The 57,671-nt window shown below is 35.7% G+C and carries 46 protein-coding genes, 1 rRNA gene and 1 riboswitch (1 of these 48 running past the window's edge); of the genes, 23 read left to right on the top strand and 24 right to left on the bottom strand.

The window, feature by feature from the left end; genetic code table 11:
• The 7 genes from DF185_RS21020 to glmM all read right to left on the bottom strand — a co-directional run.
• Positions 1-642 carry the 5' portion of an ABC transporter ATP-binding protein gene (locus tag DF185_RS21020; protein WP_110363378.1) on the bottom strand. The gene continues 12 nt to the left of window position 1, outside the view, so the window shows 642 of its 654 coding nt (coding positions 1-642); the start codon lies at positions 640-642; the stop codon falls past the left edge of the window.
• A 10-nt stretch (positions 643-652) separates the two neighbouring features.
• Positions 653-1,588: a calcium/sodium antiporter gene (locus DF185_RS21015; RefSeq protein WP_110363376.1), complete on the bottom strand. Its 936-nt coding sequence runs from the start codon at positions 1,586-1,588 to the stop codon at positions 653-655.
• 48 nt (positions 1,589-1,636) lie between these two features.
• On the bottom strand, positions 1,637-1,864 hold the full coding sequence (tatA, locus tag DF185_RS21010; protein ID WP_110363374.1) for a twin-arginine translocase TatA/TatE family subunit: 228 nt from the start codon (positions 1,862-1,864) through the stop codon (positions 1,637-1,639).
• 570 nt (positions 1,865-2,434) lie between these two features.
• On the bottom strand, positions 2,435-5,416 hold the full coding sequence (gene secDF / locus DF185_RS21000; protein WP_110363370.1) for a protein translocase subunit SecDF: 2,982 nt from the start codon (positions 5,414-5,416) through the stop codon (positions 2,435-2,437).
• A gap of 150 nt (positions 5,417-5,566) precedes the next feature.
• Complete coding sequence (locus DF185_RS20995; RefSeq protein ID WP_165836091.1) at positions 5,567-5,992, bottom strand: retropepsin-like aspartic protease; 426 nt, start codon at positions 5,990-5,992, stop codon at positions 5,567-5,569.
• Positions 5,993-6,198: 206 nt separating this feature from the next.
• Positions 6,199-7,137: a malate dehydrogenase gene (mdh, locus tag DF185_RS20990; protein ID WP_110363366.1), complete on the bottom strand. Its 939-nt coding sequence runs from the start codon at positions 7,135-7,137 to the stop codon at positions 6,199-6,201.
• A gap of 509 nt (positions 7,138-7,646) precedes the next feature.
• A complete protein-coding gene (glmM, locus tag DF185_RS20985; RefSeq protein WP_110363364.1) occupies positions 7,647-9,035 on the bottom strand; it encodes a phosphoglucosamine mutase in 1,389 nt (462 codons plus the stop codon).
• Between the two features lie 204 nt (positions 9,036-9,239).
• Here glmM and DF185_RS20980 point away from each other — a divergent pair, with 204 nt between their 5' ends.
• Complete coding sequence (locus DF185_RS20980) at positions 9,240-10,256, top strand: pseudouridine synthase (RefSeq protein ID WP_110363362.1); 1,017 nt, start codon at positions 9,240-9,242, stop codon at positions 10,254-10,256.
• A gap of 69 nt (positions 10,257-10,325) precedes the next feature.
• Here DF185_RS20980 and DF185_RS20975 read toward each other — a convergent pair whose 3' ends face one another.
• Entirely contained in the window at positions 10,326-11,525 is a 1,200-nt protein-coding gene (locus DF185_RS20975) for a pyridoxal phosphate-dependent aminotransferase (RefSeq protein WP_110363360.1), read from the bottom strand.
• A 283-nt stretch (positions 11,526-11,808) separates the two neighbouring features.
• On the opposite strand from DF185_RS20975, the gene DF185_RS20970 reads away from it, so the two are divergent.
• A complete protein-coding gene (locus DF185_RS20970; RefSeq protein ID WP_110363358.1) occupies positions 11,809-14,433 on the top strand; it encodes a valine--tRNA ligase in 2,625 nt (874 codons plus the stop codon).
• Between the two features lie 57 nt (positions 14,434-14,490).
• Here DF185_RS20970 and DF185_RS20965 read toward each other — a convergent pair whose 3' ends face one another.
• Positions 14,491-15,012, bottom strand: coding sequence for a hypothetical protein (locus tag DF185_RS20965; RefSeq protein WP_110363356.1), 522 nt, complete (start codon positions 15,010-15,012; stop codon positions 14,491-14,493).
• Positions 15,013-15,185: 173 nt separating this feature from the next.
• On the opposite strand from DF185_RS20965, the gene DF185_RS20960 reads away from it, so the two are divergent.
• Entirely contained in the window at positions 15,186-15,542 is a 357-nt protein-coding gene (locus DF185_RS20960; RefSeq protein ID WP_110363354.1) for a RidA family protein, read from the top strand.
• 57 nt (positions 15,543-15,599) lie between these two features.
• Here the strand turns inward: DF185_RS20960 and DF185_RS23510 are convergent, their stop codons facing one another.
• Together DF185_RS23510 and DF185_RS20950 are read right to left on the bottom strand one after the other, a co-directional pair.
• Complete coding sequence (locus DF185_RS23510; RefSeq protein ID WP_133250115.1) at positions 15,600-16,073, bottom strand: hypothetical protein; 474 nt, start codon at positions 16,071-16,073, stop codon at positions 15,600-15,602.
• Complete coding sequence (locus DF185_RS20950; protein ID WP_110363350.1) at positions 16,030-16,359, bottom strand: hypothetical protein; 330 nt, start codon at positions 16,357-16,359, stop codon at positions 16,030-16,032. The genes DF185_RS23510 and DF185_RS20950 overlap by 44 nt, the downstream gene beginning before the upstream one ends.
• A 375-nt stretch (positions 16,360-16,734) precedes the next feature.
• Here DF185_RS20950 and DF185_RS20945 point away from each other — a divergent pair, with 375 nt between their 5' ends.
• The 4 genes from DF185_RS20945 to ung all read left to right on the top strand — a co-directional run bounded on the left by DF185_RS20945 (position 16,735) and on the right by ung (position 21,891).
• Positions 16,735-18,096: an NAD(P)/FAD-dependent oxidoreductase gene (locus tag DF185_RS20945; protein ID WP_243421808.1), complete on the top strand. Its 1,362-nt coding sequence runs from the start codon at positions 16,735-16,737 to the stop codon at positions 18,094-18,096.
• Between the two features lie 234 nt (positions 18,097-18,330).
• Positions 18,331-19,080: a hypothetical protein gene (locus DF185_RS20940; protein ID WP_110363348.1), complete on the top strand. Its 750-nt coding sequence runs from the start codon at positions 18,331-18,333 to the stop codon at positions 19,078-19,080.
• A gap of 506 nt (positions 19,081-19,586) precedes the next feature.
• On the top strand, positions 19,587-21,092 hold the full coding sequence (locus tag DF185_RS20935; protein WP_110363346.1) for a glutamine synthetase family protein: 1,506 nt from the start codon (positions 19,587-19,589) through the stop codon (positions 21,090-21,092).
• A 130-nt stretch (positions 21,093-21,222) separates the two neighbouring features.
• Positions 21,223-21,891 (top strand): uracil-DNA glycosylase, encoded by a 669-nt coding sequence (gene ung, locus DF185_RS20930; protein ID WP_110363506.1) that lies wholly within the window; start codon positions 21,223-21,225, stop codon positions 21,889-21,891.
• Here ung and DF185_RS20925 read toward each other — a convergent pair whose 3' ends face one another.
• Positions 21,892-22,293, bottom strand: coding sequence for a DUF4783 domain-containing protein (locus DF185_RS20925; RefSeq protein WP_110363344.1), 402 nt, complete (start codon positions 22,291-22,293; stop codon positions 21,892-21,894).
• Positions 22,294-22,595: 302 nt separating this feature from the next.
• Here DF185_RS20925 and rlmH point away from each other — a divergent pair, with 302 nt between their 5' ends.
• The 3 genes from rlmH to DF185_RS20910 all read left to right on the top strand — a co-directional run bounded on the left by rlmH (position 22,596) and on the right by DF185_RS20910 (position 27,593).
• Entirely contained in the window at positions 22,596-23,069 is a 474-nt protein-coding gene (rlmH, locus tag DF185_RS20920; protein WP_110363342.1) for a 23S rRNA (pseudouridine(1915)-N(3))-methyltransferase RlmH, read from the top strand.
• A gap of 82 nt (positions 23,070-23,151) precedes the next feature.
• A complete protein-coding gene (locus tag DF185_RS20915) occupies positions 23,152-26,817 on the top strand; it encodes a sensor histidine kinase (protein ID WP_133250114.1) in 3,666 nt (1,221 codons plus the stop codon).
• Positions 26,817-27,593, top strand: coding sequence for an MBL fold metallo-hydrolase (locus tag DF185_RS20910; protein ID WP_110363338.1), 777 nt, complete (start codon positions 26,817-26,819; stop codon positions 27,591-27,593). Before DF185_RS20915 ends, DF185_RS20910 begins: the two co-directional genes overlap by 1 nt.
• Here DF185_RS20910 and DF185_RS20905 read toward each other — a convergent pair whose 3' ends face one another.
• The 6 genes from DF185_RS20905 to era form a co-directional block, all read right to left on the bottom strand.
• Complete coding sequence (locus DF185_RS20905; RefSeq protein ID WP_110363336.1) at positions 27,594-28,187, bottom strand: response regulator transcription factor; 594 nt, start codon at positions 28,185-28,187, stop codon at positions 27,594-27,596.
• Positions 28,188-28,196: 9 nt separating this feature from the next.
• Entirely contained in the window at positions 28,197-28,925 is a 729-nt protein-coding gene (locus DF185_RS20900) for a hemerythrin domain-containing protein (protein WP_110363334.1), read from the bottom strand.
• 230 nt (positions 28,926-29,155) lie between these two features.
• The gene (locus tag DF185_RS20890) at positions 29,156-30,433 is read right to left on the bottom strand and encodes a tetratricopeptide repeat protein (RefSeq protein WP_110363330.1); all 1,278 of its coding nucleotides are present in this window, start codon (positions 30,431-30,433) and stop codon (positions 29,156-29,158) included.
• Positions 30,434-30,646: 213 nt separating this feature from the next.
• Positions 30,647-31,036 carry an HU family DNA-binding protein gene (locus tag DF185_RS20885; protein WP_110363328.1) on the bottom strand — a complete coding sequence of 130 codons (390 nt, stop codon included), beginning with the start codon at positions 31,034-31,036 and terminating at the stop codon, positions 30,647-30,649.
• A gap of 287 nt (positions 31,037-31,323) precedes the next feature.
• Positions 31,324-32,631 (bottom strand): ribosome biogenesis GTPase Der, encoded by a 1,308-nt coding sequence (gene der / locus DF185_RS20880; protein ID WP_110363326.1) that lies wholly within the window; start codon positions 32,629-32,631, stop codon positions 31,324-31,326.
• A 77-nt stretch (positions 32,632-32,708) separates the two neighbouring features.
• Positions 32,709-33,590, bottom strand: a complete 882-nt coding sequence (gene era, locus DF185_RS20875; RefSeq protein WP_110363324.1) for a GTPase Era — start codon at positions 33,588-33,590, stop codon at positions 32,709-32,711.
• A 230-nt stretch (positions 33,591-33,820) separates the two neighbouring features.
• Positions 33,821-33,939: riboswitch (FMN riboswitch) on the top strand.
• Between the two features lie 114 nt (positions 33,940-34,053).
• Here era and ribD point away from each other — a divergent pair.
• The 4 genes from ribD to ribH are packed head-to-tail and all read left to right on the top strand — an operon-like array spanning position 34,054 to position 37,605.
• On the top strand, positions 34,054-35,151 hold the full coding sequence (gene ribD / locus DF185_RS20870) for a bifunctional diaminohydroxyphosphoribosylaminopyrimidine deaminase/5-amino-6-(5-phosphoribosylamino)uracil reductase RibD (RefSeq protein ID WP_110363322.1): 1,098 nt from the start codon (positions 34,054-34,056) through the stop codon (positions 35,149-35,151).
• Between the two features lie 37 nt (positions 35,152-35,188).
• Positions 35,189-35,845, top strand: a complete 657-nt coding sequence (locus DF185_RS20865) for a riboflavin synthase (protein ID WP_110363320.1) — start codon at positions 35,189-35,191, stop codon at positions 35,843-35,845.
• Positions 35,846-35,869: 24 nt separating this feature from the next.
• The gene (locus DF185_RS20860) at positions 35,870-37,117 is read left to right on the top strand and encodes a bifunctional 3,4-dihydroxy-2-butanone-4-phosphate synthase/GTP cyclohydrolase II (RefSeq protein ID WP_110363318.1); all 1,248 of its coding nucleotides are present in this window, start codon (positions 35,870-35,872) and stop codon (positions 37,115-37,117) included.
• Between the two features lie 26 nt (positions 37,118-37,143).
• A complete protein-coding gene (gene ribH, locus DF185_RS20855) occupies positions 37,144-37,605 on the top strand; it encodes a 6,7-dimethyl-8-ribityllumazine synthase (protein WP_110363316.1) in 462 nt (153 codons plus the stop codon).
• A 95-nt stretch (positions 37,606-37,700) separates the two neighbouring features.
• Here the strand turns inward: ribH and DF185_RS20850 are convergent, their stop codons facing one another.
• Entirely contained in the window at positions 37,701-38,282 is a 582-nt protein-coding gene (locus DF185_RS20850) for a thioredoxin family protein (protein ID WP_110363314.1), read from the bottom strand.
• 218 nt (positions 38,283-38,500) lie between these two features.
• On the opposite strand from DF185_RS20850, the gene DF185_RS20845 reads away from it, so the two are divergent.
• Positions 38,501-39,004, top strand: a complete 504-nt coding sequence (locus DF185_RS20845) for a hypothetical protein (RefSeq protein ID WP_133250113.1) — start codon at positions 38,501-38,503, stop codon at positions 39,002-39,004.
• A 101-nt stretch (positions 39,005-39,105) separates the two neighbouring features.
• Here DF185_RS20845 and DF185_RS20840 read toward each other — a convergent pair whose 3' ends face one another.
• A complete protein-coding gene (locus DF185_RS20840; RefSeq protein ID WP_207784717.1) occupies positions 39,106-40,290 on the bottom strand; it encodes an exo-beta-N-acetylmuramidase NamZ family protein in 1,185 nt (394 codons plus the stop codon).
• A gap of 178 nt (positions 40,291-40,468) precedes the next feature.
• Here DF185_RS20840 and DF185_RS20835 point away from each other — a divergent pair, with 178 nt between their 5' ends.
• Complete coding sequence (locus DF185_RS20835; protein WP_110363308.1) at positions 40,469-41,710, top strand: ABC transporter permease; 1,242 nt, start codon at positions 40,469-40,471, stop codon at positions 41,708-41,710.
• A gap of 1 nt (position 41,711) precedes the next feature.
• Here the strand turns inward: DF185_RS20835 and DF185_RS20830 are convergent, their stop codons facing one another.
• Complete coding sequence (locus DF185_RS20830; RefSeq protein ID WP_110363306.1) at positions 41,712-45,170, bottom strand: PEP/pyruvate-binding domain-containing protein; 3,459 nt, start codon at positions 45,168-45,170, stop codon at positions 41,712-41,714.
• Positions 45,171-45,389: 219 nt separating this feature from the next.
• Between DF185_RS20830 and gdhA the strand changes: the two genes are divergently transcribed.
• From gdhA to DF185_RS20795, 7 genes are all read left to right on the top strand, one after another.
• Positions 45,390-46,745 (top strand): NADP-specific glutamate dehydrogenase, encoded by a 1,356-nt coding sequence (gdhA, locus tag DF185_RS20825; RefSeq protein WP_110363304.1) that lies wholly within the window; start codon positions 45,390-45,392, stop codon positions 46,743-46,745.
• 690 nt (positions 46,746-47,435) lie between these two features.
• Positions 47,436-48,332: a CPBP family intramembrane glutamic endopeptidase gene (locus DF185_RS20820; protein WP_110363302.1), complete on the top strand. Its 897-nt coding sequence runs from the start codon at positions 47,436-47,438 to the stop codon at positions 48,330-48,332.
• Entirely contained in the window at positions 48,329-49,129 is an 801-nt protein-coding gene (gene blaOXA / locus DF185_RS20815; RefSeq protein WP_110363300.1) for a class D beta-lactamase, read from the top strand. The genes DF185_RS20820 and blaOXA overlap by 4 nt, the downstream gene beginning before the upstream one ends.
• Positions 49,130-49,156: 27 nt before the next feature.
• Entirely contained in the window at positions 49,157-49,642 is a 486-nt protein-coding gene (locus DF185_RS20810) for a DUF2059 domain-containing protein (RefSeq protein ID WP_110363298.1), read from the top strand.
• A gap of 91 nt (positions 49,643-49,733) precedes the next feature.
• Entirely contained in the window at positions 49,734-51,707 is a 1,974-nt protein-coding gene (gatE, locus tag DF185_RS20805) for a Glu-tRNA(Gln) amidotransferase subunit GatE (RefSeq protein ID WP_110363296.1), read from the top strand.
• Positions 51,707-53,089, top strand: a complete 1,383-nt coding sequence (gene gatD / locus DF185_RS20800) for a Glu-tRNA(Gln) amidotransferase subunit GatD (RefSeq protein WP_110363294.1) — start codon at positions 51,707-51,709, stop codon at positions 53,087-53,089. Before gatE ends, gatD begins: the two co-directional genes overlap by 1 nt.
• 115 nt (positions 53,090-53,204) lie before the next feature.
• On the top strand, positions 53,205-53,864 hold the full coding sequence (locus DF185_RS20795) for an NUDIX hydrolase (RefSeq protein ID WP_110363292.1): 660 nt from the start codon (positions 53,205-53,207) through the stop codon (positions 53,862-53,864).
• Here DF185_RS20795 and DF185_RS20790 read toward each other — a convergent pair.
• The 3 genes from DF185_RS20790 to rrf form a co-directional block, all read right to left on the bottom strand.
• Entirely contained in the window at positions 53,841-55,184 is a 1,344-nt protein-coding gene (locus tag DF185_RS20790) for an MltF family protein (protein ID WP_165836090.1), read from the bottom strand. The genes DF185_RS20795 and DF185_RS20790 overlap by 24 nt on opposite strands.
• Positions 55,185-55,359: 175 nt before the next feature.
• Positions 55,360-57,336, bottom strand: coding sequence for a putative porin (locus DF185_RS20785; RefSeq protein WP_110363288.1), 1,977 nt, complete (start codon positions 57,334-57,336; stop codon positions 55,360-55,362).
• 207 nt (positions 57,337-57,543) lie between these two features.
• Positions 57,544-57,654: ribosomal RNA gene (gene rrf / locus DF185_RS20780) — 5S ribosomal RNA — on the bottom strand.
• Positions 57,655-57,671: the final 17 nt, after the last annotated feature.

Here is a 57,671-nt window from a genome sequence, read left to right as displayed (position 1 = left end):
CAGCCCATCGGAGATTACAATTTTTCGATCCGACATTTCGGCCAACTCCAAATCGTGGGTGACAATTACAAAAGTCTGGTTGAATTTATCTCTTAGCGTAAAGAACAGCTCATGCAATTCTTGTCTTGTTTTAGAATCAAGGTTTCCTGAAGGTTCATCGGCAAGAATCACCAAAGGGTCGTTTATCAATGCCCTGGCAACTGCAACTCTTTGCTTCTCTCCTCCCGATAGTTCAGATGGTTTGTGATCCATTCTGTGTTCCAGATTCAACATTTCCAAAAGCTCCTTGGCTCTTTTAGTAGCTTCACCTTTCGATTTTTTGGCAATGTATGCAGGAATACAAACATTTTCCAAGGCTGTAAACTCAGGCAATAAATGATGAAACTGGAAAACAAATCCAATATTGGAATTGCGAAATGCAGATAAATCCTTTTCGTTTAATGTAGCCACATTGGTTCCATCATAAACAATGGCTCCACTGTCAGGTCTATCAAGGGTACCCAGAATTTGAAGCAAAGTGGTTTTACCAGCACCACTGGCACCTACTACCGATACAATCTCTCCCTTTTGAATGGTAAGATCAACTCCCTTAAGGACATTTACTTCGCCAAAACTCTTTTTGATTTGTTCTGCACTAATCATAGCTCATCAATTATTTTACGAAAACCAAATATACATAAAATAAGTAGGATGCAAGTAATAAAATGCCTTTCCAACGATGTAGTTTTCCTTTTTTCAAAGGCAAAATCAACAAGAACAACAGTACCGATACTGCAAGCATATACAACGCATCGAATGAAATAATTTCAGCACTTACTCGTATGTTCTTAATAATGGATGTTACGCCTAATACGCCTAGAATATTAAAGATATTTGATCCAATGATATTCCCTATGGAAATATCCATCTCCTTTTTATAAGCCGCTACAGCCGAGGTAGCCAATTCAGGAACCGATGTTCCAAAGGCTACAATGGTTAATCCTATAACGCGTTCGCTTACTCCAAAATCAATGGCAATACTTTTTGCGCTACCCACCAACAGGTTGGCTCCAAAATACAAACCGAGCGATGATGCTGCTATTAATAATACCGCAACCGGAATAGATTGTTTGGCAGGTTTTGCCTCTTCTGAAAGGTTTCTGTTTTCTCTTCTCGAGTTCCATATGGTCCATACCATAAAGCAAATCAACAGTACAACAAATACAATTCCCTCTATGGTTTGAAGCTTACCGTTTAAAGCAAAAATATAGAACAGAAGCGATGCGCCCATCATCACAGGCCAATCGAATTTTATGGAATTGCTACGAACCGGCAATGGCAATAAAACAGCAGTAAAACCAAGTACCAAGGCTATGTTGGAGATATTCGATCCAACAACATTTCCTATAGAAATATCAGGACTACCGCTAAGAGCTGCGTCTAAACTAACAAAAAGTTCAGGAGCCGAAGTACCAAAAGATACCACGGTAACTCCAACCACCAAGGTTGAAATTTTAAAATGCGATGCAAGGGCAACTCCCCCTTTTACAAGAAGATCACCACTATACAATAGGATTATAAATCCTAGTAATAAATAGATATAGTCCATTGATATGAAGAAATTTATCCGGGAAGGATAAGAAAGGCATTTGCCTGTTTAAAGCTTTTTATTGATATCATCCTTAAAATCCTTGATGTTATCAAGAATATCGGTTTCATCTTTTATTTCCTTTTTGATATCGTCGGCCGCTCGTTTGAATTCCTTCATTCCTTTACCAAGGCCTTGGGCCAATTCAGGAATTTTTTTCGATCCAAAAAGTAGAAGAATTACAACCAGAACGATAACAATTTCCGCTCCACTAATAAATAAAAGTATGCTTTCCATCTGATGAATATTTTTCACAAATATACCTAAGAAATTTCAAATTAATACGATAGTTGTTCATACTTGTATGCGAAAGTATTATTTAAAAACCTTTTTAAGCTCCAGATAGGTTCCGTGCATAAATCGAATCATTCCGAAACAAATTATAACTGTTCCGTTACAACAATCAGAACTTGCGAACACAATTCCTCTACCTGCGTTCGCCAAGTGGATCCTTCCGTATGCTAAATGAATAGTTCCGAACAAATTTTCAGCATTACTTTTTATGTGCGGAAGCACATCTGTGCGTGCGGAAGAGGTACCTGGGTGTGCGGAAGAACCAAAACTGCGTGCGGAACAACTTCCTGTGTGTGCGGATAGGCCACCGCTGTGTTCGGAAGGATCACCTTCGCGTGCGGAAGACAAAAAAGCGCGTGCGCAAGGGGTACCTGGGTGTGCGGAAAGGGTATTCCAGCGTGCGGAAACCATTTCTTTGCGTGCGGAAGCAATTCCTAATCGTGCGGAGCAATATCCTAAAACAAAAATCCCCCGAACCAAAAGGCCGGGGGATGAAATTTATTGAAAGTTCAATTATTTTCTTCTTTTGTCTACTACTTTCTGAACACGTAAGCTTGTGTCGTAAGCAATAGGAGATGCAATAAATAGTGATGAGTAAGTACCAACTAATACACCAACTAACAATGCAAATGTAAATCCTTGGATTGAAGTACCACCGAAGATAAAGATTGCCAACAATACAACGAAAGTAGAAAGTGAAGTACTAAATGTACGACGCAATGTACTGTTCAATGCTCTGTTTACAGTTTCTTCACGATCGCGCTTAGGATATAATCCCAAGTACTCACGAATACGGTCGAATACTACCACGGTATCGTTAATAGAGTAACCAACTACCGTAAGGATTGCTGCAATAAATGCCTGGTCGATCTCTAATGAGAATGGCAATAAACCATATCCAACAGAGAAGATACCCAATACGATAATCGAGTCGTGAGCCAATGCTGCAACAGCACCTAAACCATACTGCCAGTTCGAGAAACGAACCATGATGTAAAGGAAAATCACGATCAATGCACCTAAGATAGACCACAATGCAGAAGTACGAATATCATCAGCAATAGTAGGACCTACTTTCTGAGACATTTTACGGTTGTTTTCCAAGAAATCAGCCTTAGTTGTTCCATCTGCCAAATAGGTTTTCAAACCAGTGTAAAGTAGATCTTCAACTTCGTCGTCAACCTCAGTACCTGATTCTTCAATCTTGTATTTTGTAGAAATCTTAACCTGGTTAGCACCACCAAAAGTTTTTACTTCCGGAGCGTGACCATATACAGTTTCCAATGATTTAGCTACGTCTTCAACACCTACAGCCTGATCGAATGCTACAACATAAGTTCTACCTCCTTTGAAGTCGATACCTTGGTTCAAACCTTTTGTAGAAAGTGATACAACACTTAATACAATAGCAGCACCAGAAATTACGTAGAATACTTTTCTCTTTTGAAGGAAAGTAACAGCAGCATTTCTTAACCAGTTATCAGTAAACTTAGTTGCAAAAGTAACATTACGGTTACGAGCAGTTTGTGCTTCAAAAATTAATCTTGTAATAAAGATTGCAGCAAACAATGATGAGAAGATACCGATTACCAATGTAGTTGCAAAACCTTTAATTGGACCTTCACCGAATAAGTAAAGAATGATACCAGTTAATAAGGTAGTGATGTTACCATCGATAATTGCAGAGTATGCATTCTTGTAACCATCAGAGATTGCAAGACCTAATCCTTTACCTGCTTTCAACTCTTCCTGAATACGCTCATAGATCAGTACGTTCGCATCAACCGACATACCGATTGTTAATACGATACCCGCAATACCAGGTAAAGTAAGAACAGCACCTAATGAAGCCAACACACCAAAGATGAAGAACAAGTTCGTGATCAATGCAATGTTAGCTGCTAAACCAGCACCTTTACTGTAGAAGAAGAACATGTAAACCAATACCAACACGAAAGCAATGATAAATGAGTACATCCCTTTTTGGATTGACTCTTTACCAAGAGATGGACCAACAACTTCGTCGGCAATAATATGAGCTGGAGCGGGAAGTTTACCTGACTTCAAGATGTTTGCCAAGTCTTTTGCTTCAGCAACAGTAAAGTTACCGCTAATGCTTGACTGACCACCTTTAATTTCACCTAATACGTTTGGTGCAGAATATACATATCCGTCCAATACAATTGCAATTGCACGGTTCACATTATCTTTGGTTAAACGAGCCCATGTTTTAGCACCTTCACCACTCATACTCATCGACACTTCATACTCTGCAGTATTTTGGTCAACTTGCTCACGTGCTGAAGTAACTGCATCACCATCCAATGGCGCTTTTCCATCGCGGCTTGTTACTTTAATAGCAAATAATTCGAATACATTACCTGCTTCATCGATAGGCTTAACACCCCAGAAGAACTTCAAGTTACGAGGTAATACTGATTTAATAGCAGGCATTGCCAATACACCATTCACCTCAGCAGTATCTTTAACGTGAGCCATACCCACAACTGATTTTGAAGATCCACCTTGTTGAGTTGGGTTTAAGATTGAGAATAATGGATACATTTTAGCCATTGCTTTTGCATCTTGCGATGTAGCCAATGAATCTTGAGCACCTTCTTCTTCAATTTTATCTAAAAGAGCAACGTCTTCATCTTTTGCTTCTTCTTTTACCTCTTCGGTAGCAGCAGTTTCTTCAACATCACCTGCATTGTTAATTTCTGCAAGTTTTGTATTGGCTGCATTTAAGTACTGCATTACTTCAGGAGCAGAGTAAGTTTCCCAAAACTCAAGACTTGCAGTTCCTTGAAGAAGCTTACGTACACGAGCAGCGTCTTTAATACCTGGAAGTTCGATGATGATACGACCCGATACATCAGCTTTTTGGATATTTGGCTGAGCAACACCGAAACGGTCGATACGAGAACGAAGAATGTTGTAAGTATTATCAATCGCTCCGTCAGTTTCTTCCTTGATTACCTTTAACACCTCTGCGTTTGAAGCTCCAAAAGGAATCTTGTCTTTCATCTCAAGAGTACCGAAGATATCAGGAGATGATAACTGAGCGTTAGGATCGATTTGCTCGAATGCTTGTCCGAACAACTCAACGAATCCTTTACCACTGTTTGCCTGCATTTGTTTTGCTTTGGCAATGGCAGCATTAAAAGTTTCATCCTTGCTGTTGTTAGCCATCGCTTTGATGATATCAACAACAGAAACTTCCATTGTAACGTTCATACCTCCCTTAAGGTCTAGCCCTAAGTTCATTTCCAACTCCTTACACTCTTTGTAAGTGTAATTCTTCAACCATAAGAAATTGTAAACACCTTCTCCTCTGATTGAGTCAAGGTAGGTTTGTTCTTTCTTAATGTCGCCAGCTCCAAACTCTCGAGCTTCCTTTTCAACTTTTTTCGTTACGTAAGTAAAAGTCAATTGATACAAACTCACTAACGCAAAGACAATAGCGAGTAGACGAATCGCTCCTTTATTTCGCATGTGTTTAGGTTTATTAAATTCTTATTTTATGTGGTATTTTATACTTTCAACCGCAAATTAACGCACAAATATATTAATTTTTTTCTAATTCCTTTGTTCCATAATTACTAGCATTTTATGGATTTTCAGTCCTTTGTATATCCTGCTAGCTTACTCTTTGCATAATTGCAAAACTCTCCTTCTGTAATCAATAATTCCATTGTACTTTAAAAGGAAGTCGCTCCCCAGCAATCCACAAATCTCTCGATTGCAATATTGGCGGTACATTTCATTAATTCCCGATAGGTCAATCAAGGCACAAGAGAAGTCGTTTATACATAGAGTTCCAATCTGAAAACGATCGATTTTAGCCATCTCCGTTTCTATGCTCCCCTCACCTAATCCTCTTGATTTTACTTCAGATTCCTCTTGAGTTGCTTTTTGATAATCGTCAACAAAATTTTTATCAAGTACCGTTTTAGAGGCACCGGTATCAATCACCATTTCACCTTTCTGACCTGAGTTAATTTCACACTCAATCAGCAGATGAAAACTATTCTCTTCCAATTCTACAATCTCTATCGGTATCTCTATCATGTTCTTCATTTTCAACAAAGGATAGCAAATATACCAAAAGGAAAGCTATTTTACCACATGATTACTGAACAAAAGTGAGGGAGAGTTAATCAACAAATGGAATATTGAGTATATGAGTACCCATTTGCTTAAAGGCTATTTGCAAATGGACAAAAAAAGGTCATCTCAAATGAGATGACCCCTTACCCTTTAATAAAATGAACCGATTAGGCCATAATGTTCATTTCATCTAAAACTTTCATTACAGACTTAACAGCTTCGGCTGAATCTTTCAACAATGCCATTTCGTCTTCGTTCAATTTTACTTCGATAATTTCTTCGATACCGTTTTTACCCAATTTAACAGGTACACCTAGGTAAATATCTTTCATTCCGTATTCGCCATTCAATAATGCACAAACTGGGAAAATTCTTTTTTGGTCACGAACGATAGCTTCAACCATTTGAGCAGCAGCAGCACCTGGAGCATACCAAGCAGAAGTACCCATTAGGTTTACAAGCTCACCACCACCGAATTTAGTTCTTTCGATAATCGCGTTCAATTTTTCTTCTTCGATCAACTCAGTAACTGGAATACCTGCTACAGTTGTGTAACGTGGAAGTGGTACCATAGTATCACCGTGTCCACCCATCAACAATGCTTGAATATCCTTTGGATTAACATCTAGTTCTTCAGCAAGGAAAGCACGGTAACGAGCTGTATCCAATACACCAGCCATTCCAAATACTTTGTTCGATGCTTTCTTAGCAGTTAAGAATGCTGCATAAGTCATTACATCCAATGGATTTGATACGATAATAATAATTGCATCAGGAGAATGAGCAATTACATTTTCAGTAACTGATTTTACAATACCAGCGTTAGTAGCGATTAAGTCATCACGACTCATACCCGGTTTACGAGGAAGACCAGAAGTAATAACAACAACTTCAGATCCTGCAGTTGCAGTATAATCATTAGTTACACCCTTAACTCTTGTGTCGTAATAGTTAATAGGAGCAGTTTGCCACATATCTAATGCTTTACCCTCTGCCAATCCTTCTTTAATATCAACAACAATAACTTCGTTTGCCAACTCTTTCTGAGCGATACAATTTGCACAGGTTGCCCCCACGTTACCTGCTCCAACTACGGTAATTTTCATATCAGTAAGTTTTTAGTAAGGCGCTTTACAATTTACTTTAGATAACAATAGCTCTAGGCAGCAAATTGCGTAAGCAATATTCATTGATTTATTAATTATTTCTCTAGCTTAATGTAGAATTTTTTCTCTATTCTGAGAACAAATATAAGTACATTGCCATATTTGCAAGTATAAAAACAACTGCTTTCCAACAGCTATTTCTAAATATATAAAAAATCCTCAACAAACATCGAACTTACGACATATTTAGAGGTTTTAAGATTGGGTAAAAACACCCATACAGCAGGTTTCAAGAATAAACGATAATCGGGTCTTCTAGTATTATCAGTAATTTCAGCATAAAATGCGGAGCCTATTTTTTTATTTTTAGCTTACGGATATGAATGAAAATTACATGGTGAGGCTTAGAATTAACAATACGCAAACGATTACGGATTTTTTTCCGTTATAAATAAAAAAAGTGCATTGATTCACATCAATGCACTTTACTTAAAATATATGAGATTTTACTATTTAATGATCTCTTTAATCTCTGAAATGATTTTTTCCGCCAATTGATTTGCAGTTTCCTCATTCTCACTTTCCGAATAAATTCGAATAATTGGTTCGGTATTAGATTTTCTTAAATGTACCCATTCATTTGCAAAATCAATCTTCACACCATCAATATCATTCACTTGTTCGTGCTGATATTTTTCTTTCATAGTCACAAGAACCGCATCAACATCAATTTCTGGAGTCAATTCAATCTTATTCTTAGAAATAAAATAGTTTGGATAAGAAGCTCTCATTTCAGAAGCTTTCATTCCTGTTTTTGCAAGGTGACTTAAGAACAAACCAACACCAACCAAGGCATCGCGACCATAATGACTGGCAGGATAAATAATTCCACCGTTTCCTTCACCACCAATTACAGCATTGTTGGCTTTCATTTTAGTTACAACATTTACTTCACCTACAGCTGAAGCTTCGTAAGACCCATTGTGTTTTTCGGTAACATCACGAAGAGCACGTGTAGAAGATAGGTTTGAAACCGTATTTCCTGGGGTATTTGCAAGCACGTAATCAGCACAAGCAACTAGTGTATACTCTTCACCAAACATGCTTCCGTCCTCGTTCACAATCGCAAGTCTGTCAACATCTGGATCAACAACAAAACCCAGATCAGCTTTTCCTTCTTTCATTACATCAGCAATAGCTGTTAAATTTTCAGGAAGTGGTTCCGGATTGTGTGGGAAATGACCATTTGGCTCGCAGTACAATTCAACTACATTTTCAACTCCCAATGCACGAAGCATACCTGGAATTGCAATACCTCCTACAGAATTTACAGCATCAACTGCTACTGAGAAATTTGCTTTTTTAATGGCTTCCACATCTACCAAATCCAATGATAGGACATGGTCAATATGCTTTTGAGTATAATCATCAACGTTAGTGATACTTCCTAAATCATCAACATCTGCGAAAAGGAAATCTTCTTGCTCAGCAATACTTAGCACTAACTTTCCATCCTCATCATTAAGGAATTCACCTTTTTCGTTCAATAATTTAAGAGCGTTCCATTGTTTTGGATTGTGACTTGCAGTTAAAATGATACCACCATCAGCTTTTTCTTCTGTCACCGCAAACTCAGTTGTTGGCGTAGATGCCAAACCGATTTCCACGACATCAATCCCTAAGCCAATTAATGTACCAACTACAAGCTTATCTACCATTTCACCTGAAATTCGAGCGTCGCGACCTACAACTACTTTAATTTTTTTGCCATTGTGTCTTCTGATTGCCCAAGTTCCATATGCAGCCGAAAACTTTACCACATCTAAAGGACTTAGACCTTCGCCTACTTTTCCTCCAATTGTTCCGCGTATACCGGAAATTGATTTAATTAATGCCATTTTTTAATTTTTGTTAAATGTTTACAGTCACACACACAAATTTAGTGTCGAAAAAAACAATGAATTCATTTTCGATCGTACAAATGTAAAAAATCTATCAGGTTTAATTTACAATCAAAATGAACTTTTTGAAATGTTACTCAAATATATTCTTTGATAATTAATACCTTTGCAAGTTCAAAACATTGATCATACTGTCAGAAAATGGAAGAAAAGACTTACGGTAAGCCTAGAAGAGGAAAGACAAACTACCGATCAAAAAAATATAGCGGAAGCAAAACAGAAGAATCAAAATCTGGTTTAAAAAAAGATTCTAAAAGCATAGAAGAAAGAAAAGATTTTTCTGAAAATCCAGAGAAAAAGAAGCGATTTTCTAAGCAATCGGATCAAAAAAGACCTTTTAAATCCAAAAAAAGATTTAATGAAAATGGTCCTGACAAAGAATCTTTGCGAAAAAGACACTATAGCAAGAAAAAGCAGCTTGAACATGCCCGAATGATGGGTCCAAAAGATGGCATCCTAAGGCTAAATAAGTTTATTGCCAATTCTGGCGAATGTTCACGACGTGAAGCTGATTCGAGAATAGCAGAAGGTCGCGTTACTGTAAACGGTGAAGTTGTTACTGAAGTTGGAACCAAAGTGAATCTTAAAGATAAAGTTTGCATGGATGGAGTTTTACTGCAGCCAGAATCTAAAGTTTATCTTGTTTTGAACAAACCAAAGGATTTTGTAACAACTTTGGATGATCCAATGGGAAGAAAAACTGTTATCGACTTGATTAAAAATGCGTGCAATGAAAGAGTTTATCCTGTTGGAAGATTAGATAGAATGACAACCGGAGTATTGCTATTTACCAATGATGGTGATCTTACCAAACGCTTAACACACCCAAGCTACAACAAGAAGAAAATCTATCATGTGTTCCTGGATCGTGAAATTTCGCAAGAGGAACTTGATATGGTTGATAAAGGTTTGGAGTTGGAAGATGGTTTCATCAAATCGGATGCCATTAGCTTCGCCGATCCTAAAGACAAAAAGCAAGTTGGAATTGAAATTCACTCTGGAAAAAACAGAATCGTTCGTAGAATTTTCGAACATTTAGGATATACAGTTGAGAAACTTGATCGTGTTTTCTTTGCAGGAATTACAAAGAAAAATATCCCAAGAGGAAAATGGAGATTCTTAACTGCTGAAGAAGTTAGAATGCTAAAATTATTCTAAAATAAAAATACCAATAAAAAACGGCTCCCAAATTGAGAGCCGTTTTTTTTTATATTATTAAAGTAACTTTTACAAAGTTCTTCCTGGGTAAACCTTTAATGCTGCAGCAAGAGTTTCCATTGCATTAGCCAAGTCTTCCTTTTTCAACACGTAAGCAATACGAACCTCGTTCTTACCCAAACCTGGAGTTGCGTAGAATCCTGTAGCAGGAGCAACCATAACCGTTTGGTTTTTGTGCTCGAATTCTTCCAAAATCCACTGAGCAAATTTATCAGCATCATCAATTGGAAGCTTAACCACTGTGTAAAACGCACCTTTAGGAATTGGACAATAAACACCTTCCATTTCATTTAAAGCAGCAACCATGAAATCGCGACGAGCAATATACTCATCGTAAACTTCGTCGAAGTATTCTTTTGGAGTATCCAAAGAAGCTTCTGCTGCAATCTGACCAAATGCTGGTGGACACAAACGAGCCTGAGCAAATTTCAATGCAGTATTGATTACCTCTTTGTTTTTGGTAATCATAGCACCAATACGAACACCACATTCTGAGTAACGTTTCGATACTGAATCCATCATTACTACATTTTGCTCTAATCCTTCAAGGTTCATAGCTGAGAAGTGCTCTTCTCCACCATAACAGAATTCACGGTAAACTTCATCAGAGAACAAGAACAAATCGTGCTTCAAAATCAATTCACGCAATTGGTTCAATTCCTCTTTTGAGTACAAATAACCAGTTGGGTTGTTTGGGTTACAAATTACAATCGCCTTTGTTTTAGGAGTCATCAATTTTTCAAACTCTTCAATTGAAGGCAATGCAAAATCATTCTCGATGCTTGAAGTAATAGGTACAACCTTAACACCAGCTGAAATTGCGAAACCATTGTAGTTAGCATAGAATGGCTCTGGAATCAAAACTTCATCACCTGGATTCAAACAAGTCATCAATGCAAAAGTGATTGCTTCAGATCCACCAGTTGTAATCAACATCTCCTCTTCGTTAACATCAATACCAATATTTTGGTACATTTTAGCCAACTTCTTACGGTAAGATACATTACCTGCAGAGTGAGAATACTCAATAACTTTCTCCGTACAATTTCTAATTGCATCCATTGCAACTTCCGGAGTTTTAATATCAGGCTGACCAATGTTCAAATGATAAACTGTTCTGCCTTTAGCTTTTGCGCCTTCTGCGTAAGGAACCAATTTACGAATTGGTGATTCAGGCATCAATCTTCCTTTGTCTGATATCTGTGGCATTTGTTATGTGTTTATATATTTTATGAATAAGGTTTTCTATTTCGCCAAAAGTATATAAAAAAGCAGGTAAAAAAAATGATTTTTAATGCTTTTCAACATCGATTTAAAAAACTGACCATTAGGAAGTAGCAGACGATTGTTTTTAATGATAAAACGATTGCGGACTCTTATTTATTATTTCCCTCATTTTATTGTCATTCAGTGAAGTAATATCCCATAGAATTTCTTAATTTTGACCCAAATTTTTTTGAAAATATAGAATTATTAAATTATAGTTAAACAAATGGAAATCCCAACTAAGTACAATCCTGCAGAATCGGAGGACAAGTGGTATAAGTATTGGATGGATAAAGGATTCTTCCACTCAGTACCAGACGAGAGAGAGGCGTATACAATTGTAATTCCGCCACCAAACGTCACCGGTGTGTTACACATGGGGCATATGCTAAACAATACAATTCAAGATGTATTGGTCCGCAGAGCCAGATTGCAGGGAAAAAATGTCTGTTGGGTACCAGGAACCGACCACGCGTCGATTGCTACCGAAGCTAAAGTTGTAAACAAACTAAAGCAAGAAGGTATTGCTAAAGCAGATATCACTCGCGACGAATTCATGAAACACGCTTGGGAGTGGAAAGAGAAACACGGTGGAATCATTTTGGAGCAGTTGAAGAAATTAGGTGCTTCATGTGATTGGGAACGTACTGCTTTTACCATGGATGAATCTTTGTACGAATCAGTAATTGATGTATTCATCGATTTGTATAAGAAAGATAAGATTTACCGCGGTGTTCGTATGGTAAACTGGGATCCAGCTGCGCAAACTGCTGTATCTGATGAGGAGGTAATCTACAAAGAGCTACAATCGAAACTTTACTATTTAAGATATAAAATTGAAGGAACAGAAGATGAGTATGTAACTATTGCAACTACTCGTCCGGAAACCATTTTAGGTGATACCGCTGTTTGTGTGAATCCAAACGACGAGCGTTTTACTCACTTAAAAGGCAAGCGTGTAATTGTTCCTTTGGTAAATCGTTCTGTACCTATTATTCAGGATGAGTATGTAGATATGGAATTCGGTACTGGTGCATTGAAAATTACACCAGCTCACGATTTGAATGACTACGAAATTGGTGATCGTCACAACTTGGAGTCTATCGATATCTTTAACGACAATGGTACAATGAGCGAAGCTGCTCAAATGTACATTGGCAAAGATCGTTTCGAAGTTCGTGATTTGATTATTCCTGATTTGGAAGCTGCTGGTAACTTGGTAAAAATGGAAGATTACGTGAATAAAGTTGGTTTCTCTGAGAGAACTGATGCAGTAATCGAGCCTAAGCTAAGTATGCAGTGGTTCTTGAAAATGAAAGAACTTTCGGCACCAGCATTGGAGCATGTAATGAATGATGACATTCAGTTACACCCTGCCAAATTCAAAAACACTTACCGTCACTGGATGGAGAATGTGAAAGACTGGTGTATTTCTCGTCAGTTGTGGTGGGGACAAAGAATTCCTGTGTACTATTTACCTGAAGGTGGATATGTTGTTGCAAAAACAGTTGAAGAAGCTGTTGTTGAAGCCAAAGCAAAGACTGGCAAGGAATACAAAGCTGAAGAATTGCGTCAGGATGAGGATGTATTGGATACATGGTTCTCTTCATGGTTATGGCCAATTTCTGTATTCGACGGAATTCGCAAGCCTGGCAACGAAGAAATTAAATACTATTACCCAACCAATGACTTGGTGTCTGGTCCAGATATTTTATTCTTCTGGATTGCACGTATGGTAATTGCGGGTTATGAATATATCGGCGAAAAGCCATTTAGCAATGTGTACCTAACAGGTATCGTTCGCGATAGCCAACGTCGTAAAATGTCTAAATCATTAGGTAACTCACCAGATCCATTGGATTTAATTGCCAAGTATGGTGCTGATGGTGTTCGTGTAGGTATGTTGCTTTGTTCTCCTGCAGGTGGTGACTTGTTGTTTGACGAAAACTTGCCAGAGCAGGGACGTAACTTTACTACCAAAATCTGGAACGCATTCCGTCTGGTTAAAGGCTGGGAAGTTGCAGACATTGAGCAACCAGAATCAGCAAGAATTGCAACAGAAGTATTCCATGCACGTTTGAATAAAACCATGGAAACATTGGATGAGCAGTTCAAGCAATACCGTATCAGCGAGGCATTGATGACCGTTTACACTCTGTTCCGCGATGAGTTCTCATCATGGTATTTGGAAATGGTAAAACCAGGATATCAGCAACCAATCGACAAGAAAACTTACGAAGCTACAGTTGGCTTGTTCGAGAAGTTGATGCAGTTGCTACACCCATTCATGCCATTCCTAACTGAGGAAATCTACCAGTTATTGGCTGATAGAAATGATGAGGATAGCATCATGATTTCCGTAATGCCTAAACCTGAGGCTTACGATGCTGCATTGTTGGAGAAGTTCGAACAGGTGAAGGAAGTAATTGTTGCGGTTCGTAACATCCGTAAGCAGAAAAACATTGCATTTAAAGATGCTTTGGCAATGAACTACCGTTTGAAAGAAGGCAATTACGATTCTTCTTTTGATACTGTAGTAGCTAAGATGTGTAACCTTAACGAAATTTCTGCAGCTAATGGAGAAATGAGTGGAGCAATGTCTTTCATTGTAAAAGCTGTCGAGTATTTCATCCCTCTTGGCGATTTGGTTGATGTTGAAGAAGAGTTGAAGAAAATGGAAGAAGAGTTGAAATACACTCAGGGATTCCTTGCTTCTGTTCAGAAGAAAATGAGCAACGAACGCTTCGTAAACAACGCTCCTGCCAAAGTGGTTGAAATGGAGAAAAAGAAAATGGCAGATGCTGAAGCCAAAATCAAAGTTTTGGAAGAGCGTATTGCTAGTATGAAATAATTGAGACAATCTCAACTATATATAAAATGCCGTTCCAGTTGGAGCGGCATTTTTTGATTACTTTCTTAAAAAGATTATTTTGGCTGAAACACTTATCTCTGATTCAGAGCTAATGTTCTCATTAAATAATTTGTCAAATTCAGAAAAACTCATCATTCCTTCTTCTGGATATTCATCGGAATTATCTATATCAAAATCATTGTCTACAAATATCAATTCATTACCTGATAGTGTAAATGGCAAAACTTGCGTGTTAACATCGGGCTTGCCTTCTTCTTTGTCTTCCTCGTCGATAGGAAAATACAATTCAATTGCAGTTTCGTTGTTGGTATACTTCCAATCAACAACATCGCCATATATTAATTTACAGGTACCGTTCTCATAGAATTCCATACTGCCATTTATATCTACCAAATCAGTAATATCGTAGTTTACAGACTTATTATTGATTTTTGTGACAATGGTTTTGGTATACTTCCAATTTCCAATAATACTTGTGTCAGTATCGTCATCACTGCAGGAAATGAATGTAAATGTTGACAATACTGCCACAAGGAAAAGTTTGATCAATTTGTTCATTTGATAAAATTTAAAAATTATAACTCAAATATGAGAATCGAATATAAAAATGAATGCATTTGTGTGCAAATATATCTATTATGCTAATTTGGATGAATTAATTCATTGTAAAAAGCATTAAGTATCCTGTTTTTTTTATTTTCGCTCTCAAAATAACTTAAACATTAATCAAAATGAGTATCAAAAGAATCGATTCAACTCCAAGAATGAGCCGCATTGTAGAGCACGGCAATACCATTTATTTGTGTGGTCAAACTGCAAAGGATGCTACCAAAGATATCAAAGAGCAAACTGTTACCACTCTTGAAAAAGTAGAAGAGCTATTGGAAAAAGCTGGTTCTGACAAAAAGCATATCCTTTCTGTAACCATTTACGTTCGCGATATGAAAGATTTCGCTGCCATGAACGAAGTTTGGGATGCTTGGGTAGAAGATGGATACCAACCTGCTCGAGCATGCGTTGAGGCACGCATGGCTCGTCCTGAATTATTGGTTGAAATGTCTGTTGTTGCGGCTAAGAAAGAAGCTTAATCACAGTAAAATCATAATACAAATCCGAAATACCAAGCTGGTGTTTCGGATTTTCTTTTACGCTTGTAACTTCTCTCTCCTTTTGTTTCTGATTAGTTCGTACATATACCTTCCCATAAAAAAAATTAGCGATACAAGTAAAAATTGATCAAGTAAAGACCAATACTCCAATTGCGATGAAGAGAAATAATCTTCAATCTTAAAATCCTGATAACCACCAAATGACTGCAGGACAAATCCCATTCCTACAAGCACTGAGAATGCCATTCGTGGCCAACTAATGCGCTTCTGATACAACTTGTAAATGGTATTAACCATTAAGAATAGACCAATAATTAATCTTCCAAAATCCATACTCTTTAGTTTACTGAAGAACTTGACAAAGTTATTTAGGTTAGTCGGTACAATCGAATAAAATACTATGTTCTTTGGCAAAAGCATAAGTCGATCTACCACTTGCAGCATTCTAGCTATTAATGTTCCTATTCTATCTGCCAATGTTTGCGTACGACCTGCCAATGGTTCTCTCATTGTTAATAAGTGCACGCTCATACCTGCCATCCGTGTCGTGAGACCTGCCAAGTGCACGCTCAATGTTGATATCTGCACCGTCAATGTTAATAACCGCACGCTCCCACCTGTCATCTGCATCGTGAGACCTGCCATCTGCACACTCTTTGTTGATATCCGCACGCTCATTGTTAATAAGTGCAATGCACTTGGCAGGAATTAGCATGCATTTCTCAGGTCGCAGGGTGCAGTTGGTAGGTAGAACTGAACATTTTACAGGTCTCTTGATGTTTTTATCAGGTCCCATTCAAACATTACCAGGTCGTACGACTAAACTAACAGGTGTAGTGGTGAACCTGAGAAGAAAGAGTGTCCTTTTTGTATAAAAGAGAATTCATTTGGTAGTAGTTAATAAAGACGTAGTAGTGCTATGTCTCTACAGAAGAAGAAAATGTTTTGTAGATTATAATTAAAGATTACAAATATTAATTCCGACAAATTTATTGGTGGTATTTAGCCGAAAACAGAAAATATTGACGGTGATTTTAACTGCTTGTAAAATTAATTTTCTCACGCAATCGGTTGAAAAATAACATCGATTAGAATATTAGAGAATAATTTCTTTAATTTGTAAAAGATAAAAGAGTCTTTAATCCGAATAAAAGAAAAACATATGGATTAAATGGCAAATTTTCTTAATTCAAATACAAAGATGGATACCATAAAGCACATACCCGAGAATGGGAAAACCAGAGTAGTAATTATTGGAGGTGGATTTGCAGGCTTGAAGCTGGCAAGACAGTTGGCTAATACAAAATACCAGGTAGTACTTATTGATCGAAACAACTTTCACCAGTTTCAACCCCTATTTTATCAGGTAGCAACTTCGGGGCTAGAGCCAAGTTCTATATCATTTCCTTTGCGCAAGATATTCCAAAAGAAAAGCAATGTCCATTTCCGAATGGCTGATTTATTGGAGGTAAATTCAAAGGAAAATGAAATCTACACCAGCTTGGGGAAATTGAAATACGATTACCTGGTGTTGGCAACCGGAGTAAGCACGAATTACTTTGGAAATAAAAATATCGAAGAGTTCTCCATTCCTATGAAATCTGTTTCAGAGGCCATTTTTCTTCGAAACTCAATCTTGAGAAATTACGAAAAGGCCTTGAACGAATCGGATCCTGAAAAAGCAGCCAACTACATGAACATTGTGCTTGTGGGAGGTGGACCAACCGGTGTAGAGTTGGCAGGAGCATTGGCCGAAATGAAATCAGAAATTCTTCCGAAAGATTATCCGGAACTCGATTTTAGCCTGATGAATGTATACTTGTTCGAGGCTTCGGACAAATTACTGAATGGCATGTCGGAAAAGGCATCGGCGAAAGCCAAAAAATTCCTTGAGAAACTTGGAGTGATTGTTAGAACCAATGCCAGGGTTGCCGATTACGATGGCTTAACCATTCGTTTGGATGATGATGAAGAATTTAAATCATATACTATGGTTTGGGCAGCTGGTGTTGCAGCACGTCCTATTAAAGGAATCAGCGAAAATGCTAGTGTACGTGCAGGAAGACTTCAGGTAGATCAATACAATAAAATAGTAGGTTTGGATAATGTATTTGCCATGGGAGATCTTGCCTACCAAACCGAAGGCAAATTTGAGAATGGACATCCCCAGGTTGCTCAAGTTGGATTACAACAAGCTGGAAATCTGGCCAAGAATTTTAAAAGATTACTACAGAACAAAGAGATCAAAGCATTTCATTATACCGACAGAGGATCGATGGCTACTATTGGGAAAAATTTAGCAGTTGCTGATCTTCCTGGAATGAAAATGCAAGGATTCTTTGCCTGGGTACTGTGGTTGTTTGTGCACCTTATGGCAATTGTAGGTGTGAAGAATCGCTTTTTTATTCTTATCAACTGGGTTTGGAATTATTTCACCTCCGATCAATCCTTAAGAGTTTTAATCCGTCCTAAAAAAAGAAGTTTCACCGATAAGGCCAGTCTAAAAGTAAAAGCAGACAATGCAATAGTCTAAAAAATTAAAAATATCATATCCACAAAAGTGCCGAATACAGAGTAATTCGGCACTTTTTTATTTTTTGGCACAAGCTTTGCAAATATCTAGACAAAGTATACCGGTTATTTACTTTACGGATTCATCCCTACCAAAGGATGACGATATTTTGCCAGAAACAATTGCACACAGTAATAGTTTTCGACTGCAACTCAACGGAGAGCAGAATGGCTTTCACCATTAAATACCAAAACTATGAAAACGACAAAATATTACAAGTTGCTTGCCAGTATAGTATTGGTCTCAACGCTTACCACATATACAACTAGTTTATTTGCTCAAAGACGATCTTACAATGAAGAGGCTACTCGTTACGAAGAGAGAAAAAGAAACAAGTCTTTTCATGAGAACAATAATAAAGATCGATCTAAACGAAGTAGCTATAATTATAAAGATGATCGCAGATCTCAAAGACATGATCACAAATACAAAAATAAAAAATCACATTACAGTAATCACGATCATTATTCACACAAAAAACACAAGGGACATAAGCATTACAAGCACCATAAGCATGGGCATGTAGAGCATAGATATTATCATGGAGACCATTATAGAGGACACCATAGATATCATCACAGGCATCATGCGCCATATTACAGACACAAGCACTACTATAATAAACATGGTCACAGTTGCTACAACCATTCAAAATATGGTCAAGTAATTTGGAGATTTTCTTGTGAACCAAGAGTGATTCATTATCACAGTGGTGATTATTACTATACCAATGGATATTATTATAGATACTATCCTGAGTTTGGCTTTATTCATGTAGAGCCACCAAGAGCAGTTTACTTCTCACACCTACCCAATGATTGTCACCGGGTTAAAGTTCATGGAGGAGTTTATTATACTGATGGAGATTTGTGTTTTGTGAGACATAGAAAAGGATTTAGATTGGTTACAATGCCTGAAGGAATTCATTTTTCAATACGATTTTAGAGAATATTTAACAGTATTGATTTCGCATTAAAACTCTAAAAGTTAAAATAAGGGGGTTTAGTTTTAAATTACTCTAATTTCCATGGCGATTTTTGTATTTTTCACACCCTTTAAGTGATAAAAATGACGTTTTGAAGATAGGTTGACTAAAAATAGGGCGTTTTAAAAATCAAAATATATTCTTTTAAATGCTACCTCAACAAAAAAGAGGATTCACAGAATAAAAAATGATGATTTTAATTTAAGATCACCTTTGGAAAGGGGGTAATCTAAAAAAATAAATAATTGACCGTCGAAAACGGTTTCGAAAAGCTGTTGCAAAACAGCTTTTTTTGCATCCCGCAAAAAGCAAAAAACACTCCCAAACACCTGATTTTATTGGCCATTTGGCAAGTTTTCAATCACTATTCTAAAAACGCAAAACTTTTTGGAAAATAAATGGGTTCAGATCTATTTTTATCACAAGAACTAAAACACAACAACAAATATTTATAAAACGCGGTATTATGACTAGGGAAGATTATAAATTAGATCCAAACAAACTTGTTCAGTTTCTTAAAAAGCCAAGTTCGGAGTTTACAAAGGAAGATTTGATTGAATATGTAGTGGAGAATGATATTAAAATGATCAACTTCCGCTATGTTGCTGAGGATGGAAAATTAAAAACTCTAAACTTTATTATAACTGGTTTAGATCACCTTGATAGTATTTTATCAACCGGTGAACGTGTTGATGGATCGAGCTTGTTCTCATACATTGGAGCAGGATCAAGTGATTTATATGTAATTCCAAGATTTAAAACTGCATTCGTTAATCCTTTCTCTGAAGTTCCAAGTTTGGATATTCTTTGTTCTTTCTACACTGCAGAAGGAAAACCTCTTGAAAGTGCACCTGAGTACATTCTTAAAAAGGCAAACAGAGAATTTGAGAAATCTACAGGTCTTAAATTTAAGGCAATGGGTGAGTTGGAGTACTATATTAAAAGTGCCAACCATACACTTTACCCAGATGTTGATCAAAAAGGGTATCACAGTTCTCAACCATTTACAAAATGGGAAAACTTACGTCGCGAAGCAATGGTATTAATTGCTCAATGTGGTGGTAAAATTAAATATGGCCACTCCGAGGTAGGAAGTTTTACCGCTGGTGAAGATGGATATGAGCAGCATGAAATTGAATTTTTGCCAGTAGAAGCTGAAGATGCAGTAGAACAATTACTAATTGCAAAATGGATTGTAAGAATGCTTGCTGCCAGAGAAGGTGCTTTGGTAAGCTGGGCTCCAAAAATTACAGTAGGAAAAGCAGGTAGTGGTCTTCACATTCACATGTTGGTTGAAAAAGATGGCAAAAACATCTGTATTGAAGATGGAAAGTTAAGTGATACTGCTAAGAAAATGATTGCTGGTATCATGGATCTTTCGGGTGCATTAACTGCATTTGGTAATACCATCCCAACATCTTACTTAAGATTGGTTCCTCATCAAGAAGCTCCTACTTATGTATGCTGGGGAGATAGAAACAGATCGGTATTGGTACGTGTTCCTCTTGGGTGGGTAGGCGCAACTGATATGATCAAGGATGTGAATCCACAACAGGATGCTGATCCAAGAGATTTCTCAAGCAAACAAACATTCGAATTTAGAGTTCCTGATGGATCTGCAGATATGTACCAATTGATGGCAGGTTTGATTGTTGCAGGACAGCATGGATTGCAAATGGAAAACAGCTTACAAGTAGCTGAAGAATTGTATGCTGATGTTGATATTTTCGCTCCACATTATAAAGAAAAATTAGAGAAATTAGAACAGTTACCAACTTGTTGTTGGGAAAGTGCTGATTGCCTATTGGAGAAAAGAGAAATTTTCGAGAAAAATGGAATTTTCCCACAAGGAACAATCGATTCTGTTGCTAAGAATTTAAAACTTTATGAAGACAATGGCTTAAATGATAGAATTCTAGGCAAAGTAGATAAGATTATGGAAATCGTTGAAAAGTATATGCACTGCATGTAATGATTTTAGATTAGAAATTAATTATACATTTAAAGATCTGACAGGAAATTCTTGTTGGGTCTTTTTTTATGAATTGATTTTATGGATAAGTTTATCTTTGATGCTATCTTCGAAAGAAAAATTTTCAAATATGAATGTGCAAATTGAGGAAACCTGGAAGGAGAAACTTCAAAATGAATTTTCGAAAGAGTATTTTCAACGCTTGGTTCATTTTGTGAAATCTGAATATCAAACTAAGAAAGTTTATCCTCCTGGGAAATTGATTTTTAATGCCTTTAACAAATGTGCATTCGATGATGTAAAATTGGTGATCATTGGACAAGATCCTTATCACGGATTTGGACAAGCTAATGGTTTATGCTTTTCTGTAAACAATGGCGTTGCCCTCCCTCCTAGCTTACAAAATATCTTTAAAGAAATTAATTCTGATTTAGGATTGAGCATGCCCAAAAGTGGAAACCTTGAAAAATGGAGTGAACAAGGTGTAATGCTATTGAATGCCACACTCACTGTGAGGGCCAATCAGGCTGGTTCTCACCAAAACAAAGGCTGGGAACAATTTACCGATGCAGTTATAAAATATCTTTCGGAAGAAAAGGAAAATCTTGTTTTTCTATTGTGGGGATCATATGCACAAAGAAAGGGAGAGCAAATTAACCGCTCGAAGCATTTGGTATTAAAATCGCCTCATCCATCACCCTATTCCGCTGACAGAGGATTTTTTGGAAACAAGCACTTTAGCAAAGCCAACAAATATTTGGAGGAAAAAGGAAAGGCTCCAATCAATTGGAGCCTTTAGTTAATCTTTTTCTATATGGAGCTGGTGAATAATGAATTTTCCGTTTTGTTTCTTCGAAAGAAAGCTTAATCGGAAATTTCCCTTTTTAGTGATTAATTCACCAGTTGCATATCTTGCTCCGGTTTTTCCTCCGGCATGTTTCTTTTTAAAATCAGTTGGCGGATAGTCTCTAAAAAACTTATCTAGAATCTGTTTTGCTTGAGATTTGCTATAACTGCCTTCTTTGTCTTGAATCGAAAGTTGGATTCTATCGCTAAAATAATTGGACAAACTTGCACAGTTTCCTTGTTTGAATGCAAGTACTAAGTTTTTCGGCAAATCATTCTGTGTTTGCGAACTTACATCAGTAGCCGAAAACAGAACAAATAGAATTCCAACAAATATGTATCTAATAATTTTCATCTGTTATAATTTTTCTTGCATTAGCCAGATGGAAGCCTCGAGATTAAAATAATTATTATCGCATTGTGATAATTATTTTAATTATCCTCGTTTCATCTGAATAATTTTAATTCATTATCATTTACCTTTACACAAATTCTGTGCGAAAAACATACCGCAAGATAAAAAAAATCTAATCGAGAACCTGATTTTGAACAGATAATTGGTTATACCCTATCGATTAAAGGCAAGGTATAGCACGGAATTGAAAGGATTTAAGTTGAATATTTTTGGGAATACCATTTTGTGAAAAACAGACACTTATGAAAGCAACTCTCTTGGTAATTGGAAAAACTGATAAAGATTTTGTGAAAAAAGGCATTGATGAATATCAAAAGCGTCTTGTGCATTACCTTCCGTTTGAATTTAAAATTATTCCCGATTTAAAGAACACAAAAAATCTTTCTGAAAATCAGCAAAAACAAAAAGAAGGTGAATTAATTCTTGAGAAGCTAAAACCTACAGACACACTAATTTTATTAGATGAAAATGGCAAAGAGTTCTCATCAGTAAGTTTTTCTAAGTTCATGGAGCAGAAAATGATTAGCGGAACTCGAAATCTTGTTTTTGTAATTGGTGGACCTTATGGATTTTCGGAAGAGGTATACAAAAAAGCACAAGGCAAGGTTTCTTTATCAAAGATGACTTTCTCGCACCAAATGATTCGCATGATTTTTATTGAACAACTTTACCGTGCCATGACTATTATAAAAGGAGAACCTTATCATCATGTTTGATGATTTAATTGAATTATGCTAATTTGTGAGAGGTTTAGCATGAAATTTGTTAATCCAAACAAAAATTTCAAAACAGTCAGCATTGGAAAATAAACTTCTCAAATACATTTTAGGAATATCAGTACTGGTATTCTTCGGCTTGGCAATCACTTCTGATTATCTTTTTAATCGCGAAGATAGCTTGCAGCAATCGGCAAAAAGAATACAACATGTTTTTAGAGAAAAAGAACCTTCCCTAAAAAAAGATTTAAATGAATTGCGCAACGCCATTGTCAATAAGAATGGCGGATTAAGTGAATACAATAATTTCACGGAATTTGAGCATGACTTAAAAAAAGATGGTTTTGTTTTACTGGCATTTAAAGAAGACAGTTTAGGGTTTTGGAGTGATAACTCATTCATAGTTCCTAAAGTAGAAAGCCTTAAAGAATCCCATGGTAGTGTTAAGAGATTCGAGAATGGCTGGTACTATATTCAAAGACAACAATTAGACAGCATTGATTTATATGGATTATTGCTTATAAAAAAGATTTACCCATACCAGAACAAGTACCTAAAAAATCATTTCGATCGAGAATTTGATATACCTGCTGAGTTTGAAATATCATTAAATAAAGAGAAGGGAGTTCCGATTTTTGATAAAGATGATAACTTCCTATTTTCATTACAAAACAATAACTATGGCTACAGTGCACCAAAAGCTCAACATCGTATCGGAGCTTTTTATGCTATCTTCATTCTCCTGCTTTTAATCCTGATTAGCATTCTAATACTTGAAATTAGAAATGTAAAAATTGGTTTAAGTGCACTTTTTATTTGGGGGATATCATTATTGTGTCTTCGATATCTAATGATACAATACTCCTTTCCTGCTGTCTTTTCCAATTTAGAGATTTTCTCACCAACACTATATGCACGTTCATTCTTCTTCCCATCATTAGGGGATTTTCTACTGAATGTTCTATTCCTTTATCTTTTTATTTACACCTACTCATCATATGGATGCAAATATCATATTCTTAAAGGAGTATCAAAAACAGGAGCAAGTATACTATTTGTTTTGTATTTAGTATTGTATTGGGCATTTTTTTACTCAATTCAAGGTTTGGTGAGCAGTTTGGTACTAGATTCTAGCTTCAGCCTACAAATGTTTGTTTTCCAGGATTACGGAATTTATGTGTTTGTTGGGTTTCTAATTTTACTTTTACTAATGTATTCTATGGGTCACTTTGCATATCTCATTGCTGCCCTATCAAGATCTAGATGGAGTTTGGGGAAATACTTGATATATGTATTTGCTATTTCAATTCCTGCTATCCTATATCTTTTCCTTTATTCATTCGAACCCCAAAGCTATCTCTTTTTAATTCTACCATTAATCATTCTATTACTTGTGGGATTTGCAAGTTATAAAGCTGCAAAAGGAAGCTACTACTCATTAATGATAGTTTTATTGTTGTTTGTTGCCATAGCTGTAACCGGAGTTATCAATTTCCTATCAGAAAAAAAAGAAGCTCAAAACCGATTGGTATCAGCAATGAACCTTTCTACAGAATACGATCCTACTTCTGAAAATTTATTGGTTCACTTGCAGAAAGATCTCGATTCAGATAAAAAATTAAAACAAATGTGCCAACATCCATTTAGGAATCAAGTACGCATAATGGATCACATACAAAATCGATACTTTTCAGGATACTGGGATCAATTTTATTTACAGACTATAATTTGTGACAAAATTGAGGAATTAAATATTGAACCTGATACTCAAACAAGAAACTGTTTCGAATTCTTCGAAGAGATGATACTTCAATCGGGAGAAGAAATTCCAAATACAAAATTCTATTATTTAAATGATTTCGATGGAATGGTTTCCTACCTCGGGAAACTGGAATTTAACACCAAAAGAATGGGCTTGGTTCGAATTTTTATTCGTCTTGACTCCAAACTTGGCAATGAAGGAATTGGATATCCAGATTTGTTGCTCGATGAAAAAGTTACGCTAAAACAAAGAGGAAATGAATATTCTTATGGAAAATATAGCGATGGTAAATTGATTGCTTCCTCTGGGAAATTCAATTATTACATGAATGAAAAAGTATTTGGAACCAACCAAGAGAAATCATTCCATGTAGAACTCGACGATTACAACCACCTAGTTTATCGATTCGATAACAATGCGGTTGTAGTAAGCTATCCTCTTGTTACCTGGTACAACAGAGTAATAACCGTTCCATACATATTTGTATTTCTTTACCTGTTTGGCATGTTTATTTGGTTTTTGAGTCGATTCCCATGGAAATTTAAATTCAACATGAGCTTTAAGTTTAGAATACAATACTCTATAGTAGGATTGTTAATGCTATTCTTTTTACTGCTAGGTGGAGGTACGGTTTATTACACAATTGAAAGAACAGAAGAACTAAATAACAGAAAATTAGAAGAGAAGTTACAATTGGTAAAGCAAGAAGTAATTTCGAGCTTAGGCGAAAATTTAAATGTAGATTTTCTAACAGATCGTTTACGAAGTCTATCCAGTTTAATTTATGCTGATATTCATTTGTATAATTTATCAGGAGAACTGATCACCTCATCGCGCCGTGAAATATTTGACAAGAAATTACAATACAATAAAATGAATTTTGCGGCCTATTATCAATTGTTTTTTAAAGAAAAAACAAGCTTTATTCACAAAGAAGAAATTGGTAAAATGTCGTATTTATCGGCCTACGAAACCATAGTTGATGAGAACAATAAAATTATTGCATTTGTAAACCTTCCTTATTTCACCAAAAGTCAGGAGCTGGAAAAAGAAATGTTCAACCTTATTTTAACAGGGGTTAACTTACATGTATTCATGATTTTGTTGGCCATATTCCTTTCCGTTTTTATTTCCAACAAGATTACTTATCCATTAAGAATTATTCAGAACAGGTTAAAAGCCACTCGATTTGGATCATACGGAGAAAAAATTGAATATTCGAAAGACGATGAAATTGGAAGTCTAATTAATGAGTACAATCAGATGTTGGTTGAGCTTGATGAAAGTGCAGAAAAATTAGCTCGCTCAGAAAGAGAATCTGCATGGAGGGAAATGGCTCGACAAATTGCTCATGAAATTAAAAATCCTTTAACTCCAATGAAGTTAAGCATTCAGTTTTTGCAAAGACGCTTCGAGGAAAAATCTGAAAACAGAGAAGAACATTTTAAGCAAGTAAGCAAGACTTTAATCGAGCAAATTAATGCTTTGTCTTCAATTGCAACTGCCTTTTCAAATTTTGCAAAAATGCCATCGGCAAATAACGAACCGTTAAACCTAGTTGATATATTAAACCATGTTATTTCTTTGTTCAGAAACGATGAACTGGATTTAAAACTTCAATTGAACGGAATTAAAACAGCCAATGTATTTGTAGATAGAGAACAGTTTATTCGAGTATTTGTGAATTTGATAAACAATGCCATTCAATCCATTCCTGAAAATAGAGATGGACAAGTAATAGTTGAACTTGAAGAAGAAAAAAAATACTTTAAAGCTTGTGTAATTGACAATGGGAATGGGATTAGCGATGATGTAATGAAAAGGCTATTCTATCCTAATTTCACTACCAAATCGGGTGGAATGGGATTAGGTCTGGCCATTGTAAAAAACATCATAAAAAATGCAAAAGGTGAAATTTGGGTAGATTCAGAACAAGGAGTGGGTTCATGCTTTAACCTTAGAATTCCTAAAAGAAAAGATGATTAATGAAACTGAAAATACTATTAGACAATACGGCAAAAGAAGGTTTTGAATCGGTTCATGGATTCTCTGTACTTGTCGAATCCGATAAGAAAGTTTTGTTCGATTCAGGTCCAAATGAGTTATTTGTAAAGAATGCAGAAAAATTAGGTGAAGATTTTTCTGATATAGATACTGTGATTCTAAGTCATGGCCATTGGGATCATGGGGATGGTTTGAAGTATCTATCAAGTAAGAAGCTGATTTTACATCCAGATTGTTTTATTACCAGACATCGAAAACGGAATAATACCCATGTAGGCTTATCTATGAACAAAGATGAACTTTCGAAGAACTTTAACATTATAGAAAGCAAAAAGCCTTTGTGGATTTCTGAGAATATGGTGTTTTTGGGAGAAATTCCAAGATCAAACGATTTTGAATCAAAAGAAAGTCCTTTCCTATTGCCCGATGGATCGCCAGATTTTGTTCCTGATGATTCAGCAATTGCCATAACCAGTAACAAAGGCTTAATTGTGATTAGCGGTTGTGCTCACTCAGGAATTTGCAATACTGTTGAATATGCTAAGGAAGTATGCAAGACCAATCCTGTATATGCAGTAATTGGCGGTTTTCATCTGAAGGAAATTGATGAGCTTACCATCAAAACAATTGAATATCTAAAAGATGAAAACATTGAAATTCTTGGGCCAACCCACTGCACTAGTTTTAAAGTTCGCGATGAATTTTCAAAAAGCTTTAACTTGTTGGAATTGGCCGCAGGTGTAGTTATAGAGTTGTAACTATTTTACCTCATCCATACTAATCAGATTGTTCAGAATTGCATATACAGTTAAGCCAGAAACAGATTTAATTCCAAGCTTTTGAGTTATATTTTTACGATGAGTAACAACAGTGTGAATGCTTATAAACAACTGATCGGCAATTTCTTTATTGGTTAACCCTAAGGCAATGTGTTTCAATATATTTTGCTCACGAGAACTTAAAGTATCATTCGACTTATTGGTTCTATTTTTTTCTGCCTTTTGATTCACTATTTCCTCTATAAGTTCGAGAATTTTAGACTGATCATCCTTGTAGTGAACAAAAGCTTCAGCATTGTATTTGGCCTCAATTGATTTGTCTTCCGATATCAAGATCAAACTCATTTTATTGGCAGTAATAAAAGGCTTTTTCAAATCTTCACAATTCGAATCAAGCATATCGGGATTGGCAATTAAAATATCAGGTTTTAACCTGTTCACAACATCGCATAGCTCAACTTTATTTGAAACAGATTGAAGAATTTCAACATTCCCAAGCTTTTGAATTACGGAGCTAAGTCCTTTTCGAATCAAACAAGTGCTTTCTGCAATTAGTATAGAAATTCTAGGCATAAATGAAGGTTAAAACAGGTTCTTAATTGATTTTTCCATTAAAATGATTTTCGGAATTAAAACCTTATCCTCAATTCTGGAATGATAATTCAAATCTTCCTCTAGCCTAAATAAATCTTGAATAATACTGTGATAAAGATTAGTATTTGCAGGCGGAGCCACATATTTAATCATGATGGTTCTCAAATCCATAAGTTTTTCCTCAATATCATCGTGCTCTTCCTCATACTTCTCAATCGAGAATGACTCAAAAACCTCTTTATTCTTACCGGTAAATTGTTCTGTTTTTAGGATTTCATCAACAGCCAATACATATGGGAACACAACATCTTCCTCACGCATAATGTGGTCGGTAAGCTCCGTTTTGTATCCTTCGAAAAAATTTCTAATCAGGGCAATGTACTTTTTATCTTCACTGCCTTCCTGTTCCAGGCTTATTATTTTTTGCTCAATTTCGGTTACTGTATTATTTAAATAACTAGCATGAGTCATTTTCAGATAGGCAACAATTTCACGTACAGGAATAGTTTGCAGCTCTTCTTTTGGAAAATAATCCTGATCATGATAAGCATTTACCAACTGTAGGAAAAAATTCAGATCCACTACACTATCCTTACAAACCTGAGCTACGGTTTTATCTCCGAACCCCAATTCAATTCCAAAACGATGAATAACAGGTATTAGCATGTAATTCATTTGAATTACATCAGCCATTTTCATATTCTCCTTTATATGCATGCTTTTTAATTTTAATGAATCTAAATTAGTAAAAAAAAGGAGATCTTATCAGAAGAAGGGAAAAATAGCAATCGAAAACCGAAACCAAATGAGTAAAAACACTAAAAAGAAATATTATGGCAAAAGATTTCTCAAATTCATTTGGCCTCAGTTTCGGGAGCTCGTTTTTAAGTCATTACAAACATAGCCAGCTTTACATTTGTTCGCAATACCAACATGTAGGTATTCTTTTACTTTTCGAAGTGTATTTTTTCTTTTATGTGTAATATTCTTGATTTGGCGTATTCGTAACGCTCGCCACCAATATCTTTTGTTTCTCTGATGTATTGAGAATAATATTTTAGCGCTTTCTTTTTGTTATCGCCAAACTCCTCATAAGTTGTTGCTATTTCATACAACACTTCTGGATTTGAACGATCCAGTTCAAAGTGATTTTTATATTCAATTACTGCTTTTTCAAATTCACGAGTTGCATTGTAAGCTTTTGCCAAATACAAATGCATTGATGATTTAATTGGAGGTACTATATAATCTAAAGAGTTCTGTAAATATAAAATCCCATTTTTATGATCTTTTATTCGCGAAAAACAAACACCTAAAAAGTAATTCAACATCGGATCTTTATCGAAACTTGCACCCATTTCAGGATCGGCCATACAAATAAAAAATGCGTCAATAGCTTTCTGGTATTGCCTGGTTTGCATATAACAAATGCCTAATTGTTTATATCCATTAAGATTTAGTTTTTTTCTTGTTTCAAGATCTTTGTAAATATTTAATGCATTCTCATACCATTCTAATCCCATCAAACATTGAGCTTTCTTTTTTTGTATCAAATGATTATTAGGATATAGTTCAAGTCCCTTATTACAATAATCCAAAGCTTGTTCAAAGCCTGCCATTTCAGAAAATTTCTGAATCACATTAAGAATAACTGATAAATCTTTCGGATTAAGTTCATATGCCTTTAAATAGGAAGCCAATGCACCTATGAAGTCATGCATTTTACCTTTCAAATTGGCAGCTTGTTTGTGCAAGTACGGATTTAAAGAGTCGCGCGCAATTAATGTCTCATAAGTATCCAATCCTTTAGGATAATTGCTAAGATTGGCATATGTTTTAGCCAAAAGCAAATTACCTTGATAATGCATTGAATCAACAGCTTGAAGTTTTAAAAGCTGATTCTGAGATTCAGGATAGTTTCCCGATGAATAAAGACAATTGCTGTAATTAAATAATGTGGCAGTTGAATTAGGATGTAGTTTGTGAGCTTTCTGATAATTCTCGATTGCAGGAATATACTGATTTAAGCTTTGATAAGCTTTCCCTAAACGAAAATACAATTTACTATTGGTACTATCCTTTGCAACCATTTGCTTAAGAATGGGAATGGCACTTTCATATTGACCATTAAAAAGCATTTGGTCTACCTTATTGGTACGTTGTGAGGATGCATTGGGGATAAAGAAAATACTTGCAAGTGTTAGGGTAAAAAAAAATCGTTTCATTGGGTTTCTATTTTATAATTATCATATAAAGATAACTAAATGATTAGTTTTTCAAAATCCAATGGACTCATATCAAGCATAAACATCAAACGCTTCATCATTATTTATGAGGACTTATCTCAATCAAAAAGTTTTAAAATCGCTTTGCTTCTACTACTTCAAATAGTTTACAAATGATATATTGGCAGTAAACCAATCACCAAACTCAAGTGATTATTTGGGTATTTTACGGTAGTCAATTGTGTTTAATTCATTTTTTAATCGATTGCTTGGGCGAAAGGCAATTTTACTCTTTTTAATTCGATATCGGTTTACTTTTTCTTCTTCATCAACGCCTTCGGCTGAAATATGAAGAGAAAAAGTTCCCAACTCTCCAAGCTCAACACTTGTGTTATTTTTTAACAATGTTGGAATCAATTGTGTAAAAACTTCCAGTATTCCTATTACATCGCCTTTGTTAAAAGAAGAAACATCGGAAATGCGCTCTGCCAAATCATTAATCCCCTCTTTTTTACGACTGGCAACTCGAGGATAATACATTTCTTTTTTACCATCTTTGCTCAATGGCGTTTTTATTTTAACTACTTTGTAGAAGACCGGCATTTGCTTAGCTTTTAAGTAAACTCATTTAATAAATATGAGACTTTAATTAAAAGATACGATTGTTTAATGTACATTAAAAATATTTTTCACCTACATATCATTCTATTATCATGTACATTAAAGCAATAATTCATATAACGATTCTAATCAAACTCTAAGAAGAATTGCCTAATGCTGACATATACTTATAGTTTAAAGTAATTGATCTGAATTTATCCCTCAACTTAATTGATAAAAAAAACCGATCCAGAAATTCTGAATCGGTTGATCGCATTGCTTTGTAGCAATTATTTTTTTCTCATAAAAATCTGGATCGGTACCCCTGTAAATGTCCAGTTTTTACGAATCTGGTTCTCAAGGTATCTCTTGTACGGATCTTTAATGTACTGTGGCAAGTTACAGTAGAATGCAAAAGTTGGAGCCAAAGTAGGCAATTGAGTTACGTACTTAATCTTAATGAATTTACCCTTTACCGAAGGAGGCGTAAAGGCAGCAATGGCGTCTTGCATCACCTTATTCAATTCAGAAGTTTGAATCTTACGAACTCTGTTTTCGTGAACTTCCAATGCTCCTTCTAATACATTTAGTAATCGTTGCTTAGAAAGTGCAGATGTAAAGATGATTGGCACATCATTAAAAGGAGCAATTTTATTTCTGATTTCTTGCTCGAACTCTTTCATAGTGTTGGTTTCCTTCTCAATCAAATCCCACTTGTTCACCATGATCACCACACCTTTTCTGTTTTTGATAATCAAATCAAAAATACTAAGATCTTGTGCTTCTACACCGCGTGTAGCATCAAGAATCAGGATACAAACATCAGCCGTTTCGATGGTTCTAATGGAACGCATTACCGAATAGAATTCCAAGTCCTCATTTACTTTTGGTTTTTTACGAACTCCAGCAGTATCTACCATCATAAAGTCATGACCAAATTTTTGGAATCTTGTATGAATCGAGTCTCTTGTTGTTCCAGCAACATCGGTAACAATATTTCTTTCGATACCAATTAATGCATTCACAGTTGATGATTTTCCAACGTTAGGACGACCAACAAATGCAAGTCTTGGTAAATCGTTGTCTTCTTCTTCAGGTTTTTCTTCAAAATCACCCACAACAGCATCAAGTAAATCTCCAGTTCCTGAACCATTCACCGATGATATTGGATAAACTACATCACCAATTCCCACTGAGTAAAACTCATTTGCTGCAAAAATTAAATCGCTGTTATCTGCCTTATTGGCTACCAAGTAAACTTTTTTACTTGTTCTGCGAAGAATTCTGGCAACAGCCTCATCCAAGTCTGTCATTCCATGCTGAACATCCAACACAAATAAAATGGCATCGGCCTCATCAATAGCCAGCATTACCTGCTTGCGGATTTCTTCATCAAAAACATCTTCAGAGTTGAATGAATATCCACCTGTATCAATTACCGAAAACTCTTTTCCATTCCAGTCTGCTTTCCCGTAATTACGATCGCGGGTTACACCGGCAGTTTCATTTACAATCGCTTTTCGGCTTCCGATTAATCGATTAAAAAGTGTAGATTTCCCAACATTTGGACGACCTACTATTGCAACTATATTACTCATTGTTAATTATGAATTATAAGTTAAGAATTATGAATTTTGCTAGATGCATAATTCATCATTCATAATTTATCATTAATTTATTGGTTGTACCCGAATCCTTTTAATTTATTCTCTTTATTTCTCCAGTCTTTGGCAACTTTAACGTATATCTTTAAAAATACTTTCTTACCAAAGAATGCTTCCATATCTTTTCTGGCTTCGGTTCCAACTTTTTTAAGTGCCTTACCTTGGTGACCTATGATGATTCCTTTTTGTGACATTCTTTCAACATTAATCACCGCCATAATGTTGATAATCTTAGGCTCATCTTTAAATTCTTCCACTTCAACTTCCACAGCATAAGGAATTTCCTTATCGTAGTTCGTCAATACTTTTTCTCTGATGATTTCATTCACAAAGAAACGAGCTGGCAAGTCAGTCATTTCATCCTTAGCAAAGTAAGGAGGTCCCTCAGGCAATAGCTCTAAAATTCTATTAAATAAATTGGAAACATTAAAATTCTCTTTAGCCGACATTGGGAAAATCTCAGCTTTAGGCAATTTGTCCTTCCACATATCCATTAATTCAACCAATTTATCCTGCGTGGTTAAATCAATCTTATTCAAAATCAGGATTACCGGAATATCTGTATTCTGAACCTTTTTCAGGAAATCTTCATTTTTATCGATGGTTTCAACAACATCGGTAACATATAAAATAATGTCAGCATCAACCAATGCAGATGTTGAAAACTTCATCATCGATTCCTGAAGTTTGTAATTCGGCTTCAATACTCCCGGAGTATCAGAATATACAATTTGAAAATCTTCACCATTTACAATTCCCTTAATTCTATGGCGTGTAGTTTGCGATTTCGATGTGATAATCGAAATTCGTTCACCTACCAAATTATTCATTAAGGTTGATTTTCCAACGTTCGGATTTCCAATGATATTTACAAAACCTGACTTATGAGGCATACTTACTCCAATTTAGTGATTTAAAAATTTTTGCAAATATAGAACAATTAATGCCATTTACGAAAATGTCTAACAATCATTAAGCTTGAGACTTGTATTTTTTTAGATTAAAAATCTATAACGAACTGTTAATATTGTTTAAAGCATATCAGCTTCATTTGTTTTTATAATTGAAACATCTATATTTGTAGCAGAAACAGCGCTTAAAAACTCTGTTTCAACATATTTTATTGTTTCTTCAGGGCAGGGTGAAATTCCCGACCGGCGGTGATAGTCCGCGAATCTGTAAAAAGATTGAACTGGTGAGATTCCAGTACCGACAGTACAGTCTGGATGGGAGAAGAAAAACAATTGATCGATTTGATTAATTCATGTCATTGGAAAAATTAATTCCAGTTGGCAAACCGTATAATAAATGCCCTGAATAGTAATTTACTGTTCAGGGCTTTTTGTTTTTAAATATATGAGCAAGAAATACGAATACATGCACAGAGCTTATGAGCTTGCAAAAAAAGGAGTTGGAAGAGTAAGTCCAAATCCCCTGGTTGGTGCTGTAATTGTAAAAGGCGATAAAATCATTGGGGAAGGCTATCATGAATTTTATGGCGGTCCTCATGCCGAAGTAAATGCTTTCCGTTCGGCCAAAGAATCGGTTGAAGGAGCTACCATATACGTAACTCTTGAACCATGTTCGCACTATGGCAAAACACCTCCTTGTGCCGAAGCCATTGTAAAAAATAAAATTGGAAAAGTAGTTATCGGCATGCTCGATCCTAATCCATTGGTTGCTGGTCGTGGTGTAAAAATTTTAGAAGAAAATGGCATTGAGGTTGATTTTGGCTACTTGTGCGAAGAATTGACAGAAATGAATAAAACCTTTCTAAAATTTATAGAGTCGAAAACACCTTACGTGATAATGAAAACTGCCATGACACTGGATGGAAAAATTGCCAGCAAAACAGGTGATTCGCGTTGGGTATCGAATGAAAAATCGAGAGCTAAGGTTCATGAATTAAGAAACGAACTGTCAGGAATCATGGTTGGTGTTGATACTGTAATTGCTGATGATCCTATGCTTACTACCAGGTTAGAGAATGGGAATGGTCAGAATCCAATTCGTATTGTAGTAGATAGCAAAGCGAGAATTCCTTTGAGTGCTAAGATTTTAAATACTTCGGATCAAGCAAAGACAATTTTAGCAGTTACTGAAAAAGCAGATCTCGATAAAATCAAGAAGATTGAAGCCAAGGGAAATCAAGTTCTAAAAGTGAATGCTTTAGATGATCGAATAGATTTAAATGCTTTAATGCAAAAGCTGGGAGAACAAAACATCGATGGCCTATTATTAGAAGGTGGAGCTACGCTAAACTTTTCAGCATTGCAATCGGGTGTTGTTGATGAAGTTGTTTCTTTTGTCGCACCTAAAATAATTGGAGGTAATGCTAAAAGTCCGGTAGGAGGAGAAGGCATTGAATTAATGAAAAATGCCATAGAATTAGATAATATTAAAATGCAACAATTGGGAAATGACCTAATGTTGACAGGAAAAATAAAGTCGTGACGTTGCATGCAACGTCTGTACAACCCAAAATATAGAAATGTTTACAGGTTTAATAGAGGAAATAGGACAAATTAAAGCCATTGAAAGAGGAGCAAAATCGATACGTTTGAGCATTTCTGCCAGTAAAATTATGGATGATGTAAAATTGGGCGATAGCATTGCAACCAATGGCATTTGTCTAACGGTAGTAAGTTTCGACTCTGCCGGTTTTACAGCTGATGTTATGCCGGAAACCATGAGTCGAACCAGTTTTGGTGCACTTGGTACTGGTAGTAGAGTGAACTTAGAAAGAGCTGTTCGTGTTGGCGATCGATTGGGTGGTCACATGGTAAGTGGTCATGTGGATGGCTTAGGAGAAGTTGTAGGGCAAGAAAAAGATGACAATGCTATTTGGGTGAGTATTGCTGCTCCAAAAAGTATCTTGAAATATGTGATTGAAAAAGGATCAATTGCTATTGATGGAATCAGCTTGACTGTAGCATATGTGGATGAGAAGATCTTTAAAGTCTCAATCATCCCATTAACTCAGGATGATACAACATTAACATCTAAAAAAGCTGGCGAGAAAGTCAATTTAGAATGCGACATGACAGCTAAATATATAGAGAAATTCATGTTCCACAGAGAGGAAGAAGAAATATCAGATAAATCTGATATTTCAATGGATTTTTTAAGAGAAAACGGATTTGCATAAACAAGACAACAAACTAAATAAGTAATGGAATTTCATACTATTGAAGAGGCGATTGAAGACATCAGACAAGGTAAGATGATTGTGGTGGTGGATGATGAAGATCGCGAGAATGAAGGTGATTTATTAATGGCTGCCGAAATGGTAACTCCTGAGGCGATTAATTTTATGGCTCGTCAAGCTGGAGGATTAATTTGTATGCCAATTGTAAAAGAACGTTTGGACGAATTGGATATCGATATGATGGTGTACAACAATACCGATGCCAAGCAAACTGCTTTTACTGTTAGTATTGATGCAGCTGATTGTACAACCGGAATTTCTGCTCATGAACGTGCTCATACCATTAAAAGAGTATTGGAAAATGATGCTAAACCTGAAGACTTTACTCGTCCGGGACATATTTTCCCATTGGTTGCTCGTAAAAATGGTGTATTGGTTCGTGCTGGACATACCGAAGCAGCTGTAGACTTAGCTCGTATGGCAGGTTTGTATCCTGCAGGTGTGATTTGTGAAATCATGAACGAAGATGGTACCATGGCTCGTGTTCCTCAATTGAAGGAGTATATCGAAAAGCACGACCTGAAAATGATCACCATTGCTGATTTAATTGAGTATCGTCGTCAGACAGAAACCATGATTGAAAAGGTGACCGAAACTGCTATGCCAACACAGCATGGAGAGTTCAGAGCTCATGGTTATGTGAATAAAATTACCGGAGAACATCATGTTGCTTTGGTAAAGGGTAATGTTGATACCGATGAGCCTGTTCTTACACGTGTTCATTCTGAATGTTTAACTGGTGATGCTTTTGGTTCCCTTCGTTGCGATTGTGGAGAACAATTACAAGAAGCTCTTAAAAGAATTGAAAAGGCTGGCCGCGGCGTATTGTTATATATGCGTCAGGAAGGTCGTGGAATTGGTTTGATCAACAAGCTTCGTGCATACCAATTACAAGATATGGGAATGGATACTGTTGAAGCAAATCTTGCCCTTGGTTTTAAAGCTGACTTACGTGATTATGGTATTGGAGCTGCAATTCTTGCTGATTTAGGGGTGAAGAATTTGAAGTTAATGACCAATAATCCGTTAAAAGTAGCAGGTTTAAAAGGATACGGAATCAAGATTGTTGATCGTGAAGAAATTGAAATGACACATCACGAAAAGAATGAATTTTACATGATGACCAAAATGAAAAAAATGGGTCATATGTTACATCAGGATGTGAAGTGGAATCTTCAGAACGATGATAAAAAAGTAAAAGGAATTGAATAAAAAATAATCGAAAAATAGATAATAAAATGAATACAATTGAAGGTAAATTAGTTGCTGAAGGTCTTAAGTTTGGAATCGTAGCAGGTCGTTTTAACGAATTTATTGGAAGTAAATTGTTAGGTGGTGCTTTGGATGCTATCAAGCGTCATGGTGCATCGGAAGATGATGTAGATGTTGCCTGGGTACCTGGTGCATTCGAAATTCCATTGATTGCTAAGCGCATGGTAAAAAGTGGAAAATATGATGCTGTAATCTGCTTGGGTGCTGTAATTAAAGGTTCTACTCCTCACTTCGACTATGTATCAAACGAAGTAACCAAAGGTGTAGCACATGTATCATTAGACTCAGAAGTTCCTGTAATTTTCGGTGTTTTAACTGTTGATACAATCGAACAAGCAATTGAACGTGCTGGAACAAAAGCGGGTAACAAAGGTTACGAAGCTGCAGTTTCTGGTATTGAAATGGCTAACTTGTTAAAGCAATTGTAATTCTACATTACAGATAAAAAATACTTCATACCAAAGAGTATAATAGTAAAGAGGCTATCTTTTGAAGATAGCCTCTTTGTATAAAGCTTATTTTTTTACACCAAATCACATGCATCTTCAGGCATCCAGTGTTTATCTTTCCCATCCCATTTTACATTGCAACCAATTGGGTTAGTCACTGGGGTTGAAATTGTTTTTCCATCCAAATACTCAATAATTGCCCTTTCCAGATCACGTACTGTAACTTTCGAAGTATCCTTTGGATTGTCAACCGCTCGTCCCGTATAGATTAATTCTCTCTTCTCGTTAAACAAATAAAAGTGCGGTGTTCTTAAAGCACCATAGCTAACAGCTACATCTTGAGTTTCATCATGTAAATAGACCCATGGAAAATCATTCTCTTCCATTCGGGTAACCATGTGGTCATAATCGTCTTCTTCATATGTATTTGGAGAATTGGAATTAATTCCAACAAATTCTACTCCATGCGGTATATACTTGTCTGCAATGGCTCTGGTATCCTCATCCGATCCTACAACATAAGGGCAATGATTACAAGTAAAGAAAACCACCAGCAATTTCGATGACTTAAAATCATTTAACTTATATCGAATACCATCTGTTGCTATCAAATTAAATTCAGGAGCTTTATCTCCAATTTCTAAGGTAAATGCCATTTCTTTCTAGTTTAAGGTTGTTACTCCCTTAAATTTACCGATTATTTTGATAAGTTCTAAATTATCAAGTCTGATTTTTAGCATTAATCTTCCATTAATTTAACATTATCTCCTCCCTTTTTCTCCTTTAATATTAACACACTTTTAATAGTGATTTTAGATACATAAGAGCTGTATTTTATAAACTTGCTATAACAAAACTCTAGAACGAAGATCGTATGGATAGTACTTTTAATCGGATGATAAAAGCAAATGATTTACATTCATTTCAATTGTCTGAAATATCAAAAAAATACGCACAGAAAGAGATTGATGCAAGTAGTTTGGTTTATTTAATGAGAAGAAAACTAAATTCTCTTTACCATCAGGATTTACGATTGATTAAACCAGTTTTGAATAGGTATCCTGATTTTTGGAAATCATTAGAGAAGTCAGAAAAAAATGCCAAAGCCTTTACAGGTTGGCTAAACCATATGAGAACTTTCTACAGTTTAATTGTGAATGATTCGAAATACAACAAAGTATTAATCAATAGCTCCATTAATATCTCAGAACTAAAGCATGCATACATTCTAATTCCTGAATTGCAAGAGGCTTATCAAAAATTACAAAAGTGCAGTTTAGAAAAAGACATAGCAATTAAACGCTTAAAGGTTTCGTCTCATGATTTGGAAGCTAGCAGTTCAAATCATGACTTCACAAACCACTATAGCTTTAAATAAGAAATCCCTTAGAAACAGGTCGTCGGGTTTGTCAATTAAGTCGATACTACTTTCCTTTCGCCACCGGCGCACCTGTTTCTGATTTTACCCGAATTATTCGTTTACTCCCAATCAGGATAAATCAGATATTCTTTACGAATGTTTTTAAATGCACTTAGATCTTCTTGCCAGCTTTCTCTAATTTCTTCCTCGCTCATCCCCTTTTCTAGTTGCAGTTTCAATTGATTGGTTCCTGCCAAGTTTCTAAAGAAAGCATTAAAGAATTTTGAATTGCCCTGAAGTTGCTGGTAAGCCGTGATTAAAAAAGACAAGTCAAGTGCTTTTCTGCTTCTAAAATCCTCCAAATTGTATTTACTCAAATCATAACCATAGCATACTTTACCTTTAAATTTGGGATATTTGCTTGCCCCAGGAATACTTCTTGGAGTAAATGAATAACCTTCATTCTTCATCTTCGGATGTCCGAAACATTGGAATGGAGAATCAGTTCCTCGTCCTGCACTTACAGGAGTGCCTTCGAAAAAACACAAAGATGGATACAAGGCAACCGAAAGTGCATTGGGTAAATTCGGAGATGGCTTAACTGGCAAATCATAAATTTGATTTCGGTCCCAATTTCTACAAGGAATCACCGTCAGATCACACTCTAAACTTCCCTTTAACCAAGCTTCACCATTAATCATTTTTGCGTACTCTCCAATGCTTAAGCCATAAACTACAGGAACTGGATGCATCCCAACAAATGAAGCGTATTTTTTTTCTAAGAGCGGTCCATCTACATAATGAGCGTTAGGATTTGGTCGATCTAAAACAATAAGTGGTATATTTTGCTCTGCGCAAATTTCCATCACATAATGCAATGTTGAAATGTAGGTATAAAAACGTACTCCCACATCCTGAATATCAAACACCATAATATCTAAATCCTGCACCTCCTCTTTGCTTGGCTTAAAATGTTTGCCATACAGAGAAACAATAGAAATACCTGTTTTAACATCTTTGCTGTTTTTAATTTTTTCTCCAGCGTCGGCAACACCACGAAATCCATGTTCAGGGCTAAATATTCTTTGAATTTTGATATTCTTGGCAACCAAAAAATCAATTAAATGCTGATTACCAACCAAGGAAGATTGATTGCCCACGACACCAACCGATTTGCCTTGAAGCAAAGGCAAGTAGTCCTGAATATTCTCAGCACCGGGTAATACTTTCAATTCACGCTGTTGTGCACAAGATGTACTCACCATAAACAAGCACATCAGAATTGTATATAAATAAGCTCTCACGATATGATTCTTTTCAATTTTAAATAAGATATAGCCGCCATAAATTTCTAAATTCTATTTGTAGAATATAGAAATTCATCAAGCTCCCAAAACATTCGCAACCAATTGCAAATAAAAGTAATTTTTAATCATATGAAATTACTACTTTTGTGTTAATCTTAACAAAAAGAATATCAATTTGAATCTGGAATTATTTATAGCTAAAAAAATTACCACTGGTGAAAAGGGCGAAAAGAAAATGTCGCGCCCAATTATTAAGATTGCCAAACTTAGCATTGCACTTGGTATTAGTGTTATGATTTTAGCTGTAGCCATTGTAACCGGCTTTAAATCTGAAATTACCAATAAGGTAACAGGATTTGGATCTCACATTCAGATTACCAACTACGATAATAATTCTTCCTTTGAAACTCAACCGATTGATAAAAGCATTATCGATACCAATCTGATAAAGCAAATTCACGGAATTAGACACATACAAGCTTTTGCTACAAAACCAGGTATTCTAAAGACCAAATCGGAGATTCAAGGTATTGTTTTAAATGGTATTGGAAAAGATTACGACTGGAGCTTTTTCAAAAAAAACTTGGTTGAAGGTGAAATATTTAAACTCGGAGAAAAGAAGAGCAATAAAATTCTGATTTCAGAGAAATTATCGAAGTTACTGCAAGTTAAAATTGGTGATAAAATATCAGTTTACTTTATCCAACAACCTCCTCGCGAAAGACGTTTTGTTATTTCCGGCATTTACAATACCGGAATGGAAGAATTCGACAAACTGTTCCTTATTGGCGATATGCGTCATATCCAAAAACTAAATGACTGGGAAGAAAATCAAGTTAGTGGATATGAAATTTTCATTGATGATTTTAATGATATATCAGAACTTACTTACTTGGTAAAACAAAGCACGGCAAGTTCTTTCACACAAGAAGGAGGCAGTGTAAAAGTTCGAAATATTCTAAGAAAGTATCCTCAAATCTTCAGTTGGCTCGATATGCTGGATCTTAATGTTTGGATTATCCTTTCATTAATGATTCTGGTAGCAGGTATCAATATGGTTTCAGGATTACTGATCATCATTCTGGAAAAAACCAACATGATTGGGATTTTAAAAGCACTGGGAACAGAAAACTGGTCAATCCGAAAAGTATTCCTTTACCAATCGAGCATGATAATTGGCAAAGGAATGTTATGGGGTAATGTTATTGGTATAGGCTTGTGTCTTTTGCAATATTATTTCGAAATCATCCCATTAGATCCTACCAACTATTACGTTGACACCGTACCGGTTAATCTAAAAATTAGTCATTTACTTTTATTAAATGTTGGAAGTTTAATTGCTACAGTTGCCATGTTGCTAATTCCATCCTATTTAATTACAAAAATTAGTCCGGCAAAAGCCATTAAATTCGATTAAACTATTTCTGCCAACTGGCAACCGCCAATCTTTTTTTACCATCCATTTTAATGCTTAATGGTTTGGCAAAACGTACATGCTTAACCGCTCCATATTCAGCTATCAAATCCTGTTTTCCAAGCAATTCGTAATCTACGAAGGAAGTCTCGGAATGATGATGAACAGAGCAATAGCCAATATTCATTGATGTTACATTGTGAAAAAAGTGTGAACCTGACGAAGCCTCCAAAGGGTAATCTGCAAAGCTGGTTTCTACAATCAGTTTAGCATTTGATATATCGTTCCATTTTACAGGAATCCCAATCCATTTGTCTCTTGTTCCCCACCTTCCCGGTCCAACCAGCACATAGTTCTTATTTTGCAATCTCATTTTCTCATTCACCGAAGAAATTATCGATGCAATTTCAAGAGTCATTTCCTTTTTGAATAATTCCGGAGCCACATAAATTACATCACTTACCTTATCAATCAAACCGTTGCCCATACTCATTTCGGAAAGTAAGATTAATCTATTTCTATCAACCTGTTCCAGATCAACATTATAATCATCAATATTTCCGATTAAAGGTTTTATTTGCAACAAATAAAAAGATGCCCTTCCTGTTTTATCTTTTGTCAAATCAACTGCAAATTCAATTTCTATTGGCGACCCCATTGCCTCTTTCACAATATCCAAAACCAATTCTATAGTTTTGGCCAATGGAATGTAATCGTACTTAAGAATATTGGCGAAGTTTACAATTCGCGGTCCATAAGCATCCAGTCCTGGACTAATTGTATCGTTAACCGAATTGTAGACAGAAGCACAATGAGTAAGATTTCCATGCTCTTCTGCATCATCAATATCCAGACGAATTAAACCGGCAGTTTCGCCCTCCAATAAGTCAACATCCTTCTTCTTCAGGTCAACGGCATAAAATTCAACCTGCGAATTTTTGAACTGATCTTTAGGCGAATTGTTCTCGATAGTTGGAAAAACTGGAGAAAACCTACAAGCCTTCTCTCCATCCACCACATATTTTCCCAAACCTACAGCAATTACAGCATATCCTTCTTCGGGTTTCATATGCCCGTAAGGGTAATAATTGTATGATTGGGCTACACCTGAAATATGCGGATAGAAAGTATCCTCATATCGATTACCTACCACTTCCTGAATAACAACGGCCATTTTTTCCTCTTCAAGCTTGTAATTTAAAGCCTGAACATTAGCGCGTGATTCCTCAGAAAAAATAGAAGCATAAACCAATTTTATGGCATCCGTAACCTGTTTTACTCGTTCATTCAAATCAGGATGATTGTTAGGAACCAAATAGGTTTGAAAAACTCCTGCCACAGGCTGCAACAAAGAATCTTCAAATAAACCGGAAGAACGAATGGCCAATGGTTGATCAAAATTCATCAACATGATCCTGATTTTCTGCACCAATCTTAATGTAAGATCCGAAGCCAAGAACAAACGCTGTACTTCTTTATAATCTGGCAAATCTTTGGTTCTATCCAATAAATTATTTCTATCAATAAACGATTCATATTCGTCAACACCAATTACTGCAGTCATTGGAGCTTTAATATTGATATCCTTAATGTATCGACTTAAGTCAAGATTAAAAAGCATTGAATTGATGAAAGCCAAACCTCTTCCCTTTCCTCCCAATGAACCTGTTGAAAGCGTTACAATATTATTCGCATTAAGCACTTGATCGGAATTGAACTCTACAACCTTTCCTTTGTTCTTCTCATTCCTATAATTCTGAATCACATTAATCAGATAGTCGCGAACATCTTCGGCCGATTTAAAATCACCGATATTATACGGCGCAATCATTTTTGCAACGCGTATCTCTCCTCGCGCCATCAACCAAAGAGAGAAGTGATTTTTATTGGCATGATAAACCAAAGATTCTGCAGGAATATGATACAGATACTCTTCAAACTCTCTCAAAGATTTTGCTGTAGCAATTTCATTGCCATCAGCATCTTTATATACAAAATCGCCAAAGCCCAAAAACTGTCGGATAAACAAACGAATATCATGACGCAGTGTTTCGGAATTTTTGTTGATAAAACTGCACTTTAAATTAAATGCATGAGCAGCATTGGTAACATCCGAAGATTGCAAGATTACTGGTAGATTTGGATATTCATTCTTTATTTCCTTCACCAATTGTATTCCAGCATCTTCTTCGAACACTCCTTCTTTTGGGAACTTTACATCCGAAATTAAGCACAATAGAAAATCCTTAAACTTGTAATAAATATTCATAGCATCTTCGTAATTTGAAGCCAGTAAGATTTTCGGACGAGCTCGTAATCGAAGTATCTTGTATTGAGCATCTGTACTTACATCATCGATAATTCTTTGAGTTTGTGCCAATACACTCTGATATAGCATAGGCATATATCGTGAATAGTATTTGGCCGAATCTTCCACCAAAAGAATTACGCGAGAAAGTCCAATTTTCGTATCATTCTCAACATTTACTTTGTCTTCCAGTGATTTGATCATTGCAAAAAACACCTGCGATTCTCCGTTCCAAACAAATATTTTATCCACCGTTTTCAATTCGGTTCGCTGTTCTTCAAAAAGAGCAATATCCGCATCGTTGTTTAGCAGGAGGAAAATCGAGATGTACGGAAACTCACTTTTAATCTTCTCACTATATTCTATCGGAGTTTTCTTATCTACCCCAACCATCAGGATAATCATATCAAAGTGCTTGCTGTGCAACTGTTCCATGGTTTCCTCCAAGGTTGAAACTCCTGTTACACGTGGCATTGAAGTCAAATTCAACTGCTGATATTCCCCTGAAATTTGCTCGGCAAAACGCCCTTCTCTCTCAATACAGTAGGCATCGTACAGGTTAGCAACCAGCAAAATCTCCTTCACCTTAAATGGCATTAAATCATGATAAATATCCCGATCAGCATTATTCTTGTTTAGGAAATTCTGAAGCAGTTTTCTATTGGTAACTGGTACGTAAGGTCCAATAATTTCCTTTTTTTCCTCGCTCTTATATTGTACCTTTGATAAAAGCTGCTTTCCCGTTTCACTATTGATATATCCAACAATAATGCTCGCCAAATTCTCAATCAAGTGCCTCTCCTCCTTTAAGAAAGGGCCTTCATCCAAGCTTGGAAACTTTTTTACATAGCAAATCTCAATTCTTCCACTCTTGTTGTCAATGGTCATGAATTCCTGAGTCATGGTCCATTGTGATAATCGAAAACCAGAACTCAAATACTCCTGTCCATCGAAAATAATTCGTGCCACTGTAAATTCGGGATATTGCCATGCCTTAGGCAGTATAAAGCAGATCTGTTGAAGGGTATCTTCAATAGATTTTCCTTCCTTTATTATTCCTGTAGTTTGATTAATTGCAGCTAGTTCTTTTAGTCTTTCAATATTCTCCGCAATAATCCTGTTAATTCCTTGATTTTTATCGGATTCTGAATTCATAGGTTTAGGGCTTACGTAGATACAATAAAAATAAAGTGCCAAAATTCAATATTTATGCACTAATAATGGGCTCTCTTAAATTTAATGAATTTAAACGAATTCTAACACCTTGACCTTGAATGAATTCTTTCATACCTTTAATAATGTAAGCGGTTATCCAAAAGGCTGTTTACTAATTGCACCCAGAATAAATCATGTCTAACTTAAACTTTTTGCATCATGACAACCATGTTCAAAGCCCCATCCAGTAAGGAATTTATGGATAATTTAATTAGTAGAACACCTGGTGAGATAGAATTTCATCAAGCAGTTCACGAAGTTGTTGAATCCCTAATGCCATTTCTGGAAGAAAATCCTAAGTACAAAACCGCTAAAGTTCTTGAGCGTATTTCAGAACCCGAAAGAGTAATCATTTTTAGAGTTCCATGGGTTGATGATAAGGGAGAAATCCAGGTAAACAGAGGATATCGCGTTGAAATGAATAGTGCAATTGGACCATACAAAGGAGGTCTGCGCTTTCACCCAACAGTAAACCTGGGAATCCTTAAGTTTTTAGCATTCGAACAAGTATTTAAGAACAGCTTAACTACGCTGCCAATGGGTGGTGGTAAAGGTGGATCTGATTTTGATCCTAAACAAAAATCCGATGGTGAGGTAATGCGCTTCTGCCAGAGTTTTATGACAGAATTATCGAAACACATTGGACCAGACACCGACGTTCCTGCAGGAGATATTGGTGTAGGCGGGCGTGAAATTGGATTCATGTTCGGTCAGTACAAGAGACTTCGCAATGAGTTTACCGGAGTTTTAACCGGAAAAGGTTCCGAATGGGGAGGAAGTTTAATCCGCCCTGAAGCTACTGGTTATGGAAATGTTTACTTTGCCGAAGAAATGCTTAATGCCAAAGGCGACAGCTTAAAAGGTAAAATTGTTACCGTTTCCGGATCTGGAAACGTAGCCCAGTTCACTGTTGAAAAAGTAAATGAATTAGGTGGAAAAGTTGTTACTCTTTCCGATTCTTCAGGATTTATCTATGATCCGGATGGAATTGATGAAGAAAAATTGACCTATGTAATGCGTTTGAAAAACATTAAACGCGGAAGAATTGAAGAGTATGCTAAAAAGTACAAGGTAGGTTATTTCCCTGGCGAAAGACCTTGGGGAGTAAAATGTGATGTTGCCTTACCTAGTGCTACTCAAAATGAAATTAACGAAGAAGAAGCAAAAACTCTAATTGAAAATGGTTGTATTTGTGTTTCCGAAGGAGCAAATATGCCATCTACCCCAGAAGCCATAGAGGTTTATTTGGAAAATGAAATTCTATTTGGACCGGGTAAAGCTGCCAATGCTGGTGGAGTTGCTGTTTCAGGACTGGAAATGTCGCAAAATGCAATGCGCATAAGTTGGACTCGCGAAGAAGTTGACAATCATTTAAAGCGCATCATGAAAGACATTCATACAACTTGTATAAAGTATGGTAAAACTTCGAATGGATTTGTAAACTATGTAAATGGAGCCAATATTGGCGGCTTTGTAAAGGTTGCCAATGCCATGATTGCACAAGGAATCGTATAAATTGATTTGTAATATTTAAAATGAGCTTGCTTCGTATTTGGAGCAAGCTTTTTTTATTTTTTGTGGCTATTATTCAAAAAATAAAACTTCCTTAACCATCTGTTTTACCAGTACGAGCTGCCATTGTTTACGTACGACCTGCCAAAATCTTTGTCCGACCTACCAATGTTTCACTATTTGTTAATAAGTGCGCCGTTCGACCTGTCATCTGCATCGTTCGTTCTGCCATTGGGTGTCTTCGTGTTAATAAGTGCACTGTTCGACCTGCGACCTGCATCGTTCGACTTGCCATCTGCAAGCTATTTGTTGATATCCGCGCGCTCATTGTTAATAAGTGCAGTGCACTTGGTAGAAAATAGTTTGCTTTTCTCAGGTCGAAAGACACAAATGGGAGATATGATTGCGCATTTGGCAGGTCTCTCGATACTTTTTCCAAGTATAAGGATTACATGAACAGGAATGCCAAAGCAATTGACGGGTCAAAGAGCTTAACTATCAACTCGGATACAAACACTGGTAATATTCTTATCAAAGTATTAAGGAATGAGATAAGTAATGATATTCAGGAGTGATCGTAATTGAATTTCTACCAGCTGATTGTTTCAGATAAAAATGTATTTCTTAAGTAGAAGCTAACATGTTTAAAATTATTCTGTTAATTTTAAACAGCTTAATCAAATCCCATACAAAATGATCCAAATCAACTCAAATCCAGCCATCAAACAAGGTTGGCTACGTGCCATTCTAATAATAATTCCATTCATAATATTTACAATTACATTCCTGCTATTAGGAAAATTTATTGGCAATTTAATTCTTGATTCACTTATGAATGAATCTACTGTGAGTCAGGAAATTATTTCCAAGAGTAAAATGTTATTCTCTCAATTTTTTGGCACTATTGGAACATTGCTTATTGTTTGGATTTTCACTCGATTTATAGATCGAAAAAAACTAATCGATCTGGGTTTCTCGCTTAAAAATAGAGGCAAAGATATTCTATATGGTCTTCTAGCGGGCTCTTTACTAATAGGAATAGGATTTGGAATCCTATGGATAAATGGTAATCTAACTATTACAAATATTAATTTTAATTTATTCAATTTATTTCAAAGTGTTCTTATTTTCTGTTTCGTATCTCTAAACGAAGAAGTAATTGTGCGAGGCTATATTCTTCCAAACTTTATGGATTCAATGAACAGATATCTGGCTTTGATTCTATCATCCTTAATTTTTACAGCATTGCATTTAATGAATCCTAACGTATCATTTTTAGGAATTACAAACATCTTTCTTGCTGGAATCCTATTGGGAATTGGATATATTTTCACCAAAAACTTATGGTTTCCGCTCGCCTTGCATTTTAGCTGGAACTTTTTTCAAGGACCAATTTTTGGTTTCGAAGTAAGCGGAACAGAAAGCGATACTTTAATTTCTCAAACCATTACAGGCAATGAAATTCTTACCGGAGGTAAATTCGGCTTTGAGGGATCCTTACTTGCCAGCATACTATGTACTGCATGCATTATCTTATTTTGGTTTATTTACAAAAAGCAGGATTATAAATTGTTAAAACCAACACGATGAAAAAGGTTTTATTCTTATTCATTTCCTTAATCTTCTTTGCTTGTACGAAGCAACAAGAATCCATTCTTGATAGCTACAACACAAGTGACCTAAAAGAAATATTTGAACAGAAAAAAGTGAATGGTTGTTTTATTATTCATGATTTTAAGAATAATAAATCATTGACATATAACTCTGAACGATTGGATTCTGCTTTTCTTCCTGCATCTACCTTTAAAATCATCAATTCGATGATTGCACTGGAAACAGAAGTAATTAAAGATGAAAAGGAAATCATTGAATGGGATGGAAAAAAACGATTTATCGAATCTTGGAATAAAGATCACAACTTGGCATCAGGAATTAAAAATTCTGTTGTTTGGTTTTACCAGGAATTGGCAAGAAAAATTGGTGTAGAGAGAATGAAATATTGGGTTGAAACAGCTGGTTACGGGAATAAAAACATTGGAGGAAAGATTGATCTTTTCTGGTTGAATGGAGATATCAGAATCACACCAAATCAACAAATCGAATTCCTAAAAAAATTGTATTTAAACCAATTGCCATTTCAAAAGAAAAATCAGGAAACTGTAAAAAAGATTTTACTTGTAGAACAAACAAATGACTATTCAATTAGAGCAAAAACAGGATGGGCAGCACGCATAGCGCAAGAAATTGGTTGGTATGTTGGTTATCTCGAGAATAAGGACAATGTCTACTTTTTTGCTTTAAATATGGATATCAATTCATCTGGTGAAGCCAAATATCGAAAACAAATTACAACAGATATCCTAAAAGTTTTAAATTTGAAACAATAATAATCTACTAAACCAAAATACAAAGCAATGAAAATCATAGGAACCAAGGTATTTTTCTTGATGCTGCTTTTTACAGCGAGTACTTGTTTTGCCAATAAAGGTGTAAATGACGATGAATATGCGAAAGATGTAAAACATCTTTTTCAGGTAAATGGATCTGCGAATAGCTTCAAACAGTCGATCAAAACCATGATTGAACATTTTAAATCGCAAGAATCAAATGTCCCTTCAAGTTATTGGGAAAAAACGGAGGAAGAATTTCTAAAGACTTCCTTTGATGATTTATATAATATGATTGTTCCCATATACCGAAAAAATCTATCACATGAAGATGTAAAGGCAATGATCGCTTTTTTTGAATCGGCTGCTGGTAGAAGAATTGCTCAAAAAACTCCTGCCATAACCGCTGAAAGTATGCAAGCTGGTATGATTTGGGGACAAGAAATCGGGAGAAAAATTCATGAAGATATACAAAGCAAGGGATTTAAAATAAGATTACCTTTCACTCCATAATTTATTTGATTTTTGAACTGTAAACCTGTCATTTATCATTTCTTATGCAATGAATAATATGTACATTTTGGGGTTACTAATTTAACCCGAAATGAGTACTAAAATTACACCCAAACAAAACTATGAACTCACCCGACAACAAATTGGCTATATAGACAGAAGGCTCGCCACGCCTGAAGACTATCGTAGAATTGGATTTAAGTCGGGTTTAGAAGTTCATCAACAACTTGCCACAAAAGAGAAGTTGTTTTGCCATTGCCCTTGTGGCGTATTTCAAAAAAATGGAGATTACGATGCCGAAGTAATTCGCCACATGCGACCTGCCATGAGTGAATTAGGTGGATACGATGGAACAGCTCTTATGGAATTTAAAACCCGTAAGAATATTATTTATCGAATCAACAACGAAACGGCATGTACTTACGAAGTTGACGACACTCCTCCGTTTAAAATTAACCCGGAAGCATTAGAGATTGCTCTAAAAATATCTTTGCTTAGCAAGCTGAATGTGGTTGGCGAAGTTCATATCACACGAAAGCAATATTTGGATGGAAGTATTCCTACCGGATTTCAAAGAACAGCAATTCTTGGCGTAAATGGTCATATTCAACTTCGAAATAAAAAGGTAAACCTGATACAACTTAGTATAGAAGAGGATTCGTGCCGAGAAATTGCAGATGTTGGTCACGAAAGATGGTACAAAACCGATCGTTTAGGGATGCCATTAATCGAAACGGTTACCGCTCCTGAACTGGTAACGCCAGATGAATTGAGAGAAGCAGCTGAATACATTCGTTTCTTAAATAGAAGTACAGGTTTGGTTAGAACAGGAATGGGCGCTGGACGCGAAGATGTAAATGTTAGTTGCCGAGGTGGCTCAAGAGTAGAAATAAAAGGAGTTGCACACAACAAATGGATTCCAGAACTTTCTCACAACGAAGCATTCCGTCAATGGGCTTTGCTGCATATCAGAAAACTATTATTGGAAAGAACAACAAAAGAGAAGTGGCAAGCAAGTCATCTGGAATTAGATCCTCATGAATTTAAATTTACTTACCTGCCTTTGGTTGAATGCAAAGAGAAAAAACATAAAATCATTGCTATCAACATTCCTGATTTTAAAGGATTCCTTTCTCATTTTACTCAACCCGATCAGGTTTTTGCTGACGAGATCTCTCAAAGATTAAAGGTGATTGCTTGTATCGAAAAGCCAAACATGATTCATTCGGAACAAGAAGATTTAAGCATTTCTGATCATGATTTTGCAACTATTCGCACATATCTTAATGCCAAAAATAATGATGCACAAATCATTATTTGGGGACCGGAAGAGGACATGGAAACGGCAATTGAAACAGTAATTGAACGCTGTGAAATGATTTTTGATGGCGTACCTAACGAAACCAGAAAATCATTTCCAGATGGAACAACCATATTCGAAAGAGTTCTTCCTGGCGCCGATAGAATGTATCCTGATACAGATTCTTGTCCAATTCCTTTATCTAATGAATACATTGAAAAATTGGGTAAAGATTTGCCTCAAGATATATCTGAAAGAATAGAATTACTAAGCAAATGGGGCGTACCTGCCGATGCTTACCATTTCATTCTAAGTAAGAATATTTTCCCTATAATTGAAGAAATTTGCGAACGCTTTAAATTCGATCCTAAACGTGTTGCCATCTTCTTTGGTCATACCTACAAGAATATTGTTGGAAAACAAAAAACACATACCGATTTCAATTATCGAAAACTGATAGGATTATTTAAATTCATACGCGAAAAAGGTCTGCACATTAATATTGCAAAATACTTACTTCCAATATTGTTCCAACATCCAAGTATGGAATTTAATTCTATGCTCACAGCTTTAAAATTTAAAAAACGAAGTTTGGATGAATTGGCTGCTCCAATAGATTTCTTAGCTGAGAAATACCGTGATATCAGAAAAACGGATGATAAAGAAGAAGCTGCAAACTGGATTATGGGACAACTGCATAAGCAAGCTATTGGTAATATTGAGTTAAGAGATTTAAGAGAAATCATCGATAAACGATTACAGTAATGGAAGATCTTTTTCAAGGATATAAGGGTGATGCTCTGGAAACCCTCAAAAAATATAATGTAAGAGTATGGGGAAAAACTCATATTGTAACAACCAGAGGTGAATTTGATGGCACAATTTTACCACGTGCCGAAAATGATGACGATCAACATATCGTTTTAAAAATTGATACTGGCTATAACATTGGGATTAATATTACTACCATAAAGGAAATGAAGGAAACAGGCTATAAAAAGGCCAATTACAAAGTTCCAGAAAAAGAATTTCCTTACACAGAAGGACAGCCAAAAGTGAAACTATTTGGTACAGGAGGAACCATTGCTTCTCGCCTTGACTATAGAACCGGTGCCGTTATTCCAGCCTTTTCTCCAGGCGAATTGTATGGATCTGTTCCCGAATTGGCAGACATCTGTAACTTAACTACGGAAAAAGTTTTTGCCGTATTTAGTGAGAATATGGGACCGCAACAATACATTTCTTTAGCTATTGCCATTGGAAAAGAAATAGAAAATGGAGTTGATGGAATTATCATTGCTCATGGAACCGATACTCTACACCATACTGCCGCTGCATTAACGTATATGGTTCAGAATTTACCTGTCCCTGTTGTTTTGGTTGGTTCCCAACGATCATCAGACAGACCTTCTTCTGATGCAGCCTTGAACCTAATGCATTCTGCCATTGCCGCAGGTCATGGAGACATAGCCGAAGTAATGGTTTGTATGTTTGGTCCAACTTCTGATGAATATGGATTCCTTCACCGCGGCACTAGAGTTCGAAAAATGCATTCGAGTTATCGTTCAACTTTTAGGACTTTAGGAGACACTCCATTGGCAACTGTGACAAGAAAAGGTGTTCAGGCAATTAAGAAAAAGTACAATCATCGCCGAAAGGACAAGAACGTTAAAATTCTTCCTTATTTCGAAGAAAAAGTAACCATCCTTTACTATTATCCCAACATGCAACCAGATATAATTGATGCATTGGTTGATTGCGGATACAAAGGAATTATTATTGCTGGAACCGGACTTGGCCATGTTAATAAGCCAGTTTATCCAGCTTTAAAACGAGCAGTTGAAAAAGGCGTACATATCTTCATGACAGTTCAAACACTTTGGGGCTATACTCATATGTTTGTTTACGATACTGGTAGAGATTTAATGGCAATGGGCGTAGTACCTTTGGATAATATGTTACCAGAGGCTGCATACATTAAATTGGGTTGGGCTCTTGGTCAAACCAACGATCGACAAGAGGTAATCGATATCATGGAAACACCTATTAACGATGAAACCACAAAACGAGAACCTTACAATGGATATTTGCTTTACCAGGGAGGTGTACCTGAGGTAGAACAATTTGTTAAGAAATTTAGAAAGTAATTTGAACCCGGTGTTTAGCCGGGTTTTTTAATGAATTTCAGTAAAGTTTAATCTTTTTTTGACAGCTTGGGGAAACTTTATTTCTATCTTTAAGTAAGATTTGAAAAAGGATTATATGAGTTTATTAGATACTACATTTGATTTAGAACAATTCACACAACAATTAAATAATGAGCTAAATAATGGTCTTCCAGGATTTGATGCTCAAAAAATAATGTCTCCTTCGATTCGTGAACATGCTCTAAAAAAAAGTGATCCTTCGATCGCCAGAGACAGTAGCGTCCTATTACTCTTCTACCCGAAAGATGGTCAATTGTACCTACCATTTATCAAGAGAACCTCAGGTAATACCAGTCACAGTGGACAAATTAGTTTACCTGGCGGAAAGTATGAAGAAAGCGATTCCAACAGAACTGTTACTGCAATTCGTGAAACCAATGAAGAACTTGGTGTTGATTGCAAAAAAATTAAAATATTGGGGTTCTTAACTGAATTGTATATTCCTATAAGCAATTTTATGGTACTTCCTGTTTTAGGATATTGCAAGCAAAGACCAGAATTCAAAATCAGTCCATTTGAAGTAGAAGAAGTCATCGAGATGCCTGTTCAGCAATTGCTCTCTAAAGAAAATATTTCAGAATTCAGTTTTACAAAAAATGATCTTACAATAAACGCCCCATATTTCGATGCCAAAGGACACAAGGTATGGGGAGCTACTGCAATGATTTTATCTGAATTACGTGAGATATTCTTAAGAGCTGGCTTGATCCGTTAAAGCCATATTTTTGTAGTGTTTGTATCGATCAAGAATCTTAATTACATACCAATATGGTTCCTGACCACGGCAATATCCATATTTCACAACCGGATCATTGAAGAATTCAGGTTTCGATTTATTCAATAAATAATAATCAACACTACCCTTCCATTGATCAGGATCTTTTCCATTCTTTTGAGCTAATCTTCGAGCATCAAGAATATGGCCTAAACCAACATTATAAGAAGCCAATAAAAATTCTAATTTATCAGTTTTATCTCCTAATGTCTTATCGAGCTTAGCTTCTAGATATTTTAAATGCTTTACACCTGCTTCAACATTTTCCTGAGGAGTTGACAATGTATCTACATCGTATCTATATGCTGTTTCCGGCATTAATTGCATTAAACCAAAAGCACCAACCCATGACCGTGCTTTAGGATTAAAGTTTGATTCCTGATAAACCAAAGCCGATAACAATCGCCAATCCCAATCAATCAGCTTTGCGTTCTTCTTTAGTAAATCATCATATTCCGATATCTTACCACTCTTTAAAGTAAAATATTCACTCTGAAGCATCTCTTCAATTCTGCTACTTTTAAAATATCTTCTGTAGATGATTTTATATTCTCTCGTTTTTTGGAAATCGATTAACCACATATTAATATCCTTAGTAAGCTCATCTGTTCCCTTACGTAAGGCCCAAGCTAAATTTTGAGGCTCACTTAAATGAGTTCGAATATCAATATTGGGATAATAGGTTTGATTTACCATTGCGACATTTTCATCGGCAATTGTATAGGAAATCTCTCTGTTTGCTACTTTAGAAATTAATTCCTCTACCTCCATTTGATTGACAGGAACAATTTCAATATCATTATCTCCTACATTAGATATTCTATTCAATCTTTCTTCAAATGAAGATCCTTTAGGCACGTGAATTTGTTTCCCAAATAATTGTGATTTTTCACTGACATATCCTACTGGTCGAATCGAATCATTAATCTGTATTAATACTTGGCGTGATTGACTGTGCGGAACGGTAAAATTAAAATTCTCCACTCTATCTCCAGTTACCGCCAAATTCATACCTAGTAAATCTACATCGCCACGTTCTAAAGCATCGAAAGCAGAAACCAAATCATTGCTTACGGTCAACTCAAGCTTAACATTCATATGTTTGGCTAAAGCTTTCAGCATTTCATACTGAAATCCCATAGTTCTACCTTTGTATATAAAATAGTTAGTAGAATTATAATCGGTAATCACTCTTAGTTTGCCACGCAGCTTTACATGCTTCAATTCTACAATGGGTTTCTCTTGCATTTGCAACTTCACAAGCTTTCGTTGTTGGTTACATGTTTGCAAAAACACCATGAAAATCAAAGGTATAAGTAGCTTTATGTATTTAAATTGCGACATAAAATTCTCCCTTCCTAATATTAAATTAGAAATAAACAGGTCTTAAACCAAGAATTATTTGATTTATATTCTTGGTTCCTTTTAAGAATTCTTAATTGTAAAAAGTCCAAATTAAGCCGTATTTCAGCATAGACGGATTGATTGGATAATGAAGTGCTGAAAAATAGTTTTTACTTCCAATAGAAGCGTTTGCATGCTCATACATTACAAATAAACGTGTTCTTTTTATTCTAAAATTAAAATACACATTTACCTTAGGATAATCCCCAAGTTCCTTTTGATTCTGTAAAAAGAACTGCCCCGTTGCAGGCATATAATTTGGAGCATAAAAACTTGTATTATAATGTATCGATACACCAGTTTGTATGCCTAGCGCACCATTAAAGAATTCATTTTTATAATAATTATTACTATAGATTGATAAAGTTGGAAGAGGTAAAAGTTTCTCATTTGAACTATTTTGACCAACCAAGCTTTGGTTTAGATAAAAGTTACCCAACTTGAAATTTTTCTGCAAATACCCTGTTAGAACAGAAATTCCACTACTTGCTTGTTCTGGTGTTGCTTGCAAACCAAAATAAGTGTAATTATCTATCTGACTGAATTTTGCACCTATTTTAAATCTATATTTCTTATTAAAATATTCGACACCAACACGCAATTCTGTTTCTTTGTCAAGATTTAAATCCTCCCATTGCTGATGATTCCCATAATACTTGTCCAAAATATAATTTGGAGTAGTTGATTCCAGTCTCCCTGAAAGCTTAAAACCATGCCCAGAATTCTTTTCACCAAACCATTTGGTTAATTGATAATCCAAATCATAATCATTTTGGCGATATCCTTCGAAAACATATTTACCAACTGCTTTCCAGTTTACAGATTTTCCAGATAAGCTAAATAAGCTTGCAACAAGTTGATTATTGTGAATATTTTCATCTTTTTGCTGCCAAGCATATTGAGATACATTTCTTCTAAGATTATATTTCAAGAACTCACTTTCGATTCCAAATCTTGCTCCTAAGCGAATCCATTTGTTTTCATTTTCATTAAAAACAATTTGAAAAGTATTCTTAACCGATGATTGCTCAACCTTATCAAAGGTCGAGTTTTGATTTAAGAAAATGTTAGAGTAAAACTCCTTATTTAAATTTTCATCCTTAAACTGCCAACTATTTTTCTCGTAATTGAGTGTATATAATAAATCAATAGCATACGAATAAGTTGTATCTTCTTCAATTACTATTTCTCTTTCCTTACCAATACCATAGGAATTATTCATAAACAAATTAAAATTTGTCAATTTAGATTTTCCCTGACTTAAGTTTACTTGTATATTTTGAGCTTCTTCATCACCTTTAGTGATTAATGTATCGTTTACAATTCCTCCATTCTCATTCGCACTAATACGATTCATATTTAGAACCATATTCATTCCATAATTTCTCTTCTTATAGCTAGAAAAAATTGTTAGGTCGTACAATTTAGTTTTTTGATTCTGATACTGACCATCACTAGAAATTAAATCATACTTTATACCAGTGTTCCAGTTCGGTGAAATATTTTGAGTCTGTAAAGCTCTTAATAAGTTTTCAGATTGTCCCTTAGGTCCACCTGTTTCATAAAATAATCTAGTATAAGGAGTCGTTGTATTAAAATAAACAATATCCTCAGGTTTGTCCATATATGCTCTATAGGCATCGAAAAACAGAAAGCCATCCTTTTCCCTATCAATATATATATTGCTTTGATAGGCTGATCCTAAATTTCCCAAATATGAATTAGAAATGCTCCTTTTAAAGATCGGATTGTAGTTTTGAATTTCTCCAAGTACTGTATCCAATTTGAATTCTTGGACTGAAGAATTCATATCTGTAAGTTTCCATGTTTTAATTACAGATTCAACATTGTAACCTAAACTATCCAACATCTTAGAATCATCCTTCTTTGATTGTTGAGACATCGATTTTCCATCAGGTCCAATACTAGCACCAGATAATTTTCTTTGTGCAAAAGAAATTGTGCTTAGTCCAAATACAAGAGCTAATATTATGAAATATTGTTTCATAGTGTACAAAGATATACAAACTGAGACGAACTTAAACAGATTGTTTGAAAATATAGGTTAAAAAACCTTAAGCGTGAGTTAATGAATCTAAATTCAAGGTAAGCGGAAGTTTATTCAAACTTCAAATATTTTAATTTAGATATCGATTTATAAAAATCAGAGCATATAAAAAAGAGTCTTACTCCTGTTGGAATAAGACTCTTTAAAGGTTGGCGTCGACCTACTCTCCCACATCTCTGCAGTACCATCGGCGCTAACGGGCTTAACTTCTCTGTTCGGAATGGGAAGAGGTGGAACCCCGTCGCTATAAACACCTAAAATCATTGTTGACTCTT

Source organism: Marinifilum breve (assembly GCF_003202155.1).
Taxonomy (GTDB): Bacteria; Bacteroidota; Bacteroidia; order Bacteroidales; family Marinifilaceae; genus Marinifilum; species Marinifilum breve.
Note: the sequence above shows the minus strand (reverse complement) of the source record. Positions and strands in the feature narration are given on the sequence as shown.

Bases quoted from the DNA above. Each gene is read 5' to 3' on its own strand.
- DF185_RS21015 (WP_110363376.1), bottom strand. From the start codon at position 1,588: ATGGACTATATCTATTTATTACTAGGATTTATAATCCTATTGTATAGT.
- tatA (WP_110363374.1), bottom strand. From the start codon at position 1,864: ATGGAAAGCATACTTTTATTTATTAGTGGAGCGGAAATTGTTATCGTT.
- secDF (WP_110363370.1), bottom strand. From the start codon at position 5,416: ATGCGAAATAAAGGAGCGATTCGTCTACTCGCTATTGTCTTTGCGTTA.
- DF185_RS20995 (WP_165836091.1), bottom strand. From the start codon at position 5,992: ATGATAGAGATACCGATAGAGATTGTAGAATTGGAAGAGAATAGTTTT.
- mdh (WP_110363366.1), bottom strand. From the start codon at position 7,137: ATGAAAATTACCGTAGTTGGAGCAGGTAACGTGGGGGCAACCTGTGCA.
- glmM (WP_110363364.1), bottom strand. From the start codon at position 9,035: ATGGCATTAATTAAATCAATTTCCGGTATACGCGGAACAATTGGAGGA.
- DF185_RS20980 (WP_110363362.1), top strand. From the start codon at position 9,240: ATGGAAGAAAAGACTTACGGTAAGCCTAGAAGAGGAAAGACAAACTAC.
- DF185_RS20975 (WP_110363360.1), bottom strand. From the start codon at position 11,525: ATGCCACAGATATCAGACAAAGGAAGATTGATGCCTGAATCACCAATT.
- DF185_RS20970 (WP_110363358.1), top strand. From the start codon at position 11,809: ATGGAAATCCCAACTAAGTACAATCCTGCAGAATCGGAGGACAAGTGG.
- DF185_RS20965 (WP_110363356.1), bottom strand. From the start codon at position 15,012: ATGAACAAATTGATCAAACTTTTCCTTGTGGCAGTATTGTCAACATTT.
- DF185_RS20960 (WP_110363354.1), top strand. From the start codon at position 15,186: ATGAGTATCAAAAGAATCGATTCAACTCCAAGAATGAGCCGCATTGTA.
- DF185_RS23510 (WP_133250115.1), bottom strand. From the start codon at position 16,073: ATGAGAGAACCATTGGCAGGTCGTACGCAAACATTGGCAGATAGAATA.
- DF185_RS20950 (WP_110363350.1), bottom strand. From the start codon at position 16,359: ATGGGACCTGATAAAAACATCAAGAGACCTGTAAAATGTTCAGTTCTA.
- DF185_RS20945 (WP_243421808.1), top strand. From the start codon at position 16,735: ATGGCAAATTTTCTTAATTCAAATACAAAGATGGATACCATAAAGCAC.
- DF185_RS20940 (WP_110363348.1), top strand. From the start codon at position 18,331: ATGAAAACGACAAAATATTACAAGTTGCTTGCCAGTATAGTATTGGTC.
- DF185_RS20935 (WP_110363346.1), top strand. From the start codon at position 19,587: ATGACTAGGGAAGATTATAAATTAGATCCAAACAAACTTGTTCAGTTT.
- ung (WP_110363506.1), top strand. From the start codon at position 21,223: ATGAATGTGCAAATTGAGGAAACCTGGAAGGAGAAACTTCAAAATGAA.
- DF185_RS20925 (WP_110363344.1), bottom strand. From the start codon at position 22,293: ATGAAAATTATTAGATACATATTTGTTGGAATTCTATTTGTTCTGTTT.
- rlmH (WP_110363342.1), top strand. From the start codon at position 22,596: ATGAAAGCAACTCTCTTGGTAATTGGAAAAACTGATAAAGATTTTGTG.
- DF185_RS20910 (WP_110363338.1), top strand. From the start codon at position 26,817: ATGAAACTGAAAATACTATTAGACAATACGGCAAAAGAAGGTTTTGAA.
- DF185_RS20905 (WP_110363336.1), bottom strand. From the start codon at position 28,187: ATGCCTAGAATTTCTATACTAATTGCAGAAAGCACTTGTTTGATTCGA.
- DF185_RS20900 (WP_110363334.1), bottom strand. From the start codon at position 28,925: ATGCATATAAAGGAGAATATGAAAATGGCTGATGTAATTCAAATGAAT.
- DF185_RS20890 (WP_110363330.1), bottom strand. From the start codon at position 30,433: ATGAAACGATTTTTTTTTACCCTAACACTTGCAAGTATTTTCTTTATC.
- DF185_RS20885 (WP_110363328.1), bottom strand. From the start codon at position 31,036: ATGCCGGTCTTCTACAAAGTAGTTAAAATAAAAACGCCATTGAGCAAA.
- der (WP_110363326.1), bottom strand. From the start codon at position 32,631: ATGAGTAATATAGTTGCAATAGTAGGTCGTCCAAATGTTGGGAAATCT.
- era (WP_110363324.1), bottom strand. From the start codon at position 33,590: ATGCCTCATAAGTCAGGTTTTGTAAATATCATTGGAAATCCGAACGTT.
- ribD (WP_110363322.1), top strand. From the start codon at position 34,054: ATGAGCAAGAAATACGAATACATGCACAGAGCTTATGAGCTTGCAAAA.
- DF185_RS20865 (WP_110363320.1), top strand. From the start codon at position 35,189: ATGTTTACAGGTTTAATAGAGGAAATAGGACAAATTAAAGCCATTGAA.
- DF185_RS20860 (WP_110363318.1), top strand. From the start codon at position 35,870: ATGGAATTTCATACTATTGAAGAGGCGATTGAAGACATCAGACAAGGT.
- ribH (WP_110363316.1), top strand. From the start codon at position 37,144: ATGAATACAATTGAAGGTAAATTAGTTGCTGAAGGTCTTAAGTTTGGA.
- DF185_RS20850 (WP_110363314.1), bottom strand. From the start codon at position 38,282: ATGGCATTTACCTTAGAAATTGGAGATAAAGCTCCTGAATTTAATTTG.
- DF185_RS20845 (WP_133250113.1), top strand. From the start codon at position 38,501: ATGGATAGTACTTTTAATCGGATGATAAAAGCAAATGATTTACATTCA.
- DF185_RS20830 (WP_110363306.1), bottom strand. From the start codon at position 45,170: ATGAATTCAGAATCCGATAAAAATCAAGGAATTAACAGGATTATTGCG.
- gdhA (WP_110363304.1), top strand. From the start codon at position 45,390: ATGACAACCATGTTCAAAGCCCCATCCAGTAAGGAATTTATGGATAAT.
- DF185_RS20820 (WP_110363302.1), top strand. From the start codon at position 47,436: ATGATCCAAATCAACTCAAATCCAGCCATCAAACAAGGTTGGCTACGT.
- blaOXA (WP_110363300.1), top strand. From the start codon at position 48,329: ATGAAAAAGGTTTTATTCTTATTCATTTCCTTAATCTTCTTTGCTTGT.
- DF185_RS20810 (WP_110363298.1), top strand. From the start codon at position 49,157: ATGAAAATCATAGGAACCAAGGTATTTTTCTTGATGCTGCTTTTTACA.
- gatE (WP_110363296.1), top strand. From the start codon at position 49,734: ATGAGTACTAAAATTACACCCAAACAAAACTATGAACTCACCCGACAA.
- gatD (WP_110363294.1), top strand. From the start codon at position 51,707: ATGGAAGATCTTTTTCAAGGATATAAGGGTGATGCTCTGGAAACCCTC.
- DF185_RS20795 (WP_110363292.1), top strand. From the start codon at position 53,205: ATGAGTTTATTAGATACTACATTTGATTTAGAACAATTCACACAACAA.
- DF185_RS20785 (WP_110363288.1), bottom strand. From the start codon at position 57,336: ATGAAACAATATTTCATAATATTAGCTCTTGTATTTGGACTAAGCACA.